Genomic DNA, 55,006 nt, shown 5'->3' with positions numbered 1-55,006 from the left:
TTGGCCTCCAGTAGTTTCACCATGCTGGGAACGGGTTGCTGACCTAAGCCCCAATATTCGCGGACAGCCTGTGCTGCCGCCTCCGGCGTAGCGTCGGCGCGAAGATCCGGCACATCGGGTGCGGGGAGATTAAAACGCTCCTCGATCCAATCGTTAAAGAGGAACGCTATGGTACCGGCAGACAGCGCCGCATCGCGCTCACGCGCGGTCATCGACGTCAGGCTCCGAAAGCTCGCCGACTGGACCGGCAGGTCATCGAAATCGCCCGCGGAAAAGAACTCACGCGGGAAATCCAATACTCGTGAAAGCGCATTGAGGGTTTCTTCCTCAGGTTCATTCACGCCGTTTTCGAGCCGCGAAATCGTGATCGGCGAGACACCCACCGCATTGGCGAGCGAACGCGCGGTCATCTTTCGCCGCTTCCGGCCGAGTATGAGCCTACGATGATTAAACATGACAACGGTCAAATCTTACGCGAGACATTCACCTCAAATTCGACTGGCGGAGCTTCATCCGCGAGCGGGTCAGGGCTGTCCCATTCTCCCCTCTGCACAAGCAGAATACGCTCGTGAAACTGATCGAACTGCTCGTCATTGATTGCCACCGGGCACGAAAGTTCAGCCCGGACGTCCGGGCCAACGGCGTAGACGAACAAGTACCATGTGGCCGCCGTGATCTCTGCAACTTCCAGCTCGCGGACTTCTGGAAACAGGTCGTACTGACCGAGCTCGACGGCGCGCGCTGCGCCAGCGCCCTTTTTCGAAACCGCGATCGGGTCTGAAATGGGATCTCCCGCTCGCTCAGCATTCTGGTAGACAATCTTGATGCCGATCTCCTTATGAAAGATCGACTCGATGTTGTCGCGGCGACATATCTCCCAGCCCTGCGGCACGTATACTCGGCGCAGATGTTCCGTGCCTGCGAGATAGGCGAGCAGTCCGCCCGCGCTAAGAGGGTGGAAGGGCGTGGCATTCCGACGGGCACCGACCGCGGCGCGAACCACCTGGAGGAGCTCGTTCTTAGTCACGCCCAACTGCTCAAGGCGAGGAGCGACTTCAATTTCTTCCGCGAGGACCGCCATGAATAATCTGCCTTGTTAACTTTTCATCCCTCATTTGAGCAGAAAAAAGTTAGCACGTCAATTGCCCTTCAGTGATGGCTTGGAGCGATGGACCTATTTCGCAGCCCCGGCTACCAAGTCTACCAGCTTCCACCCTTGGGCCTGGGCGGGCTCTATCAGCATTATTGCTTCGGATTTGCGTAGCGCGATCCCGAGCAACTCGCGCGGCCTGGTGATGCCGACGAAGACGTTTGTCGCGGCGGTGAGAGCCACCCCAGTAAATGGTTGATCGGTAACGCCGAACGCACGGGGCAGCACCGTGCTTAGGTCGATACATCGTTCGTCTGCACCACTGCCTTTCCATACCTCACTCTCGACGACCAGAATTCCGTCTACGCTCTTGCCCTTGACCGAGTGGATCGATCCCAGCCGCAAGGTGAGATCGTCGAATTGCATCTGCTTCGTGGAGCGGCGCTCGGGGTCCGCGAGATCAGCCTTTTGATCCGCGACGAAGCTGCATAGATCCGCGATTTCGGCCTCAGCGGCCTGAGGATGCGGACTGAAAAGTGGCAGCAGCTGTGCCATGAACGCCAGCCATGCCGCCTGCTCCCATACCGCATCACCGGTAAGCACATGGTCCCGGAGCAGTCGACGTACAGCGCGCGGCAACGCAAGGTCGCGATGCGACAGAACCGGCCAGACATTATGCGCAGTAATCGGACGATCATTCGCCGCTTTCCAGCCATGCGCGCGCGCCAGCCCGGAAACTCCGACGGCGAGCATCTCGCTGACCTCTGCGGGAGGACGCGCCGCGGCGTGGTGTACCGCCGCCTTCTGAAGCTGCCGGCAAAGGAGGTTGGCCTTCGATCGAGACCCGCCCTCGCTGCGATATGCGGGATGATAGTCGACAAGGCTCTTCGGCTGCCACGCCCCTTTCTTACCAGGCAGATTGTGACGCGATGCGACCGCCCAGACGTCGCGGCTGCTGCAATCGCCGCCCCACAGCGTGCGTGCCTCTTCGGCGAAGGCTCCGAGAACGCCACCGATCGTGGCTTCATCGAACAAGAACATCACCCGCGACGCAGGCCGTGCGCCCAGGCCCACAATGGTCTGAGCCTGGCGCGCGGTCAGCCGGCTTGCAAAACCGGCGATCTCCCCGCCGAACCTGCGGCTCGTATCGAGAGGGATGCAACCAGGACCCGGCGTCCAATAGGCTGGTGCAGCTCCATCGTCGTCATACAGGGTTTGATTGCTGTCCCCGAGGCGCTGGAACGCCGCTCCGTCTTGCTTGAAGACGTGCTCCAGCAACCGAAGCTGGTCGCCGTGGGTATCCTGCGCCTCATCAAGGATGACGAGCGGAAAGCGGTCGCAAAGCCGCTCGGCGAGAGCCGGGTTTTCACGGAGCGCGCGCCACGCGAGCGCGGTCATGTCGGCGTAGCGATAGAGCCCGCTCTTGACCATCGAGGCCTTGAGGGATTCGAGCGCCTTCCCGCAATCGGTGTGGGCGCCCCATTGCCCTTTGCGGCAGCGCACCGCCAGCGCCCGGGGCTCTGCATCTGCGTCCGTGAAACCCGAGTCCAGATCGAGGAGCGAAATCCACTCTTCGAGCCTGCGCTTCAGCTTAAGCTTCTTGTTCTTGGCGAGGTTGTCGAGGACGCCCCAACCCGGATACCGCCGCAGAGCCTCAGCCGCGAAGGCGTCGTCGTCAATCTGGCGCACGTGCCAGCCCAGGCCTCGAAGATAGGGCAAGGCAAGGTACTGGTTGATGAACGCTGTGACCGTGCCGGTGAAATGAGGATAGGCCATCAGCCGCGCTGCGGTCGGGTGACGGGCGATCAAATCTTCGACCTCCGTCCGCGCGGCATTGGTGTGCGAGATGACGCAGACGCCCCGCCTGCGGGTCGACCAGTTGCGCGAAAGCAGCGCGAGCTTTGCGGCCAGCAGCGTCGTCTTGCCGTTGCCGGGTGCCGCCTGGACGTCACAGGGGGTGGCCTTCGCCAGGAAATCGGTCTGGCTCGGATCAGTGAAATCGCAGCCGCCCAGCTCGTCGCCAAGTTCGGCAAGCAGTTCGGGTGTGAGCGGCAGAATTTCGAACATGGTGCTACGCCTCCACCGCCGCCGCGCCTTCCGTCCCGGCGCCCCCGATCTCCTCGTCTTCGACTTCCGGCTCGGGTACGATCGCTGGCGCCCCGGGGACATAGCCACCCGTCACGTAGTCGATCGCGCGCACCAGATAGGGCGGAAGCCGATCGCGCATCTGCTCCGGCGTATCGGTGCGTTTACGCAGTATGGCAGCGAGTTGCTCAGCGACCTCGGCCTTGGAGGCCTCTTTGTCGTGGACGGGCTGGTAGATCTTGACGGCGATCTCGGTCGTGGAGAGCCCAGCCTCCTTCCAGCCTGCGTAGGTTTCGCTGGCCTTCGTCACGATCGTCGCAAGCCGCTCGGGCTTGCGACTGCTGGTCTTGGCGAGCTGGACCGCCTGGTGAACGCTCTCGGCAAGCTGGGGCCGCATCGCGAGATCGAACTCGAGCGTCCAACTGTCGGCGATGAAAGCGTCGACGGGGTCCCCGACGTCGCGCCGCAGCGTCTTCAGCCGTGCGACGACCTCGTCCTGCGTCAGCTCGTTCTCGGTCTTCCGATCACCGACGAGGTATTTCGCCTCGGCGGGCGGGATATCCCTGTCAGGGATCAGCGCCACGGGCACGGGGATCGCGTTCCCGGTCTTGCGTTGCAGTATCCGGCTGTACCGGAACAAGCCGCGGTGACCGACATTGACGAGCGAGACGCCATAGCGGCTCAGCGGACGCCCAAGCTTCTCGGCGATCGCGGGCAGCAACAGGTGCTCGCCGTCGCCCTCCACGACGATCAGTGCGCGGGCGAAGAACAGGTTGGCCTTGGTCGCGTCGAGGAACCGGCGCAGGAACTCATAGTCGTCGGCTTCGAGCCGGGTATGCGCCGCGCCCAACGGAAAGGCGCGGTGACCGACGATGATCGTCATGGTCTCAAGCTCAGCGCCGGCCGCGAGTTGCGGGCTATGGGTGGTGAGCAGGACCTGGACCTGCTGATGGGTTTCGCCCTTCTCGGGATCCGGTTTGGCGGCGCGGGCAGCGAGCACCTCCATGAACAGCGTCTGGTGCTGGGGATGCAGGTGCGCTTCCGGCTCCTCGATCAGCAGGAACGGGACCTGATCGGGATGCGACTGAAGCAACAGCAGCTCGGCCGCCATGAACAGCAGGTTGTTATAGCCCAACCCGCGCTGCACGCGCTCCGTACCTGCCTTTGCGTTCAGATAGAGCTCGAATCGTTCGAGGATCTGATCGAACGACCCGCCCGCGCCGAGGTCCAGCGTCGCGACGAGGCGATCATCCACAAACGACAGCTTATCGAGAAAATCTGTATTCACGCTGCTGGCGACGCCCCCTACGACAGCGTTGCCCCGGACCGCAGCGTCAGCGGCGGCAAGCGTGTCGTGAAGCGTAGCGTTGGCACCCGGCGCGGCGGGCTTGCTCTGGGGGCCCATCGTGGGCATCGCGCCGAGAATGCGCGACAGACGCGACCGGCGTCCTGTTCGCATCTCGCGCTCGGCGTCCCGCAAAGGCTTGAGATAGGTGGTCTTTAGATACTCGCGCAGTTCTCCGTCGAGCGGCAGGCCTTCGCCTTCGGCGCCAGCTCGGTGCTGGCTGGAGATGATGCTGCCGCCGCCAGGAGAAACCCGCCGCGCGCCCCGCATGCAGACGTGCAGACGAAGCTTCCCCTTTTCGTTGGTGCACCATTCCAGAAAACGGGCTTCCTCATCCGCGCTGAGATCGTCGAAAGTACATCGCACGACGAAGTCGCAACCCCGCGTGCCGTCGACGCCGACGTGGAAGTCGTGTTCGTCTGGGCGGATATAGTCGTCGCCACGTGTCCAGAGGACGTAGCGGGCAGCGTCGATGATCGCGCTCTTCCCGGCGTCGTTCGGCCCCACGAGAATATTGAGACCGGAAGAGAGCTTCAGTTGCAACGGCGCGGCCGGATCGAAGCACCGGAAGCCGCTCGCATAGATTTCGGAAATGTACACCGTCGTCTCCCAGCCCGTTTTTTTCTTATCCTGCCGCGCTATTGGCTCGTGCGGCGATCTCTGCGCAGCGCTCCATGAGCGCCTCGAAAGGCTCGGCGTCCTCCAGAAGGAGGCCGTCCTCAACCATGTGGGCGTAATCTTCTTCCAAGGCCTTCGCGCCATCGCCGGCCGGAACGAGTTGCAGATCGCCGTTGACCGCAGCCGCGTAGTCGATCGGCGATCGGTCCGCTGCCTTTTCCGCGAAGAACATCGCCTTGTGACGGGCGACGGCGGTCGCCAGGTCGCGATCAGCGAAAGCAGCAGCCGCGAAGCCGGCCTCATCCAGTCGAGCCACGTCATGCCAGTGCCGGGCGAACCGATGACCGCGCAAACGCTCCTGCAGGCAGAAGACGTGGATGGCAGTTGCCTTCTCCCAGAAGGTCCGCTCCGCATGCATCACGCGCGGTCGGGCAGTCGGGAAGAAGACGTCCTCCACCAAGCCGGAAGCATCGCAGACTACGTCGCGCAAACTCGCCGGCTCGCCCGTTGATCGCGCACCGAATTCGAGCATCACACTCGGTGCGACATATCCCGAACCGGTCGCCGTCGCCTCGTAATCGATGAACAGCTTGTCGTCTTCGACACGGATCGTCGCCGCCAATCCCTCGCTGACCAGCGCATTCGCGATGGTCGGCTGCGCCGTTCCCGCCACCCACTCGGGTAGTCGCTTGCGGACCTCGCTCGACCAGCGCTTCTCCTCGCTACGGGTGTTCGGCAATGCCTCGCCGTTGCCGCCCACTAGGTCGGGAGCAAGCGCGCGGATGTCATAGGTGAGGTCGACGTCCTCGGAAAATCGATGGATGACCCCATAGGCTTTCGATAGAGACGTGCCGCCCTTGAAGACCAGGTGTTCGCCGAGGGGCGAGCCATAGAGGGCGGCAAGCGCCCAGACCACCCAGGCATCCTTTTCGAGCAGGTGGGCGGGGCGACCAGATCGGTCGGCCGCGACGCCCAAGACTTCACGGCGATCCGCGGCGGCAAGGCTGAGGAATGCGGCAGCCATGCGCCGCCTTTCCCACGCTGCGGGCGAGCCAGGTCGGAAGCTGCGGCGCCGCCGCCACCAGCTCGTTGAATGTAGTCTGCGGAAGTTTGCGCTTCAAAGCCAACAGCGCCGCCTCGGCCTTCTCGGGACCAAGCCAAGCCAGCGCCCGGACTACCTCACCGGCCGGCCGATTGGCCAAGGCGAGCTGCCAGCGCGGTGCGTGCCGCAGTTCGACTACCTGCTTGCCGAGATTCATTTTCCGGGTGCGGCCCGAGGTCAAATAGACCGAGCGGACCGGAACCTGTGTCGTGAGGCCAAGGGTGTTGGCGGCCGCCGCGCCGCTGGACACGATGACTTCACCGCGCTGGCTGGCGAGCGCCTCGACCGCCTGCTCCACCGAAGGCGACCGCGTGCCAAACCGGCTCGTCACGGGACGCAGATAGACGCCGCGGCCAGCGCGGATCAGTTGGCCACGCTCCGCCAGGCGTGACAACGCCTGGTCCACCGCAGCCCGATTGCCGAGGTGAAGCAAGCTCTTCGCGGACACGGGCGTACCCTCGGGCAATCCGCCCGCATGCGCCAAAATCTGTTCGCTCAACCGTTGCATGTCGATCTCCTGTCAGAAATATACGCAGTTTTCTGACAGTTTGCAATCGGCGGCTTGCTTCGTCCGGCTAGATCAACGGAGCCCCCGCATCGAGCAGGCCATCCAGAAAGTCCTCGCGCGACGGAACTGGTCCCGCCCGCGTTGCCAAGATCAGCGCCTCGACGACCTGACGCGCCAGCGAACGGGCCATCACTTGCTCCTGCGTGGAGATGTCCGTCATGGCGCGACCATGCAGGAAGGCGCTCCTGATGTCGAAGAGCTGCTCATACTGGTCGGCATGGCTACGGCCACCGAGCAGACCGGCAACCCGCCCTCGCATCCGGTTCGTGGCGCGCATCCCCTTGTGCCGATCGAGCGCGATCCGAAAGCTCTTCTGATAGTCGGCGCGCAGGCCGAGCGCCGCCTCGATCGTCGTGATGTGGGCGAGGAATTCGTCCACGCCCTCGGCCAGGAATGCACGGACAAGGAAATGTGCGATCGGCGTCTCGAACAGCACCGATTGCTTTGCCTGCTCGACGATTGCCCAACGGCTCTGGTCCCAGACGGTCAATTCGGTCGGGGCATTGTCCTCCAGGCGTAACTCGACCGGGCGTTCTTCCTCATAGGTTCCGCCGTAGCCGTCGTCGTAGATGCGATCCTCCCAGTTTAGGGTGTCCGGTGACGGCGGCGAGTTCAGCCGCACAAAGAGATCACTATCGACGGTATGGACCCACGGCACGCGAAACCCTCGCCAATCGACGGCCGGCATGGTCGACCAGCTCTCCCAGGGGGCCAACAGCAAGAAGAACAGCGCTTCTTCGAACACGCCAGGAAATCGTCCCTTATGCGGTTCGATCCGCCCCAAATCCTGGCTGAAGTCTATCGAGAATATCGGGACCGCACGCGCTTCCGGCCCGTGCTTGAATGCCACCGTCTCCTCCACGACCAGCCAGTGAAACTGAGCGAACCGATCAGCGTCGAACTGCAGCCGCGGATAGAGCCGTTTCAGCCGATGCTCATCGACCATTGCGCACAACTCGTCGGCCGTCAGCCGACAGACCTTTGCGGAGCCGAACGCAAGCGGCGGAAGGTCCTCCGCCAGATCGAGCGGTGCAAGATGCACCCGGGTTGACTGGGTGGCGCGCAGCGCCGCGTCGAGGCCCGCCGCCGCTTCCTCCACAGGCAGCGCCAGATGCGCCGCAGCGCTTTGCAGGTGACACGGGAGACCCAGCCCTCTCAACGCCGTCGAGAGCGCGAAGTCCGGTCCCGTCTTACCGGCGCCGGGATAGCCATCCCGGCACGCTTCGCGCAGACGCACGAAGGCCGGGTGCTTGAGGATATTATCAGGCCCTGGTGGCCGGAGCCGCCACAAGTCGGCCATCGCATCGAGCATTGCGGCGCTCGGACCGATCATTGCCTCGCCCATCAGCTTATCCGAAGCCGTCGCAACAGCTTGCCCAGGACCGCCTCATAGTCCTCTGCCTTGGAGAAGTCGGCGTAGAGCTTGCCCTTCAGGAATTCGGGCAGCTCGCATTCCTCGTAGAGTAGCGGCAACACCACGACCTCGCCGCTGGCGATCTCCCTGTTCATCGCCACGTCCAGCTCCTTCTTCACCCAGGGCGCGCCGATCGACTTCTTCGACAACACGACGGCGATGTATCGGCTGAGCTTCATGCCCTCCTCGATCTTGGCGATGAGCGAATCGCCAATGTCGATCTCGGCTTCGTCCAGCCACACACGCGGTACACCATGGGCCATGAGATCCTTGCGAAGCTGGCGCACGAAGGGCTTGTCGACGCCTGTATGGCTCAAGAAGATGCCATGGTATTTCTCGTGGGCGGGATCGGCCTTTTCCACCGCCAGGCTGTCACGAACGAGCTGGTTGGCCGCCTCCGGCGAGGTTGGCGGCGTCAGCAACCAACCCGTTGTCGTCCCGAGCGTCACGCTGCCGCCCAGACTGTAGCCTTCCGGCGTCGCAGCGATCGAGCTGAACCCGTCGATCGGATCGGACAGGCAAAGGGTCCAGCCGCCGGCCTTTGACAACTCATCGAAGTAGCGGACGAACGGGCTGTCGGGGTCGATGCCGCCCATCCGTCGCCCCTTCTTCACAAGAAGGTCCGAGCGTTTGACGAAGCTGGCGATCTTTGGCGCGACATAGCCGAGATGCGTTTCGCGATAGCCGAAGAAATTCATCCGTTTCGGTTCGGACAGGCACCAAACCACGGTTGCGCCGTCCGCGATCGCGACCTCCATTTCCTTCTCCCGGTCATCGAGGTCGAAGGCGGAGTCGATGTCGTAGTTGTCGTTCTGACGCTTGAGCCGGCCCAGCTCGTTCGGTTCGTTTGAAAACTCCCCGGCCGTGCCGAACAGGAAATGACTGTAGCTCTCCGGATTGATAATGATCGTGTCATATTCGTAGAGCGGATACGCGGCGCGTGTGCGATCCACACCGGGCCGGCACAGGCCCAAATTCTCGATCTCCACGCCCTCGATGGCATCGCCGGTATAGGTGACGCCCACTGTCAGCACTCTTCTCATCAAACAATCCTTTTCCCATTTTCGCGACCCTCGTCCGTCGCGCCGATTGCTCTTGGAACGCCCTCCAAGTCCCGCGTGGGCTTCACATCCATGACCTCGCCTCGGCTGCCGACAAGCGCGATCTCGATGCCGGCCAGCGCACAACGCGGCGCCAGACGCTCGGCCAGACGCAAGGTGCCTTCGGTAAGCGGCACGACCGCGACCTGTCGGCCTTGCGACGGCGTTGCCATCAGCAGCCCGACCGTCTCGCACAGCCCCTTGTAGAGCCGGGACACCTGGCCCGGGTGCCGTGTATTGATGATGCCGCCCTTGCATTCGGCCGAGATGATGCGGTCGCCGACTTCCGCCACGACATCTCCCAGGCCTGACTTGGGGTTCACAGTGACTGTCTGGCCCGCCGGATTCCGATAGACGCCGCCATAAGCCGTCGTGCCGAGACTAGAGACCTTCGCGAACGCCCGGCGCAGCAGCCAGGCGGCGAAATCGAATTGCTTGCCATGCTCGCCGTCGGGATGAATGCGCACATGCTGCGCATTCGCCATGCGCAGGAGGTGCATGGCGTAGGCGACCATGACCGCGCCTTCGTAGAGGTGGTGCTCATGGGCGCCGTCGGACTTGCCGACACGGTTCGGCGGCGGCTCAAGCGCCGTCACAAGATCCTCGAAGTCCAATTCAGCCTCCCCGGTTCAGACCGCGCCCCTCTTTGTCGCGCCCGCCATTGACAGTCACTTATAACCGGCCATATTTGCCCGGTAAAGGAGTCCCGGTCATGTTTGCCTACAGTCCTGAAAAATTCGCCTCGCTCTACGCGTCCGCTCTAGGTCAGCGCATCTGGGCGTTTCTCACCCTGCCCGAAAACGTGGCCCGCCTCGAGACCGCCTCGGAGCTTAGCAAGCCGGCGGTCGAAGGCATCGAGGAGCAACTTCTCGACGAATTTCGTGAGGACGTGCTGGTCGACCGCGTCAAGCAGATGGTCGGTCACATGGTCCGGCAAATTCTGGAGCAGCGCGACTGGGTGCTCGACCAGAGCGACGTGAAAGTGCAGTCGGTGCCCTTCAGCAAGGCCGCGCGGTATCGCCGGCCGGACTGGATCACGTTCCACGCCTTCCGCAACACCAGCGATCCACGCGACGTCGTCATTACCGACCGCCGCCAGAAGGCGCCGTTGCCGACCGACGTGCGCTGGACCTATTACGCGACCTTCGCCAGCCCGCTGAAGGCGGCGGTGGCGTTCGGGGTGCGCGACATCCGCCAACTTCGCCAGCATGTGCTCTCACACGGCTATCAGCGCCTGCGTATCGAGCGAATGCTCCGCCGCGCCTAACGGGATCTGACGATGACCAAACTGTTCGATATCGACGGCGCCAATCTCGATCGCGGCTTCATGAACCTGAAGGCTGCGGATTCGCGGACCGAGCAACAGCTTCACGACCAGATCGAAGCCATGTGGGCGACCTACGAGCCCTATGCCGACCCCGATTTTCCGCAGGGCTTCGCCCGCGACGTCGATGGTCGCTTCTGGGAGATGTATCTCGGCTGCACCCTGATCGAGGCGGGTCGGACGCTGTTGCCCGTCGTCGATCGCCAGCGCCAGGGCGGCCAGCCCGACCTTTGCGTCCTCGACGAGGGTCGCCGCATCTGGATCGAAGCCATCGCACCCGACGAGGGCGCGCCAGGCGCGGACCAGATCGTGCGGCCCATTCCCATCAACCAGGGCGGCCGCCTTGTCGCCGCCCCGATCCGCCAAGCACAGTTGCGGACGTCCGGCGCATTCTGGACCAAGGCGCAGAAGATCGCGCGCTACATCGAACAGGGCGTGATCGCGCCCGAAGACACACGGATCGTCGCGATCAGCGCGAGCCGCTTTGGCGTTTATGTCGCCGAGCGGCCATTGCCGCTGATCATGACCACGCTCTTCCCGATCGGCGATGCTTATATCACCATCGATCGCGCGACCGGGGATGTCGTCGAGGACGGATTCCACGCAGCGCCGCTGATCGACCGCGCACGCAATCCCATCCCGCGCACGGCGTTTCTGGACGAGCGCTTCGCCGATATCTCGGGCGTGATCTGGTCGCGCGTCGGTCTCGGCAACCTGTCGCGCCGCGGTCGCCCCATCACCTATGTCCACAACCCCCTGGCACGCGTGCCCCTAACCGTGAATTGGGGCGTCTGGGATCGCGAATTCGTCGTCACACCAAACGGCGATGGATGGGAGGCCAGCGACATCCTAGCGCCGGCGGACGCAGCGGAGGCTCAATGATGGGGGCTCAGCGCGCATCGACGCGACCGCTCGCCGCCTGCGCCACCCTCGTAACGGCGGGGAGGTAAGGGTGGCCGACAGCGGTGAAGAGCGATTGATCAAACCCATCAGCCAGCGACAGTTCGAACTCTATGCGCTGTCGCTGGAGCGTGGGCCGAACTTCGAGCCAGCCCACATCTTCAGCACCTATCGGGTCGGCCGTGGCAGCGCATGCGGCTGCATCCTGCTCGACCCGGAGCGTGGGGCGTTCACCACATTGGCGCTGCGCCGGCGCGTCGATCACTGCTGGGTGCGCGTGGATGAAGATGGCCCGTTCTCCACCCCCGAAGCCGCCCTCGACCGGCTCAGCATCAGCATGCGCGGAGGCGACCCACCCGAACCGCTGCCATCCGGAGCACGGCGACGTCCACTCCTGATAAAGATCGGTCCGCGCGGGACATCGCCCGAATTTGATCTTCTGACCGGCACCCTCAGCCATCTGCCCGCCCTGATGGCGGTCGGTGAATGCTACCTCGCGCTTCCGAAACCTGACGCCAATTTCGTCACCGATCTTCAAACCGACAATTTCGCCTCTCGGCTCTTCGAGCTTTATCTCCTCGCATGCTTCCGCGAACAGGGTCTCGCGGTCCGGCAGGACCATGTCTCTCCCGACTTCCAGATCGCAAAAGATGGGGCCGAGTGCTGGATCGAGGCGGTCACCGCGAACTCCGACACACCTCGCGCGGGCGGGATCGGCGATTGGGTACATGCCCCGAAGGACCGTAACGAGCGACTGACGGGCGAGCCCGCCGAGCGTTTCGCCAAGACGCTGAGGGGCAAGCTCCAGCGCAATTATCATGAGATGGCCCACGTCAAGGGGCGACCCTTCGCCATCGCCATCGCCGACTTCCACGAATCCGGTTCGATGGTTTGGAGCCGCGAGGCGCTTCCGTCCTATCTCTATGGCCTACGGGCCGACGTAGAAGGCGAAGGCGGGCAGCGCCGCGCGATCGGCACGTCGATCGCCAATCTCATCGGCAAACACAGCATACCAGCCGGCCTGTTCCGCGATCCCGACTTCGCGCATCTGTCCGCCATCATTTTCAGCAATGCAGGCACGCTGGGCAAATTCAACCGCATGGGCTTCCTCGCCGGCTGGCGCCCGCCCGGCCTGGAGATGATCCGGCACGGCATCCTGTTTGATCGAACGCCCGGCGCATTGGAGCCAATCGACTTCGAGCTGGAGGTCGGGAGCGCTGAGTATCAGGCGCTCTGGCCGTGGGGCGAGGCCTGGTGCCAGGAGCTGGAAGTGTTCCACAACCCGCAAGCGGCCCATCCCATACCGTTCGATCTGATCCCTGGCGCGACCCACTGGTTCGAGCGCGACGGCGATGTCGAGTGCAGCACGATCTGGGCAAATTCGGTTCTGTCGTCGATCACCCATTTGCGCATGGCCGGCGGGGCCGAACCGACACCGTCAGGCCGGCGCGAACCTGACCGGCCATGATCAATCTGTTCCAGACGTGGCGCGATCGCCGGAAGAAGGAGAACCAGAACGCATGACGACCGAGCCTTCCGACCAGACCATCATCCTCCACCTGTTGCGCGGCGCCGTCCCGGAGCGCGCCGACGAAATCAGCCGGCTATGGACCCAGTACGGTCACGCCGTGGACGTCGCGCCCAGCGCCAAAGGCGTCACGATGAACGCGGACGCCAGCCGGATCCAGGTCGATACCAAGACGATCGATCTCTTCTGGCTTTACGGCTTCAGCGCCTGGCATGCGATCGAGGTCTATGCCCCGGCCCTGGTCCTTGCGACGATGACCGGGATCTCGGTCGACCAGGCCCTCAAGATCGACGAGGCGCGTGGCCCCTTCGAGTTTGAATACAAGCAGCGCATCGCCAGCGCGCAATCCCTCATCGCAGCCGAACAGGCAGCCGATACCGATTGGCCGGCCGACGTGCCCCAACCGACCGCAGACCGGGACGGGTTGGGCGACGCGCAACATATGACCGCCTTCGACCTGGTCGCGCTGGCGCTCGCCTTCGCGCTGCTGCACGAATTCCAGCACGTCAGATATTCCGTCGATAGCAGCGCGCCCGCGACGCTGCCGGAAGAGGAGATCGCGTGCGACACCTGGGCCCGCGACTTCATGACGAGCGGTCTTGCGGCCTACGCGAAGGACAATGGCCACAGCTATGCGCAGGTCCATCAGAAGCGAGCGATGGGGATCGCGCTCGCCGCGGTGACCATCCACGCGATGACCCCTACGCACGCACATTGGGGCAATCGGCAATATCCGCCGATGGCCGAGCGCCTGACCGCGATGATCAGCGGTCACAATCTCTCAGCCGGCTCGCCGTTCTGGCTGTTCACGGGGTGCCTGCTGATCGCGCTCATGCGGCAGGAGGGCCGTCCCCTCGACATCATCGCCAACTCCAATCAGGAAATGGTCGAGATGCTGATCGACCGGCTTCGCTGACGATTTCGCCATAGGGAGCGCAACGGGTGCCGGTCTATTTCCTGGGTGAAGATGAGAATGGATGCTCCCCGATCAAGATCGGGGTCGCGAAGAACATCGAGAAGCGCACGCGCAATCTTCAGACCGGCAATCCCTCGACGTTGCGGCTGCTTGGGTGGATCGAGGCGGCCGAGGACTTCAAGCTTGAAGGCGACCTCAAGAGGCGCTTCGACGCAACCCGTGTGCGCGGTGAGTGGTTCGCTATCGAGCCAGCCGACATTCTGCCGTTGCTCATGCAAGCGGGCCGCGACGGGTTTGTCGCCAAGAATGCCGACGCCTTCCAGATCGTCGGATACGACCGTGACGCCATTCCCGAATATCTCGGCGTGTGGGACTGGGCCGATCTTGAGATCGACGAATGCTGCCCGTTTTGCGGATGCCTCTGCGGCATGCATTTCCAGGACGCCTCGCAGATGTACCACTGCATAAGCTGCGATGCGCTCACCGACTTTCCGAGCTGAGCCGGCACGACGACGAACCGGAGGATTGAACTATGGAGGAACGTCAAACGAGCGCAAGCGAAGCATGGCTGGAGGCGAGAGCCCCCGGGTTTAAGGATTTGCCCGAAGACGATCGCCGCGCGATCTTCGACTTCGCCTTTCTCTGGAGCCTGTTCGAGGCCGAGATCATGGCGGCGAACGCTCGCGTCGACCGGATCACCGAGAAGGTCGATGTCTGGGCGACGGGCGACATGCTGAGCGCCGATCTCTATGGCGCGGAGCTGGCCTATTTCCGCGACCGCTACTTTGCGAACGGCGAGCTGACATATCACTATCCCTTTTTGGACCTGCGCAAATCGGACCACCCCGATCTTGTCGAAGCCGTGATCCGCGGCGCGAACAATGATCCCCGCGACCGGGTGCTGGCCTTGCTGATGATCGTCTGGCGCCTGCGCAACAATCTCTTTCACGGCGCAAAATGGGCGTACCAAATCCGAGGGCAGCGCGAGAACTTCACTCAGGCGAATGCCATTCTCATGCGGGTGCTCGAACGCCACGGCCAGTTGGCCTGATTTACGCTTCTCAGGATTTACGACCTTGGGGAAAGCCTTCCCCTACGGCCGAGCCTTGGTCTCGGCCGACCCCTTCTGCGGGGCCGCAGCCCCGCAACGCCCCGCTGAGAGCGAGAGAGCGGACTGATTTTCCGTGACGGGTTGAGGGTTGGAGAAGAGGTCTCCGACGCCCGTCATGGAGATTGGTCCCATGAACATGCAGGTCCTCGACGCCCGCCGCGAAACCAGCGGCGGTTACAAGGTCGATGTCAGCCGGGGGGAGCGGATCGGCCGCGTCTCGTCGGAATGGTTTACCCGCCCTGCCGACGAGCGCTACCTGTCCCTGTCCGAGTTGGGTCGCGCGGTCGGCGACCGTACCAAACGTAGCCAAACACGCGTGGTGGAAAGCGCACTCATCCATGTCGAGGCGAACCGCAGCGACCCGGAGCGACTGGCTCTGATCCTTCCGGGCTCGAACACGCCTATCGCGCCGACTCACTGGTCTTTCGGCCAGCTCGCCAGCCTGGTCGGCGCACCGGCCGCGTATTTACGGCAGCTCCCCGCCGCACTCGCTGCCATCAACCTGCAATACGGCCTGACCTCCAACCGGGCGGAGCAGATCAAGACGCTCGAGACCGATAATGGCCGTGTTGAACTGCGCGCCGTGACCGGCCCGGACTACGGCCGCATCTACGATCACGAACTGGTCGAGGCCGTGCAGCGCATTGCCGGCAACGGTACGGGTGAGACACGCTGGAAAGTGCCCGGCGTGCTCGACTGGTCGACGGGCATCTACAATCCGCGCGTCGATATCACCAAGGACACCACGACGCTCTACGCCTCGGACCGCGACGTCTTCCTCTTCCTCGTGGATGACCTGAACCCGATCGAAGCCGGCCGTCTGCCGGACGGCTCGCCGGATCTCTACTTCCGCGGCTTCTATTGCTGGAACTCCGAGGTCGGCGCCAAGACACTTGGCATGGCGAGCTTCTATCTGCGGGCGGTTTGCCAGAATCGAAATCTCTGGGGCGTGGAGGATTTCGAGGAGATCACCATCCGCCATTCCAAATATGCCGCCAACCGCTTCGCTCATGAGGCCGCGCCAGCGCTGGCGAAGTTCGCCAATTCGTCGCCGCTACCTTTCGTCAACGGCATCAAGGCGGCCCGCGAACGGATCGTGGCGCGCAGTGACGAGGATCGCACCGACTTCTTGCGCCGTCGGGGCTTCTCCAAGGCCGAGACCGGGAAGATCATCGACACGGTGCTAGCCGAGGAAGGGCGTCCGCCCGAGAGCATCTTCGATTTCGTGCAGGGCATCACCGCCGTAGCGCGCGATAAGCCGCATCAGGACGCCCGCCTCGACATGGAGGCCAAGGCGAAGAAGCTGCTCGATCGCGCCGCCTGACAACCGCAAAGCCGGAGATGCGGTTTTCCGTGTCTCCAGCTTTGCGGTTCCGTGCCTTTCTGGTTTGCCGGTCCGTGGCGCTGCCCCTTTCAGAGGAAGAGGGCGGCGCTTCGCTCCGTGACGGGTTTAGGGCTGAGAGAGAGTCTCTCGGCGCCCGTCGTGGAGTACATTCCCATGGCCACAGCTGCGAAGAAAATCACCCTGTGGTCGTCGCGCGACATCCCCTTCAACCAGCTCGTCATCTCCCAGGCGAACGTCCGGCGGATCAAGGCCGGCGTGTCGATCGAGGAGCTGGCTGAGGACATCGCCCGGCGAACGCTGCTGCAGAGCATCACTGTCCGGCCGGTGCGCGACGCCGACGGTGCCGAGACCGGCATGTTCGAGATTCCGGCAGGCGGACGCCGCTATCGCGCGCTCGAACTGCTGGTGAAGCAGAAGCGCCTCGCCAAAAACGCGCCAGTCCCATGTGTCATCCGCGAGGGCGGCATGGCCGAGGAGGATTCGCTGGCCGAAAACATCCAGCGGGCGCCGCTTCATCCGCTGGACCAGTTCCGTGCCTTCCTGACCTTCCGCGAAAAGGGCATGTCCGAAGAGGAGATCGCCGCCAACCAGTTCGTCTCGGTCTCGGTCGTGAAGCAGCGTCTGCGTCTGGCGTCGGTCTCGCCCAAGCTCCTGGACACCTATGCCGCCGACGGCATGACCCTCGATCAGCTCATGGCGTTCACGGTCAACGGCGATCATGAGCGGCAGGAGCAGGTCTTCGAGCGCCTTACGCAGGGCTATAGCAAGGAACCGCATCTCATCCGCCGGATGCTCACCGAAGGTGCGGTCCGCGCCGCTGACAAGCGTGCGCAATTCGTAGGGCTCGAAGCCTACGCCGAAGCTGGCGGCGTCATCATGCACGACCTGTTCCAGGGTGACGATGGCGGCTGGCTGCAGGATGTCGGCCTTCTCGACATGTTGGTGGCCGAGAAGCTGCGTGAGCAGTCCGAGGCGATCTCCGCCGAAGGCTGGAAGTGGATCGATGTCGCGCCGGACTTCCCCTACGGCCACACCTACGGCCTGCGCCACCTCCGTGGCGAGCAGCCCGCCCTCACCGAGGAAGAACAGGCCACCCGCGACGTCCTTCAGGCCGAGTTGGACGGACTGGAGGAAACCTATGCCGATGCCGAGGATCTGCCCGACGAGGTGGACGAACGGCTCGGTGAGCTCGAAACCGCAATCAGCGCGCTCGACGATCGGCCGATGGTCTTCGAGCCCGAGGAGATCGCGCGGGCCGGCGCCTTCGTCAGCGTCGATGGATCGGGCAACCTCCGGGTCGAGCGCGGCTATGTCCGCCCAGAAGACGAACGCCCGATTGAGCCGGACGTCGATTCCGAGGTCGAGGACGGCGTGAGCGCCGTCGCGGCGCGCGCGGAGCATGAGGACGATCACCTGACCGCGGACATCGAGACGACAGCGGAGCCCGAGGAAGACGATGGCCTGAAGCCGATCCCGGACCGCTTGATGACCGAGCTGACCGCCCATCGAACGCTGGCTCTGCGCCACGCGCTCGGCGAGCATCCCGATGTCGCCTTCCTCGCCGCGCTTCATGCGCTCACGCTCCGGGCCTTCTATCACTATGGCTCGGACACCTGCCTGGAGTTCGATCTGAAGAGCGTCAGTTTCGGCGCGCAGGCGCCGGGTCTGAATGACAGCAGCCTGGCCTCGGCAGTCGACGGCCGCCATCAAGCGTGGGTGGCGGCGCTTCCCAAGGAGCCCGGCGAGCTGTGGGAGGCGCTGCAGGCGTTCGACGGCGACAGCCGCTACGCTCTGTTTGCGCATTGCGTGTCGCTGTCGGTCAATGCGATCTACGAGGCGTACAACCGTCGGCCTCGTGCGCTCGCCCACGCCGACCAGCTCGCCCAGGCGGTCGATCTCGACATGGTGGCGGCCGGATGGGAGCCCACGATCGACACCTATCTCGGCCGTGTCACCAAGGCCCGCATCCTCGCGTCGGTGCGCGAGGCGAAGGGTACGCGCGCCGGTGATCGCATCGAGCACCTCAAGAAGGGCGACATGGCCGAAAAGGCGCAGGAACTGCTCGCCGGTTCCGGCTGGTTGCCGGAGCCGCTTCGCACGCCCGGCCACCTGGTCACCGCGGTCGATGACACATTGACCGTCGAGGCTTACCAGTCCGGCGATCGTGAGGTCGAAGATACGGCGGAAGACGGCGGCGAAACGGCCATGGCGGAAACCGAGCCGCAGATCGAAGATGAGCCGGCCGAGATCGACATGCATGTGATCGCGGCTGAATAGCCGAAGGAAGCAACACGTCCCCCGAGGGCCCGCCGGCAACGGCGGGCCCATTTTTCGTCTCGGAGTCCGCGATGCAACCTGCCACAGATCTTGCGCGACGGCTGGCTGCTCAGGCCGAGGCTGTTTGTCGCCACTACCTCTCCAATGGCCACCGTGAGGGCCGCTACTGGCTGGTCGGCGATGTTCGCAACACGCCCGGCCGCTCGATGTTCGTGCGGCTGAAGGGTGGCGAGACCGGCAAGGGTGCCGCCGGCAAATGGACCGACGCCGCCACAGGCGAGCATGGCGATCTCCTCGACCTCATCCGCGAGAGCTGCGGCCTGGTCGACTTCAAGGACGTCGCCGACGAGGCCCGGACCTTTCTCAGCCTGCCGCAACCCGAACCGGAGCCAAGCTCTACCCGGCGCACATCGGCGCCGGCGCCATCAGGATCACCGGAAGCGGCACGGCGGCTCTTCGCAATGGCGCAGCCAATTTCCGGCACACTCGTAAAGACGTATCTCCGCACACGCGGCATTACGGATTTGCACGGAACCGGAAGCCTGCGCTTCCATCCCCATTGCTATTACCGTCCCGACGAACATTCCCCGACGGAGACCTGGCCGGCGATGATCGCATCCGTCACCGATCTCGCCGGGCGTCAGACCGGCGCGCATCGCACCTGGCTCGCTCCGGACGGATCGGACAAGGCCCCGATCGACACGCCAAGACGGGCGATGGGTAACCTCCTGGGACATGCCGTTCGCTTCGGTGTAACGGGCGAAGTGATGGCGGCGGGCGAAGGCATCGAGACGATGCTATCGCTCAGGATGGCGCTGCCCGCCATGCCGATGGCGGCGGCGCTCTCGGCGTCACATCTCTCTGCCATCCTGTTCCCCGACACGCTGCGCCGGCTCTACATTGCCCGCGACAATGATCCGGCCGGCGACGGGGCGATGGCGACGTTGATCGAACGGGCGAACGCGGCCGGGATCGAGGCGGTCGTGGTGTCTCCGAGCCTGGGCGACTTCAACGAGGATCTCCGCCTGGCCGGTCTGGACAGCCTCCGGGCAGCGGCGCGGGTGCAGATCGCGCCACAGGATGTCGCGCGCTTCATGGCGCTGGCGGAATAGGCCGACGGAAGAATGCAGGCGGCGGGAGCGCCGTCGTCGGCATCGCTCGGTTGATTCCCATGTCGGAGAGAACCGCGCCCCGGCCTTCGAGAGGGCGATCGGCCAGCAAACGGCCCGGACCCGCAATGTCTGCGGCGGACTATTTTCCGGCGGCCCTTAGGGCCTTTCCATCGCGAAACAAAATAGACCGCCTTCGTCATCCTCCGCCGCGCTCCGGCCCTCCGCTTCGCTGCGGGTGCAGGTCCGAACCGCCCGCCGGCTTTCGTCGCCATGAAGGCCGCGAGGGTCGCGGTCGAACCGACGGAGCATCCCGATGAGCGAGCACGACGACTTTGAGCCGCACCACGCCTCTTCACCCACCGACCATGTCCTGAGCGAACTCCAGCTTTACGGCTACCGTCCCTTCACGGATGAACTCGATCCACGACCGCTTCCGGAGGGCGACCATGTCGCCGGCGCCATCGCCGACATCTTCGACGCCCTGATCGCCACCCTGGAGGACACCCGCCTCGAGCCCGATCTCGACGATCTCCTCTGGTCGACGGTCAACGTCTTTCATCGCGCCACTGACCGGATCGCGCGCGAACTCGACGACAACGAGCAGGCGCAGCGCCGCGGGCAGCGCGAACAAGACGGCAGCGAGGTAAAGGCGGTCGAACTGGAGCGCCACATCGCCGAGGGCCAGACCCTCATCGAACGCCAGAACGCCTTCGAACTGATGCGCGATCAAGCAGCCGAACACTACGAACGCCACGTCGGCAAAACTTGGCTTCCGCGCAGCGGGTCAAAGGTCAACCACCGCAATCTTACCTCCGCGATGATCGACAGCCGCGATTTCCTGGCAGCGAAGCGGCGCGCCGAGCAGACGATCCTTCTTCCCGCTGGTCCCAAGATCCTCGTCACCGGCGGGCTCGACTTCAACGATCACCGGCTGATCTGGGCCAAGCTCGATCAGGTCCACGAAAAGCACCCAGACATGGTGCTGATGCACGGCAAGTCGCCGAAAGGCACCGAGAAGATAGCATCCCTTTGGGCAACGAGCCGCAACGTGCCGCAGATCGGTTTTGCTCCCGACTGGACGAAGCACGGCCGCGCAGCGCCCTTCAAGCGCAACGACGAGATGCTGGAAATCCTGCCCAAGGGCGTGATGCACTTCCCCGGCACCGGCATCAACGACAACCTAGCCGACAAGGCCAAGAAGCTCGGCATCCCGGTCTGGAAGTTCGGCGGCGCGTGAGCGCCGCCGTTCCGTCAGAGGCGGCCCTTCGTCATCTTCGTCAGTTCCTGCTCAACGAGAGCCGTTGGCAGGGCGAAGAAATTGAACCGCTCGTACAACGGCGTCAGCAGCTGATGCATGACCTCGACCAGATTGTCCTTGATTTGATCCGGAGTCGCCTGTGTCTCCAGAACGATCTCGTCCGTGCCGCTCGCATCGTCGCCGAACACCGCCCGGTCCCCGGTCACGCTTGTCAGCGCACGACCACGCAAGCCCGTGTAGCGGCATCGGACTGCGATCGCGTCGACGTCCTCATAGGTTTCGGCCAGGCGACTGGCGAAGAGCAAGCCTTCCGCGACGCGCCACACCGGTAGCGTGACATCGAAGAGTTGGCCTGGCGGGCGGCCTGCCAAGGCGTCCTCGGCATACCCACGCATCGTATAGAGGGCGCCGTCCGGGGCAGCGCGCCAGAAATCGCTGTGACCGGCATCCTGACTGCGATCGGGAACAGGACGCCCGACCCAGGCTTCAACGAAGTTCTCGTACGGATAGGGAGCCCAGGCCGCCGTGGTCATATCGAGGAACGGCGTCCATCCCGTCAGTTTGATCCGCCTGGCGCTCTGAAGCCGCTGCTGGAGATCGGCCAGTCCTTTGGCCGGCTTCGCGCCCACCAGCGAGAAGCCCATTTCGTAGTGGCCGTGCGGAAAACGCGGCGGGGCGTCCGCAGGAAGGTCCGCCACAAGCTCCGTCCAGCGATTCCGAGCGGTGTCGCAGAAAGCGCGCAGCTGCTCGTGGGCGTCGGGCGGCAGGTTTTGCACCTCCACGCGGCCGGTCACGATCGAGCGGATCGCCTCGAGCATGTCCTCGCGCCCCGCTCTGACGCAGCGGTTCAGGAGGGTCCGCCATTCCTCGCCCGTTTGCGGTTCTTCGCTGCGGGGCCCCGGTTTACGAATGTAGCAACGATTCTGGGCGATGATGCCTTGGCAGTCCCGCTTGCTCATGACCGGTTCGGTCATCGTACCGGGGACCGCGACGACTGGATGAACGACCCCCGTGTCCGGGTGTGGGACAGCGTACATCTCGCAATGAAACTCAGGGGCGGCGAACCGCCGGATTGCGGCATTGACCGCGTCTTGCGTAACCTCGGGGATCGCGGTCGGTCGCGCATGCGATTTCAGGCCAGCGGTCTCCTCGGCCAAGCCCAGCACGATGAAACCGCCCCCATGATTGACCAAGGCAATCGCCGCTTTCGCTAGAGTCGCCTTGTGCTCAGTCGAGCTGAGATCGAGCCAGTCCTTGTACTCGACACCGAGATCTTCCCGCGGCTCGGTAATGAGGTGCTGTAAATCCTGGATAGACGGCAAGGCTTCCTCCGCTTTTCTGTTCTAATCGCGCATGGCTGGACGACCCTGCCGAGGCCCCGGTGGTTTAGCGGCCCCTATGCGGCGCTTTCCCGGCAGAGCAAAGGGTTGCACAGCGTGGGCCGCTGCCCTCAGGCGCGAACGATGATCTCGATGGCCGATTCCGGAACGTTCAGACCGATCGCCAAGCCTGCCTTGGCCGCCGGAATCGTGAGCCCCTTCTTCGAGGACTCCGCGACGACTGGCTCGTAATCCAGAGCCTTGAAGTCGATCTCGGGATAGTCGCTGTCCTTCCAGTACGCGACCGGGTTACGGCCAGACCATTGGTCCTTCACATCGATCCGGGCCACCTCGCTGACCAGGATCAGCCAACGCCCCTTCGTCTCCGTCGAGGGAACTACGTCCTTCACCTTACCGACGAGGAAGGCCGAGCCATGCTCCTCCGGACCTTCGGAATCCCGGGTCTTGGCGTTGCGGCACATAACGACATAATCGCACCGCGCCGCCCGCGTCCGGTCAAGCGCCCAGGACTGCGTACCGCCGACCTCCAAAATCGTCTCGACCGATTTATATGTCAGCACAGCTATAACATCACTCATGGAAACATCCTCTCTGATTAACTGACATATGAGATACTTTCTTGAATGTATCAATAGCATTTTAGAGATTTAACTGAAATGAGCGCCCAAGCTTCGCCATATCTCGTGAGGCCGCTCGCTCATTTTCCCCGAACGGTGACATGCAAACGGCTTGCATCTATCCGGAGCGACGAGGTCCGGAGGAAACATGGGTTCGATCATCGACGACGACTACAAGGTGCACATGGCTGGCGTGGTGCAGGAGGGCTTCGTCCTCGATCCACCCGGGTACGAGCGCCTGTCGATGTGGACGTACATGCTCATGCATCTGGTCAACGCCCGCACCAATTTCGAATGGGTGCGAGACCATCCCGTCGAACTGGACGACATGGAGAACGCCCTGCGCCAGCAGGCCTTTCTGATCGCCGGCGTCATGGCCTACTGCCGATGCTATGCGTCGTCCGGGGCCATGATCCCCACGTTGGACGCCAAGCAGGTCTATGCCGGATCGGCGGACGGCCAGGACGTTCACTCGCGACTTATCAAGCTTCGAAATACGGTGGCGGCGCACACCGACGCCTCCGATGTCGTCCGGCTGACCCTGGCCGTGAAGGAGGAGCCCGACCGCGTTGTCGTCCGTCACCTCTGGACGATGGCGGTCCCGATCGACGAGATCGCTGACTTTCTCGAAGCCGTCGAATGTACCGACCACTTCGTTACCGTTAGCCTGAACAAATACATCGGTCATCTCGAAAAGAGCACCGGCAAGAACATTGAACTGGACTGACGTTTTCCCGGTATCACCGCGGCTCCTGACGCGAAAACCACCCCCGCTTATCTGCGCTGATCCTTGGTCAGACTGATCGCCTGACGCCATCAACCCGTAAAGGGTCGGCTATGCGAGCATGCCGCCGCCTCGGCTGCGCCTGCGCGGTGATTGCAGCGCTCAGTCCGACACTTCGGGCGCCTGTCAGCGGGGGATGGTCCTCCGCTCAACAGGAGCCGGATCGATGTCCCTTAACGACGCGCACGCCTTCGCCTTCAGCCTCGCCACCACCCTGATGGCCGCCATCATCATCTTCCAGGCCGGTGACGGCACCCTCTCGGTAACACCCGCCAGCGAGTACGACGGCGACATGGCCGCGATCGTCCACGAGATCGATCCTTTCGCCCCATAACCGGGGCGAACCGGCGTCGCCGCGCGGAAGTCGCCGCGATTTCCGCTCCCGGCGCAGCCGATTTTCAGCTATAGTTCGAGCGCGCCGTGGTGGTGGTGGAGGCGCGACCGTCAGACTATTTCTCACGGAGGCCACCACCATGATCATCCTCGCAATACTTGCATCCCTCGCAGCCATCGGCCTGCTCTGCTGGCTGCTGTTCACGCTGGCCGTCTTCGCGCTTCCGGTATTCGTCGGCGCGACCGCTGGGGACTGGGCTCACGGCACCGGCGCCGGAATCCCTGGCGCCATCGTGGTCGGCGCTGTCGCGGCCGCCGTCACGCTCGCGGCCGGTCACCTCCTGATCACCTTCGTTAGGCCGATGTGGCTGAAGCTGATCGTGGCCATCGTCTTCGTCGCGCCGGCGGCGATTGCGGGATTCCACGCCACGCATGGCATCGTGAAGCACCTCATGCCTTCCGAAGGATGGCAGATCGCCATCTCCGTCATTGGCGCGATTGCAGTGGGCATAACCGCCTTCACACGGGTCGCAGGAATGGCGGCGGCCCCGGCTCCGTCCGGCCGGGACCTCGCGCGAGCCTGATCGTCGTCATCGCCATTGCGAGGTGGCCAGCGATGGGCGGCGACCGCCCATGCCGTTTCAAGCCGTTGCGATTGATGCATGGAGCGCGGATCTACGCGCGCCCGGAAAGCGGCCCTCGTTGGAGCGGTTGCCGTGGCAGGGCACCTCTTGGCTGCACCACCGAACATCCGGCGTGGCGATCTCCTAGTCGGCGGTCGCGGGTCAGGATGCAACGCCCTGCCCTGTGGGGAGGAAACGAAGCTGGTGAGTATTGCCCCGACGCCGGTTTGCTGGTGCGGGACGGCCGCCATTTTCTCCGTTCTCTGACCGTGCATCAACCGCTCCAAACGGCCTCTTCAATGGCCTGATCTGGCCGAAGGCCGGCTTCGCCTCGATCGCCTATGACGCAACAGCCGCGTCAAACTTTCTTCCCCTGCCGGCTGCGCCGCCATTCCTCGCGAGACAAGAAAGCCCTCCTTGGCTGTCAAGCCCCTGCGGGGTGCGCCGTCTATCGCCTCCGGCCTGCCGATCGCCATCGAGGCCGCAATGGTGCGGGCTCGCGAACGGAAAACGGAGACTTACAATGGCGACCATCGGCACCTTCAAGAAGACCGGCGCGAACGAGTTCACCGGCGAAATCGTTACCCTCAGCGTCCAGGCCAAGGGCGTGCGCATCGTCCCCGACCAGCGTGCCACCGGCGAGAACGCCCCCAGCCACCGGGTTCTGGTCGGCCGCGCGGAGATCGGCGCCGCCTGGTCCAAGCGCTCGAACGAAGGCCGCGACTATCTGGGCCTCAAGCTGGACGATCCGAGCTTCAACGCCCCCATCTACGCCAACCTCTTCGACGACGAGGACGAGAGCTTCTCGCTGATCTGGTCCCGCCCCAACGGGCGGCGCGGCGACTGAGGCTCGGGCGAGGCCCCGGCCGAACAGGCCGGGGCTTTCGGCACCGAGGCGACCGAATCAGTTCTCGCCGAAGATGCCTCGGCGAGGCCCCAGCAGCAGCTTTTCAATGGTCAGACGACCAAAGCACGACTATAATAGTCGTAGTTCTGGCGTGCGCGTAGGTCTGAGTGGGAGGTGATCATGCATGATCACCGCCCGACAATCGCGGGCCGCACGCGCGTTGCTGGGTTGGACGCAGGAGACGCTCGCTGACAAGGCCCGAGTATCACTGACCGCGCTCAAGCGCCTCGAATCCGCAAGCGGCCTCGAGGTGTACGAGAGCACGCGAGATGAGGTCAGACGTGCCTTCGAACGTGGCGGGATTGTTTTCCTCAACTCCGACCAAGGCGTGGGGTTGATGCTGGTCGATGCAAAGAGAGAAGCCTAACCTAGGAGCGCATGCCCACACCGCCCGGCCTTCACGCCACGGCGCTTCCGGGATGCGATGCATTCAAAACATCGTTAACAATCCCCTTCAAAATGGATACATCTGTTGTCGGGGGATGCTGTGACCATAGAAGATTTTCTGGACCAGCCGCCTGGCGGCGCAGCGCTCACGGCCTACGACCGTGCGCATCTGAAGCTGTATCTACGACTTCTCGATGCTGACGCTGAAGGCGCGGACTGGAAAGCGGTCGTCGAAGCGCTGTTCGGAATCTGTCCCGAAGCCGAACCAGAGCGCGCCGCGCGCGTCCACACCGCCCATCTCGGCCGCGCAAAATGGATGACGACAAGCGGCTACTGCGAGCTTCTTGGCCCTCGTCTACATTGAGGTGATGCAGAACCTGCATCACGTCGAGCCGACTTCGTTCTTCCCAGCACCGACTCAACTTGGAATCGTGACGACCACAAAACTCGCGTTGCGTAACAAGTTCGCGGAGGCGGTGGAGATGTCCGAGGAAGAGAGTTGGCGGTCCGAGGCCGCCTATGACTATATCGACCAACTCACGACGAGCGAGCTCGCCTGGGAATTCCTGCGACGCAACCCGGATTACCGGATTGCCTTTCAGACACTACTGTCCTCCGGGCGATTGAGCGATGAAACAGCGTCGTCGTTCGCCGAGCAATGGGGGTTGTATTTTCGCAGCCGACCCAGGCATCACAGCTCTCGCCCAGCCGATCTTCTGGACCCCGCAAACCGATCCAGCGGCGATCATCCTCCAAACCGGCACGGTGCCGTCCGACGGATCGCATCTCAGCGTTGACGATCTTCGGATTCACGCTGTCCTCCAACAGGAAGCCGCGCTGCTTCGGCTGGATATGCGGGGAGCGCGCTTCGACGTCACTCTTGCCGGTTCGATGGAGGACAGGGCGCTCGCCGCCGTCATCCCTCTCGACGAACTCACACCGGATCGCCTGACCGCGCTGGGACGGTTCTGGGCGGCCGCAACAGGTCGACCGGTGCCGGACGATCCGCGCATGACGCCGCAACGACACCAGCGGGCACGGCAGATGCTGCGCGCGATCGACGCGCGACACGCCGGCGCCATCTACCGCGTCGTCGCCGAGCATCTCTTCCCTCAGCACAAAATCGACGCAGCATCCTGGGTCGGCGACCCCATCCGGGAAATTACCATCCGTCTCGCTCGCGACGGCATGAAACTCGTTCGCGGCGGCTACCGCACATTGCTGCGCCGCCCGCGCCGGGATCGCTGATATCGCCCGAGTGTCGATTTTAGAGTCTTACTTCGACATCGTCCAAGCCGCCGTCTCCGCGCCACCGTGCTCGCAACCCGCCGCTCGTTCGCAGCGGCCTCCCGCGAGACCACGGAGGTTCGATCATGGCCGAAAAAGCCGCCAGTATACCGCCACGCTACCTGCGAACGCAGGAGGCGGCGCGCTTCCTCGGACTGTCCGAACGCACCCTCGAAAAGCACCGCACCTACGGCACGGGTCCGACCTACCGCAAGCTCGGCGGTCGCGTCGTCTATTCCGTCGATGACCTCCAGGCCTGGGCGGATCGCGGTCTCGTTACCTCGACCTCCGACCCGCGCGGCGGCACCGTGCTGCCGGCCAAACGCCAAACCGCCTCGCCCGCCACTGCCGGCGGCCGCTTTCCGCGCTGAGACGGCTGGCCATGTCGTCCCACCCCCACCATCGCGAGGAGCGCGCGCAGCTCGATCTGTTCCGGGCGCTGCCCGGCGATCTCGCACCCCGCGATGCGCAGGACCTCATGGCCTATCCGTTCTTCTCGCTCGCCAAGTCGAAACGCCTGGCGCCGATCGACTTCAAGGCGGGCTCGGTGAAGATCCGTGTCGAAGCCGTGCCCGAACACGGCATGGCCACGATCTGGGATGCGGACGTCCTCATCTGGGCCGCCTCCCAGATCGTTGAAGCGCGCGACGTCGGCTTGCGACCGTCGCGCCTGATGGCGACCACCCCCTATGAAATTCTGAACTTCATTGGTCGGGGCGTGTCGCTTCGCGACTACGACCGGCTGAAGGCTGCGCTCGACCGGCTGCAGTCGACCACGGTCGCGACCTCGATCCGCCAGCCGACCGAGCGGCGGATGCATCGCTTCTCCTGGATCAACGAATGGAAGGAGCGCGCCGATCACCGCGGCCGCCCGCTTGGCCTCGAGCTGATTCTCCCCGACTGGTTTTACGGTGCCGTCCTCGACGACGCGCTCGTGCTGACGATCGACCGCAAATACTTCGATCTCACCGGTGGTCTGGAGCGCTGGCTCTACCGGCTGGTGCGCAAGCACGGCGGCAAACAGGAGTTCGGCTGGAGCTTCGACTTCCCCCACCTCCATGCCAAGTCCGGCAGCCTCTCGCCGCTCAAACACTTCGCCTACGACCTGCGCGACATCGTCCGCCGCCAGCCGTTGCCGGGCTATCGCCTGACCATCGAGCAATGCGTCGGCGGTCCCGAAATCCTGTCCTTCGTACCCACCGATCCCGACGCGCTCGGCATCCCGCGCCGCCGTCGCCGCTCGACAACTCGCCCTGGGGATAAGCTGTGAATCATCTCGTGCTATCAGGGACCGGCACTATCGTGCCATCGAGGACCGGAGTCTCGTGCTATCGGGGACCGAAATCACCAATTTCTCGCTTTGAATCAGCACCTTGCGAGCCCCGTAACTTAACTAACCTAGATTCCTACGGAATCTTTCTAACGGAACCCGGATTTTCGCGCCGTGTGGACGAGTCCCCGATCGCCGGGAGACCGTCATGATCGTCGCGTTCCTCAACCAGAAGGGCGGCGTCGGAAAGACGACGCTCGCCCTGCACCTCGCCGGTGAATGGGCTCGGCATGGGCAGCGCGTCGCGCTGATCGACGCCGATCCGCAAGGATCCGCGCTCGACTGGTCGCAGCAGCGCAGCCGGGAGGGATTGGAGCGGCTGTTCGGTGTTGTCGGCCTGGCGCGCGACACGCTGCACCGCGAAGCGCCCGAGCTGGCGCGCGACGTCGATCATGTCGTCATCGACGGACCGCCGCGTGTCGCCGGTCTGATGCGCTCGGCGCTGCTCGCCGCCGATCTCGTGCTGATCCCGGTGCAGCCGTCCCCGCTCGACGGCTGGGCGTCGGCCGAGATGCTGTCGCTGCTTAACGAAGCGCGAATCTACCGCCCCGACCTCAAAGCGCGGTTTGTGCTGAACCGCTGTGCGGCTCGCACGATCCTCGCCCGCGAAACCGCCGAAACGCTTGCGGAGCACGATCCGCCGCCGCTGCGCACCACCATCGGTCAGCGCATCGCTTTCGCTGATGTCGTGCAGACCGGGCGGCTCGCGGCCGAGCAGGACGAGACATCGCCCGCCGCGCGGGAGATCGCCGCGCTCGCCGCCGAAGTGACGGAAATCGGGGCATGAGCGAGCGGTCCCCGAAACGCAGCTTCGCATCCCGCCCGGCCGATCCGGAAAGCTGGGTCAAAGCGCCAGACCGTCCATCCGCGTGTGCGGACGCCGCCGCCGACTTCACCGCTAGGCTGACGATCGACGTCACCGCCGACATGCGCGGGCGGATCAAGATCGCGGCCTTCCAGCGCGGCCAGACCGTCGCCGACATGCTGCGCGCCCTGTTCGCGCGCGAATTCCCCACCAACGAAGGAGAGCCTCGATGATCGGTGTCACCGACACGTCGCTGCGCAGCGGCTTGCCGCGCGCGCCTGCGGCCGATTCCCTGACGCATGTCGAGCTGACGTGGATCGAGAAGAAGATCGAGTTCTGGATCAGGTTCGGTCGCGAGACCGCCGAACAGATCCTCGACCGCCGCCGGCGCGTTGTATCCTTCGCGCCGGGCAGCGTCTTCGCCTTCGTTCGCTGGACGTCGAACGATTACGGCACCGCGCATTCGCGGCTCGACATCATTCGCGCCGTGAATGCCGGCGAGCGCTGTCAGACCCTACCGTTCGTGCGCCCCGGCGGCGACATCCTGTTGCGCGCGGACGGATGGCCGAAGGTCGAGCGCGTGCTCCAGCTCATCGATGCGATCGAGGCGCGTGGCATCGAAGTGATCGACGTTTCGCCCGATCACTGGCGCCACGTCCACAACCGTCTCGCCGTCGGAGAACCGCCTCGCACCTACTCCCAACAGCAGCATCGCGCCTTCCTCCTGCGCCGGAGGGTCGCGCCATGAGCCGCTTTGGATATGTCATGACGACCTACTTCGCGGTGATGCTGATGGGCATCCTGTCGATCGTGTCGTTCGCGCCGAAGCTGATCTGGAATGCCTCTACGAGCACGCCGATCGGCCTCTATGCGATCAGTTCCAGCGACGGACTGGAAGCGTCCGACCTCGTCGCCGTAGCAGCGCCGGAGCCGATCGCCACATTCCTGGCCGATGGAGGATATCTGCCGCGCGGCGTGCCGCTGCTGAAGCGGGTCGCCGGCCTTCCCGGACAAAGTGTGTGCCGTACCGGTCATACAATCACCGTCGATGGCCAAACCATCGGCAATGCGCTCGACCGCGATCGCCGGGGTCGCGAACTACCGGCCTGGCGGGGATGCCGCCTCGTCGCCGACGACGAACTTTTCCTGATGAACTGGCAGGTCCGCGACAGCCTCGACGGCCGTTACTTTGGCCCGGTTCCCGCCAGTTCCGTCATCGGCGTGGCCACCCCCCTCTACACCGACGAGGACGGCGATGGCCGCTTCGTCTGGCGCGCGCCGACGCGGTGACGGCACGCCCATGACCTTGTCCACCGCAATCTGAAGGAGACGACCCATGTCCTTGATCGGTCAATTCACGCGCGAAAATGATGGCTTCATCGGCCACTTGATGACGCTGTCATTGCACCAAGACATTATCATCGTTCCGGCCGAACCGTCAGATGCCGAGAACGCGCCCGACTTCCGCGTCCATGTTCTCGACAGCATGAACAACGAAACCGGCGCCGAGATCGGCGCGGGGTGGAAGCGCACCGGCGAGAAGGCCGGCGAGTATGTTTCGCTGCAGATCGACGATCCGACGTTCAGCCAGCCGATCCGTGCCAATCTCTTCCAGTCGGCCGACGACAAATCCGCCTGGGGCTTGCAGTGGAACCGACCGCCCAAGCGCGCCGAGCGGGACTGAGCGATGTCGGTCCCACGCCATAGAGCTGTCGTCGGGCGATCGAACACCGCCCGGCGCACAGCCTTCCTTTTCCTTTCCGGCCTTCTGCTTTCCGCGCCGCTTTGCGCCCACGCGAACGCGCAGGACGTACCGGCCGAACGCCCGTCTCGCGTCGATCCTGTAGCAGCCTTCGTAACCGAAGCGGCGCAGCGGTTCGGCGTTCCGGAGCGCTGGATTCGTGCGGTCATGCGGGTGGAAAGCGCCGGCGATGTCCGCGCGATCTCGTCGGCCGGCGCGATGGGATTGATGCAGGTCATGCCCGCGACCTGGGCTGATCTGCGCGTCCGTCATCGGCTCGGCTCGAACCCCTTTGATCCACGCGACAACATCCTGGCGGGCACTGCCTACCTGCGCGAGATGCATGATCGCTACGGCTCGCCCGGCTTTCTGGCGGCCTACAATGCCGGTCCCGGCCGCTACGAGGAATATCGCGCGACCGGCCGCCCATTGCCGGCGGAAACGCGCGCCTATGTCGCCGCTCTCGCACCGATCATCGGCCGCGGCGATCTCGCTGCCCCCGTAACGGTGGCGACCGCCGATCCGCTCGCCTGGACCCGTGCGCCGCTCTTCATCGTGCAGCTCGACGGCAACCCGGGTGCAGCTCGGCGACAGAACGACGGTACTCCGGCTGCACCATCCGCGCAGGAGTCGGCGCGCGATCCGGTACTGCCCGCACCGCGATCGGACGGCCTATTCGTGGCGCGAACCGATACTGCGGGGCCGCGATGAGGGGCTTCGCACTCCCTGCGGCATTGTCGGGCTCTGGCGTGGATTTGGCGTCAGAGGCGGGAGGAACGGGCAGCACAACCGAACGATGGCGAGATAAAAGCGCGCGATGTGCGGCTTGGTGCGGTCGCGTGTTTTCAGAGACTTATGGCGCTTTGGCGCGAGGTGCGCCTGATCGGCGCAGCCTGCGCATCCGCCATTTCGCCAGGGATTTCCGCGCGTTTGCACGATGTGCGGGGTCCCGGCGATGAGTGGCGAGGACGATTTCCGCATCCGGCCGGGCCGCATCCGATCCACTCGCGCACAACAGGCGCGGCCCTTTATCGCCCAGGCGCTGGCCGCCGCCCAGCGCGCTGGCGGCAGCGTCTCGCGCTCCGGCAAGATCAGCTCGGGCAACCGATCGCGGTTCGGCCGCGGCCAGCGCGCGACGGTGCAGGCCAATCGTCTGCTCACCAGTCGATCGCGCAATACCGTGATCAAGACGCGCGTCGTCCGTCATAGCGCTCGGGCCGCGCCGCTCTCCGCGCACCTCAGCTATCTCCGGCGCGAGGGTGTCACCCGGGATGGGGAGAAGGCCCGGCTGTTCGGGCCGGAGACCGAGGACGCCGATCCCCGGGCCTTTGCCGAGCGCACCCAGGACGACCGGCATCACTTCCGCTTCATCGTCTCGCCGGAGGACGCGGCGGAGATGTCCGATCTCAAGACCTATGCCCGCGACCTGATGGGCCAGATGGAGAAGGACCTGGCTACCCGCCTCGACTGGGTCGGCGTCGATCACTGGAACACCGACAATCCGCACGTCCATATCATCCTGCGCGGCCGCACCGATGACGGCCAGGACCTCGTCATCTCGCGCGACTACATCAAGGAAGGCATGCGCGCCCGCGCACAGGATCTCGTCACTCAGGAACTGGGGCCGCGCACCGATCACGAGATCCGCCGCAATCTCGAGCGCCAAATCGAGGCGGAGCGCTGGACCAATCTCGATCGCCAGCTTGCCCGCGACAGCTACCGTAACGGCGTCGTCGATCTCGCTCCGGACGCCGATCGCCAGCCCGACGAGTTTCACGCGATGAAGGTCGGCCGGCTGCGGAAGCTGGAGACGCTCGGCCTCGCGGATCAGGTCGGCCCCGGCCAATGGGTCGTGTCCGAGAATGCCGAGGCGACACTGCGCGAGCTGGGGGAGCGTGGTGACATCATCAAACGCATTCATCGCGGCCTGACCGAACGCGGCATCGAGCGCGGCGCGGCGAGCTATGTCCTCGCCGGCGAGAGCATGAACGATCCCGTCGTCGGCCGACTGGTCGATCGCGGTCTCGACGATGAGCTGAAGGGCACGGCCTATGCCGTGGTCGACGGCACGGACGGGCGAACCCATCACATCAAGCTGCCCGACCTCGACGCCGCCGGCGACAGCGCGCCGGGTTCGATCGTGGAGCTGCGCAAATTCGACGACGCGCAGGGACGCAGGCGGGTCGCGCTCGCCGTCCGCTCCGATCTCGACATCTCCGCCCAGGTCAACGCGACCGGCGCGACCTGGCTCGACCGGCAGGCGATCGCCCGCGATCCCGTCGCGCTCGGCGGTGGCGGCTTCGGCGCCGAGGTTCGCCAGGCGATCGACCGGCGGGCCGATCATCTCGTCAGGCAGGGCCTCGCCGAACGGCAAGCGCGCGGTGTCAGCTTCTCGCCGGGCCTGATCGACACGCTGCGGCAGCGCGAGGTGGAGGTCCTGGGCGAAAAGCTCGCGACCGAGACCGGGCGCCAGTTCTCCAAGGCCGCGACGGGCGAGTATGTGGCGGGCACCTATCGCCAGCGCTTCACGCTCGCTTCCGGCCGCTTCGCCATGATCGACGACGGCCTCGGCTTCCAGCTCGTGCCCTGGTCGCCCTCCCTCGAACGTCAGATCGGTCAGCACGTCTCCGGCGTGTCGCGCGGCGCCGGTGGCGTCGACTGGAGCTTCGGCCGCAATCGCGGCCTCGGCATGTAGCCCAATCAAGAAAGGAGTGCCTGCCATGTCGGCGACCAAGATCCTCTGGGGCCAGATTCTCACCGTCTTCCTGATCGTGCTCATGACGACCTGGGCGGCGACGCAGTGGACGGCCTATCGCCTCGGCTTCCAACCGCAGCTCGGACTCCCCTGGTTCGAACTGGCCGGCTGGCCGATCTACTATCCGCCCGCCTTCTTCTGGTGGTGGTACTTTTACGATGCCTATGCGCCGCCGATCTTCATCGAGGGCGCTTATATCGCGGCGTCTGGCGGCTTCATTTCCATCGCCGTCGCCATCGGCATGTCCGTTTGGCGGGCGCGTGAAGCCAAGAACGCCGAGACGTTCGGTTCCGCCCGATGGGCCGTCGCCCCCGAAGTGAGCGCAGCCGGCCTGCTGGGCCCGGATGGCGTCATCCTGGGGAAATTCGAGCGCGACTATCTCCGCCACGATGGTCCCGAGCATGTGCTGTGCTTTGCGCCCACGCGCTCAGGCAAGGGCGTCGGCCTGGTCGTGCCGTCGCTGCTGACCTGGCCGGGCTCCGCCATCGTCCACGATATCAAGGGAGAGAACTGGACGCTGACGGCGGGCTTCCGATCCCGGCACGGCCGCGTGCTGCTGTTCGATCCGACCAATGCGAAGTCAGCCGCCTACAATCCTCTGCTCGAGGTCCGCCGCGGCGAATGGGAGGTCCGCGACGTCCAGAATATCGCCGACATCCTGGTTGACCCGGAAGGCTCGCTCGAGAAGCGGAACCATTGGGAGAAGACCAGCCACGCATTGCTGGTCGGCGCGATCCTTCACGTCCTCTATGCCGAGGCCGACAAGACCCTGGCGGGCGTAGCCGCCTTCCTCTCCGACCCGAAGCGGCCGATCGATTCGACGCTCGCCGCCATGATGAAGACGGCGCACCTCGGCGAGGCCGGACCGCAACCGGTGATCGCTAGCGCCGCGCGCGAGCTGCTGAACAAATCCGACAACGAGCGTTCGGGCGTACTATCGACTGCGATGTCGTTCCTCGGGCTCTATCGCGATCCCGTCGTCGCCGAGGTCACACGCCGCTGCGACTGGCGCATCGTCGATATCGTCGGCGGCAAACATCCGACCACCCTCTACCTCGTCGTGCCGCCGTCGGACATCAACCGGACCAAGCCGCTGATCCGTCTGATCCTCAATCAGATCGGCCGCCGGCTCACGGAAGATCTGAAGGCGAAGGGCAATCGCCATCGGCTGCTGCTCATACTCGACGAATTCCCGGCGCTCGGCCGCCTCGACTTCTTCGAGAGCGCGCTCGCCTTCATGGCGGGCTACGGCCTCAAAGCCTTCCTCATCGCCCAGTCGCTGAACCAGATCGAGAAGGCCTATGGGCCGAACAACTCGATCCTCGATAATTGCCATGTGCGCGTCAGCTTCGCGACCAATGACGAGCGGACCGCCAAGCGTGTTTCGGACGCACTCGGCACCGCGACCGAGATGCGCGCGATGAAGAACTATGCCGGTCATCGCCTGTCGCCCTGGCTCGGCCACATGATGGTCTCGCGCTCGGAGACGGCCCGGCAGCTGATGACACCCGGCGAGATCATGCAGCTTCCGCCGTCCGACGAAATCGTCATGGTCGCCGGCACCCCGCCGATCCGCGCGAAGAAGGCGCGATATTATGAGGATGGCCGGTTTCAGGAGCGCATCCTGCCGCCGCCGAACTTGGTGAAGCCAGCGGCGACCCAAGTGGATGACTGGAGCATGCTGCCGCTACCATCAACGCCGGCCGTCTTGACGGCGATCGGCGGCGAGAGCGGATCGGAGGACGAGGACACGACCGACTCCGAGCGCCGGCACCAGCCGGAACTGAGCCGCTCAAAACCCGTCGAGCCTAAGCAACCCATCGAAAACGAGTTCGAGATCGATCCCCGTGACGACGCCGATGAGGACGCTGCACGTCTCTCGCGGATGAATCAGACCATGCGCCAGGTGGCACGCCAAGCGTCGCTCGATCCCGGCGACGGCATCGAGCTTTAGGAGGCACCATGGCAAAGCCTCCCAAAAAACAGCGGCTGTCCGTGTATCTCGAACCGGACGTCATGAAGGCGCTCGCCGCGCACGCCGCCAGGCGCGATCAATCCCTCTCGCTGATCGCGGAAGCCGGCATCGCCTCTTTCCTGTCGCCTGACGCCGCCGAACGGCAGGAGGCGGCGACGACGAAGCGGCTCGATCAGCTCGACCGGCGAATGGCGCGCATGGAGCGCGACCTCGGCATAGCCGTCGAAACGCTCGCCGTGTTCATCCGCTTCTGGCTGACCACGAACCCGCCGCTACCGGAGCCCGCCCAGGCAGCGGCGCGCGCCAAGGCCGGCGAGCGCTACGAGGCGTTCGTCACCGCGCTCGGCCGCCGACTCGCTCACGGGCCGAAGCTTCGGCAAGAGATTTCGGAGGACATCGCACCCGCGCACGACGCGGATTAATCACGGCTACGTCGACCGCAAGTATTCCGGCGTTCCGCCATTTCCCTGTCTTTGTACGCCACAGTACGACGACCACATTATGGTTGTTGTCAGGCCATGATTTCTGCCTCTTCTACTCATCCCCGATCCAGGGCCGCATGTCGCGGTCCCGCAAGCGAACGGGGACGACGTGGCGGCCACTCACCAGAAATCGGAGGCGATCCTTCGCGGCGCCCGCATGCTGCGCACGGCCCTCGGGCCGGCGATCGCCCGGTTTCTCGAAGACCCCACGATCGTCGAGGTGATGCTCAATCCCGATGGGCGGCTCTGGGTCGACAGGCTTTCCGAAGGGCTATCCGACACGGGTGAGCTGCTGTCGCCCTCGGACGGCGAGCGGATCATCCGGCTGGTCGCCCACCATGTTGGCGCCGAGGTTCATCCCGGCGCCCCGCGCGTCTCGGCCGAGCTGCCCGAAACGGGGGAGCGGTTCGAGGGGCTGTTGCCGCCGGTGGTATCCGCGCCGGCCTTCGCGATCCGCAAGCCCGCCGTCGCTGTGTTCACGCTCGACGATTATGTCGCCGCCGGGGTTATGGTTGCGGATCAGGCCGAGACGCTGCGCCAGGCCGTTGCCGATCGGTGCAACACCCTCGTCGCCGGCGGCACATCCACCGGCAAGACGACCCTCACCAACGCGCTGCTCGCCGAGGTCTCCAAGACCTCGGACCGCGTGGTCCTCATCGAGGACACGCGTGAACTGCAATGCGCCGCGCCCAATCTGGTCGCGATGCGGACGAAGGACGGCGTCGCCTCGCTCTCCGACCTCGTGCGCTCGTCGCTCCGCCTGCGCCCCGATCGCATCCCGATCGGCGAGGTGCGTGGGGCTGAAGCCCTCGACCTATTGAAGGCTTGGGGCACCGGACACCCCGGCGGGGTCGGCACCATCCACGCCGGCACCGCCATCGGCGCGCTGCGTCGCATGGAGCAGCTCATCCAGGAAGCCGTTGTCACCGTGCCGCGCGCGCTGATCGCCGAGACGATCGACTTGGTCGCCGTGCTGTCCGGTCGTGGCGCGTCGCGTCGCCTCGCCGAACTCGCCCGCATCGAGGGCCTCGGCCCCGACGGCGACTACCGCGTCACCCCCGCAAGCCAGCCCCTCACAGGAGACCCGTCATGATCCAGCATGCTTTGCGTATCCGCCGCCACATCGCCACGGCGGTGTCCGTCACCTTCGTCACGCTGGCGCTCGCGCCGGCTGCCCACGCATCCGGCTCGTCGATGCCGTGGGAGGCGCCGCTGCAGTCCATCCTCGAATCGATCGAGGGGCCGGTCGCCAAGATCATCGCGGTAATGATCATCATCATCACCGGCTTGACGCTGGCCTTCGGGGACACGTCGGGCGGCGCGCGTAAGCTGATCCAGATCGTCTTCGGCCTGTCGATCGCCTTCGCCGCGTCCAGCTTCTTCCTGTCGTTCTTCTCGTTCGGCGGCGGGGCGCTGGTCTGATGGCCGAGGGCGCGGACCATGGTGGCGAGCTGCCGGGCTTCTCGGTTCCGGTCCATCGGGCGCTGACCGAGCAGATCCTGCTCGGCGGCGCTCCCCGCTCGATCGCGATCCTCAACGGCACGCTCGCCGCCGCGCTCGGGCTTGGTCTCCGCCTCTGGCTAGTCGGCCTGGGCCTCTGGGTCATCGGTCACTTCGCAGCCGTCTGGGCCGCCAAGCGCGATCCGCAGTTCGTCGACGTCGTGCGAAAGCATCTGCGCATCCCCGGCCACCTGTCGGTTTGAGGAGCGACGCCGATGATGAACCTCGCTGAATATCGCAACCGCAACACCCGGCTTGCCGACTTCCTCCCCTGGGTCGCGCTGGTCGGCGAAGGCATCGTGCTCAACAAGGACGGCAGCCTGCAGCGCACCGCGCGCTTCCGCGGCCCCGACCTCGATAGCGCCGTGCCAGCCGAGCTGGTCGCCGTGGCCGGCCGACTTAACAACGCCTTTCGTCGCCTCGGCTCCGGCTGGGCGATCTTCGTCGAAGCGCAGCGCCACGGCGCCGCGACATATCCGGCGAGCATGTTCGCAGACAGCGCCTCGGCCCTGGTCGATGCCGAACGCAAGGCCGACTTCGAGGAAGCCGGAGCGCATTTCGAGTCCAGCTACTTCCTGACGTTCCTCTATTTGCCGCCGGCCGAAGACGTCGCGCGAGCCGAGACCTGGCTCTACGAGGGCCGTGATCACGCCGGCGTCGATGCGCACGAGATCCTGCACGGCTTCGCCGACCGCACCGATCGCATCCTCCAGCTCATCGACGCCTTCATGCCGGAATGCGAATGGCTGGATGACGGCGAGACGCTGACCTATCTGCATTCTACGGTCTCGACGAAGCGACACCGCGTCCGAGTGCCCGAGACGCCGATGTATCTCGACGCATTGCTAGCCGATCAGCCGCTGATCGGCGGGCTGGAGCCGCGCTTGGGCGAGGCGCATGTCCGCATCCTCACCATCGTCGGCTTTCCGACCGCGACCACGCCGGGCATCCTCGACGAGCTGAACCGCTTGGCCTTTCCCTATCGCTGGTCGACGCGCGCCGTGCTGCTCGACAAGACCGATGCCACCAAACTGCTGACCAAAATCCGGAGGCAATGGTTCGCCAAGCGCAAATCAATCGCCGCCATCTTGAAGGAGGTGATGACCAACGAGGCCTCCTCCCTCGTGGACACCGATGCGTCCAACAAAGCGGCCGATGCCGACATGGCGTTGCAGGAGCTGGGCGCGGACTACGCCGGCCAGGCTTACGTGACCGCGACGATCACCGTCTGGGACGATGATCCGCGCATCGCCGCCGAAAAGCTACGGATGGTCGAGAAAGTCATCCAGGGCCGCGACTTCACGTCGATGCCCGAGACCATCAACGCCGTGGACGCCTGGCTCGGCTCGCTGCCCGGCCATGTCTACGCCAACGTCCGCCAACCTCCGATCAACACACTGAATCTCGCCCACATGATCCCGCTTTCGGCGGTGTGGGCGGGACCGGAACGGGACGAGCATTTTGCAGCACCCCCACTGCTGTTCGGCAAGACCGAAGGCTCGACCCCGTTCCGGCTTTCCATCCATGTCGGGGACGTCGGCCATACTCTGATCGTTGGCCCGACCGGCGCCGGCAAGTCGGTGCTGCTGGCGTTGATGGCGCTGCAGTTTCGGCGCTATCCCCAAAGCCAAGTCTTCGCGTTCGACTTTGGCGGATCGATCCGCGCCGCCGCGCTCGCCATGCGAGGAGACTGGCACGATCTTGGCGGTGGCCTCACCGAGGGCTCAGACGACAGCGTGTCGCTTCAGCCGCTCGCACGGATCGACGACGTCGCCGAGCGCGCCTGGGCCTCGGACTGGCTGGTCGCGATCCTGGCGCGCGAGAGCGTGCCGGTCACGCCCGAGGTGAAGGAGCACCTTTGGTCGGCCCTGTCCTCGCTGGCCTCCGCACCAATCGCCGAGCGGACGTTGACGGGTCTGTCCGTCCTGCTTCAGTCGAACGACCTGAAGCAAGCGCTCAGGCCCTATTGCGTAGGCGGTCCCTATGGACGGCTGCTCGACGCCGAGGCCGAGCATCTGGGTGAGGCCAATGTTCAGGTCTTCGAGACCGAAGGGCTGATCGGCACCGGCGCGGCTGCCGCTGTGCTCGCTTATCTCTTCCACCGTATCGAGGACCGCCTCGACGGTCGCCCGACGCTGCTGATCGTGGATGAAGGCTGGCTCGCGCTGGACGACGAGGGCTTCGCCGGTCAGCTCCGCGAGTGGCTGAAGACGCTGCGAAAGAAGAACGCCAGCGTCATCTTCGCGACGCAGTCGCTGTCGGACATCGACGGCTCTGCGATCGCGCCCGCCATTATCGAGAGCTGCCAGACCCGCATCCTGCTCCCGAACGAGCGCGCCATCGAGCCGCAGATCACCGCCATCTATCGCCGTTTCGGTCTCAACGATCGCCAGATCGAGATCCTCGCGCGGGCGATGCCCAAGCGCGATTATTACTGCCAGTCCCGGCGCGGCAATCGGCTATTCGAGCTGGGCCTGTCGGACGTAGCACTGGCGCTCTGCGCCGCCTCATCGAAGCAGCATCAGGCGCTGATCGCCGAGGTTCACGCCCGCAGCGGCACGGATGGGTTCCTTGCCGAATGGCTCGCGGAGAACCGGCTCGCCTGGGCGGCAGACCTGATCGCTGACCTCACCAACGTCACCCCCCAAACCGATCCGGAGGCACGCCGATGACCCATTCCGTTCAATCCCGCTCGCTCGCGCTGCGTCTGACCGCCGCGCTGTTGGCCGCGCCGATCGCGCTCTCGCCGATCCTCAGCACACCCGCCGCCGCGCAATGGATCGTCTACGATCCGACCAATTATGCGCAGAATGTCCTGACAGCGGCGCGCACCCTGCAGCAGGTCAATCAGCAGATCACCCAGCTTCAGAACGAAGCGACGATGCTGATCAACCAGGCCCGCAACCTCACCAGCCTGCCATACTCCTCTCTACAGCAGCTTCAGCAGTCGGTTCAGCGCACCCAACAGCTTCTGCAACAGGCGCAGGGCATCGCCTACGACGTCCAGCGCATCGACCAGGCTTTTACGTCTACCTACGGCAACGCGTCGATGTCCGCCTCCGACCAGGCGCTTGTGGCGGGCGCGCGCGAGCGCTGGCAGAACACCGTCGGCGGTCTGCAGGATGCCATGCGCGTCCAGGCGGGCGTCGTCGGAAATATCGACACCAACCGCACCGAAATGTCCTCATTGATCGGCCGCAGCCAAGGGGCGACGGGCGCGCTGCAGGCGACTCAGGCCGGCAACCAGCTTCTCGCGCTGCAGGCGCAGCAGCTCGCCGACCTGACCGCCGTCGTCGCGGCGAATGGCCGGGCGCAAGCGCTCTCCGAAGCCGAGCGTGCCGCAGCCGCCGAACAGGGCCGAGAGCAGCGTCGCCGCTTCCTGACGCCGGGCACGGGCTATCAGCCCGGCAACGCCCGCATGTTCCCGAACGGCAACTGAGGGCACGACCATGGACGGGAATCTGCTCGCCCGGCTCGGCGCCGTCGTCTTCGTCGCGGTCGCGATCACCGCGACCGCGATCGAGATGAACCGGAAAGAGGAAACGCCAGAGCCGTGGGCGTCCGGCCGGACCATCCAGACGCAGGCCGATCCGCTCCGTAATGAGCTGATCCGCTGCCAGGGACTCGGCGAAGCCGGTCCCCGCGATGCCGCCTGCCTGCGGGCCTGGGCCGAGAACCGCAACCGCTTCCTCGCTCCCGGCGCCCGACCGGCCGAACGTCTACCGGAGCCACCCCCGGCGCCACGCGACAACCCCGCGTCCCCGATAGATCGCACCGATCGACCGGCTCTGGGGCCAACCGCGCCGATCGCTCAGCCACACCTCGACGAGGCTCGATAGCATCATGGGCGGCACAGGCGTCATCGACCATTTCCTTGAGGTCTTCACCCGCTACATCGACAGCGGGTTCGGCCTGCTCAGCGGCGAAGTCGCCTTCATCGCCACCACTTTGATCGTCATCGACGTGACGCTCGCGGCGCTGTTCTGGTCCTGGGGCGCCGACGACGACATTCTGGCGCGTCTGGTCAAGAAAACCCTGTTCGTAGGGGTGTTCGCTTACATCATCGGCAACTGGAACAACCTGGCGCGTATCGTCTTCGAGAGCTTCGCCGGCCTCGGCTTGAAAGCCAGCGGCACCAGCTTCACCACGGCCGATCTCCTGCGCCCCGGCAAAGTGGCGCAGACCGGACTCGACGCCGGGCGGCCGCTCTTGGAGTCGATCTCCGGGCTGATGGGCTATTGGTCGTTCTTCGAGAACTTCATCCAGATCGCCTGCATGTTCCTGGCCTGGGCGCTGGTGCTTCTCGCCTTCTTCATCCTCGCCATCCAGCTCTTCGTCACCCTGATCGAATTCAAGCTGACCACGCTCGCCGGCTTCGTGCTGATCCCATTCGGCCTGTTCGGCAAATCGGCCTTCATGGCTGAGCGTGTGCTCGGCAACGTCATCTCCTCCGGCATCAAGGTCCTGGTGCTCGCCGTTATCATCGGCATCGGCTCGACGCTCTTTTCAGAGTTCACCGCCGGCTTCGGCGGCGCAACGCCAACCATCGACGAGGCGATGGCGATCGTGCTCGCCGCGCTGTCGCTCCTCGGCCTCGGCATCTTCGGCCCCGGCATCGCCAGCGGCATCGTCTCCGGCGGCCCCCAACTCAGCGCCGGCGCTGCGGTCGGAACGGGTATGGCGGCAGGCGGCATGGTTGCCGCCGGCGTCGGCGCAGTCGGCGCTGTCGCCTCTGGCGGCGCTGCCCTTGCCGGTGGCACGGCGGCCGCAGCGCGCGGTGGAGCCGCCGTCGCTGGCGGCGCCTCCACCGCCTATAGCCTTGGCTCCGCCGGGCAATCTGGCGCTGCGGGCGTTGCATCCGGCCTCGGCGGCGTCGCCCGGGCCGGCGGCAGCGCAGCGGTCTCGCCGCTGCGGCGTGCCGCCTCACACGCCGCCGAGAGCATGCGCTCGAGCTTCAATGCCGGCGAGAAGGCCGCGTTCGAAGCCACCGGAGGCTCCTCGACAATGGGATCGGTCGGTGGCGACGCAGCCGGCGACGGCGGTGGCTCAGCCTCGTCGACAGCTGCAGGCGGGCCGCCCGCATGGGCGCAACGCATGCGCCGCTCCCAACGCATGACCCACGCCGTCCAGGCGACTGCCCACGCCGTGCGCTCCGGCGACGCCCATAGCGGCGGTTCCTCCGTCAATCTCTCCGAAAGCGACCGCTGATGTTCAAACGACCCTCTACTCACTATGGCAAAGCCCCCGAACCCGAGACGCCCTATCAGCGCGCCGCGCAGGTCTGGGACGAGCGCATCGGCGCCTCGCGCGTCCAAGCGAAGAACTGGCGGACGATGGCGTTCGGCTCGCTGACCCTCTCCGCCGGCTTCGCCGCCGCTCTGGTTTGGCAATCCGCGCGTGGCACGATTGTGCCCTGGGTCGTCCAAGTCGACCGTCTGGGTCAGGCGCAAGCCGTAGCGCCCGCCGTTGCTGATTATCGTGCGACCGATCCGCAGATCGCGTTTCACTTGGCGCGCTTCATCGAGCAGGTCCGCTCGATCCCCGCCGACGCCATCATCGTCCGGCAAAACTGGCTGCGCGCCTACGACTTCACGACGGATCGCGGCGCCATGGCGCTCAACGACTATGCACGCTCCAATGACCCGTTCACGAAGGTTGGACACCAGCAGGTCGCCGTCGACGTCTCCAGCGTCATTCGAGCATCGCCCGACAGCTTCCGCGTCGCCTGGGTCGAGCGCCGTTATGAGAACGGCCAGCTTGCCGAGACCACCCGCTGGACCGCGATCCTGACGATCGTCGTCCAGATTCCACGCAACGCCGACCGGCTCAGGGCGAACCCGCTCGGCATCTACGTCAACGCCATCAACTGGTCACGGGAGCTTGGTCAATGAAGCCGTCTTTCCGTAAAGCCGGAAACCCGGCTTCACATACATCCGTAGTCTCGGCTTTCCGCAGAGCCGCATTCCCCATGGTCCTGCTGGCGACAACCGCGCTGGCCGGCTGCGCCACCAGCACTCCGCCGCCGGAAATTTCCTACGACGCCGCTGCTCCGGCCGTGCAGACCGTCGATCCGCCGGCGCCGGTCACCGTGGTCGAAATCCCGCGACCGCTCCCGTTGCCCGGCCAGATGCAGCGCGTCGAGCCGTCCCGAGCGACGCCGGAGCCGACCGATCCGACGGCGCGCGTCAACCAGGCCAATGCCGCCGCGCGCATCCAGCCGGTGCGCAACGGCTTCATCAACGCCATGCAGGTCTATCCCTATACGGGCGGCGCGCTTTATCAGGTCTATACCGCAGTCGGGCAGATCACCGACATCGCGTTGCAGCCGGGCGAGCAGCTCGTCGGCTCCGGACCGGTCGCGGCCGGCGACACGGTGCGCTGGATCATCGGCGACACGCAGAGCGGCACCGGGCCAACCTTGCAGGTCCACATCCTGGTGAAGCCGACCCGGCCGGACCTGATGACCAATCTCGTCATCAACACCAACCTGCGCACCTACCATATGGAGCTGCGCTCGACCGAGCGGACCTACATGGCCTCCGTCTCGTGGCAGTATCCGCAGGATCAGCTCATCGCGCTTCGCCGCCAGAACAGCCAAGCCGAGGCCGCACAACCGGTCGCATCCGGCGTCGACCTAGCCAACGTCAACTTCCGCTACGCAATCGACGGTGACCGCGCACCATGGCGTCCGCTGCGCGCCTTCGACGATGGCCGCCAGGTCTTCATCGAATTCCCGCGCGGGATCGGTCAGGGCGAGATGCCGCCCCTCTTCGTGGTCGGTCCCGAGGGCAACACCTCGGAGCTCGTGAACTACCGCGTGCGCGGCCATCATATGATCGTCGATCGGCTCTTTGCCGCCGCCGAACTGCGCTTCGGCTCCGGCGATCACCAGAAGCGCGTCCGCATCGTGCGTACCGATGGGAGGCCGGCGTCGTGAGCGAGAGCGAGTCCCGGAAAGAGGAAGGGCCGGATGAGGAGGCCCAGCCGCTGACCGGCGAGGCCGCCGGGCCGGTGCCGATGCGGCTGCGCGCGGAGGCGCCGCGCGTTACGCGGCTGTCGCGAAAGGTGCTGGCGGGTCTCGGCCTGGTCGCCAGCGTCGGGATCGGCGGTGCGCTCATCTATGCGCTTCAGACCCGCGATGCCGGTCGGCCCAATGAGGAACTCTACTCGACCGAGAACCGCACGACGGCAGACGGGATCGCCGGTCTGCCGCGTGATTATAGTGGCGTGCCCCAGCTCGGCCCGCCGCTTCCCGGCGACCTCGGTCGCCCGATCCTCGGAGCGCAGAATCGTGGCCAGCCCGTGCCGACACCCGGCATGGCCACCCCGAACCCCGGTCTCAGCCCGGAAGAGCAGCGCCGCATTCAGGAACTGGAGGCATCACGCACGGCCCGGCTGTTCGCGAGCACTGAAACCCGGACGTCCGCTGCGACGCCGTCCCAGGCGACGCCCGGCGCTCAAGCGATACCGGATCTCACCAGCCTTGGCCTGGCTCCGCCACCCGCGACGCCGACGGCGCAAGATCGGCAGAACGCCTTCCTAAATGCCGCTGCCGATCGGCGCACCGTCGCGCCCGATCGCATCGTCGGGCCGGCGTCGCCGAATATCCTTCAGGCAGGGGCGGTGATTTCCGCCGCGCTGATCACCGGGATCCGATCGGATTTGCCAGGACAGATCACGGCGCAGGTTACCGAAAATATCTATGACAGTCCGACCGGTCGTATCTTGCTCGTACCGCAGGGCACGCGCGTCATCGGGCAGTACGACAACAATGTGCAGTTCGGGCAGAGTCGCGTGCTTCTGGTTTGGAACCGGCTGATCCTGCCGAATGGCCGGTCCATTGTACTCGAGCGTCAGCCTGGCGCCGACGCTGAAGGATTTGCCGGCCTTCAGGATGGCGTCGACTATCACTGGTGGGATCTGGCCAAGGCCGCCGGTCTCTCAACGCTGCTCAGCGTCGGCGCCGAGCTTGCGACCAACGACGATGACCGCCTGATCAGCGCGATCCGCAACGGCGGACAGGATACGATCAATGATGCCGGGCAGCAGATCGTCCGTCGCCAGCTCAACATCGCGCCGACGCTGACGATCAGGCCGGGCTTCCCGGTGCGTGTGATCGTGACGCGGGATTTGGTTCTCGAACCCTATGGAGGATGAGGTGACGAAGCTGAAGCTCGGCGCAATTGCCGATGACAAGCCAATCAAGGTGACGGTCGAATTGCCCGCGCCACTACATCGAGATCTGGTTGCCTATGCGGAGGTGCTGGCGCGGGAAACGGGGCAACCGGTAGCCGATCCCGCGAAGCTCATTGCGCCGATGGTCCAGCGGTTCATCGCCACCGACCGCGCCTTTGCGAAGGCGCGCCGCCAATCCTTGTGACTTGGCTTAAAACGTCAGAACCCGAACATTGATCCGTTGCTTATCTCAGCCCTTCGCCTTCACGCGTCGCCCAAGACTCATGTCTATCAAGAATTTGAGCGCTGGATTCTGATTCGCCTCGGACCAGACGGCGCTGAATGAGAACCTGTCCTCGCGGTCGGCGATTGGTACGAAACGAACACCAGGATAAGTCATGTCACCAACCGAGTTCGTGGCAACGGCAATTCCAAAACCTTGCGCGACCATACTCAGCAGATTTTCGCAACCGACGTGCTGAACGGAGATTTTCGGGCGGATTTCGGAGCCTGATAGTTGCCGCACCAGATAGTCTTCTATCTCGGGACCTCTTGCATCTGCCATCACGAGGAAGGTCTCTTGGCGCACATCATTCCAAGTGAACCGAGGCAAGGAAGCAACCGCGTGGGAAGCAGGAACCGCTAAATAGATTGCCTCCTCCCATAGCCCTTCAGATCGGCAGCCCAGTAGCTGTGGACCTGCAAGCATAAAGGCAACGTCGAGTCGCCCGTTGAGCAGCGCGCCTGCGATTAATTGGGAGGTTCCCTCCTCGAAAGTCACTTCGATAGCAGGAAAGCGACTACGATAAGCTGCAAATATTGCGGCTAAAAAGCTGTTTGCAAGGCAGGCCGTCAATCCGACCCGAAGCACTCCTACCGAGCCGCGTTTTGCCCGAGTGACTGTATCTACAGCTTGGTGAAGGTGCTTTGCGCCGATCGCCGCTTCGTCAAGGAAGCGTTCGCCAGCCAAGGTTACGCGGGCGCCCGACCTATGCCGATCAAACAAGGCGATACCAATACGCCGTTCCAGTATTTGGATACGCCGGCTAACTGTCGACTGAGACACCGAGAGTATTTCCGCAGCGCGCCGAAAACTACCGTGCTCAGCTGCAAGAATTGCGTAGCGCAAATAGCGCAAGTCAAACGCGATGTCCGGCACCATCAAACCTTTCTGGAGAATCCTGCATTGGCGGCCGCCCTTGTCGTTGAAGGCAAGTTCGATCGGGACATCGTTATGCCGGATGCGGCACCGGCATCAGTTGCCTCGCGTCGCTATGATGCTTCGGCTGCCTTCGCCGCCATCGTCGCGTGGGCCCACCGGACGAGCTCATCCAAAGAAGACTTCGTGGCACCGAGCAGGCTTGCTTCGATATCTTCAATGGGCTTGTCCGCACCCATGGGGGAGGTCGACATAAAGTCGGCGCCGCCAATGTGGACGGAGGCCGCTGTCGAGACCATTCGCAGCGCGATCGCGATGAGGCGTAGATGCTCGACCGCGCGCGCTGCTCCGGTGCCGCCGTAACCGATGGCAGTGAACGGCTTCCCTCCCCACTCCTGATACGCTTGATCGAGCGCGTTCTTCAGCACACCGGTGATCGAGTGATTATATTCGGCCACCACGAAGATGAAACCGTCATACCGGGCAAGCGCCTCCTGCCAGCGCAATGCCGCGGGGTTCTCGCTGGGCGCCGAGATAAGCGGGCCCTTCTCATCAAAAAACGGTAGCGGATGATCGAGCAGGTCGAGAAGCTCGGCCTCGATGTCGTCACGGGCCTGTGCCTGCTTCAGCATCCAGCCAGCGGCCTTGTCGGCATACCGACCGGGCCGGGTAGAGCCAATCACAATGGCGATGCGGGGTTTCTTGGTCATGATTACCTCATGCTTTCATTTCGGATGCAGCCTGTCGCTGCCTGGAGGAGCGGTCTCGCGTGGTGTGGGGTTCGGCGGCCTAGGAGTTTTGTCCGGCATCTTTTTCCGAGGCCCGCGCCAGCGCTTGTGTGTCGACATACTCCCGGATGTTGGTCAGTTTGCCGTTTCGAACGGTGATGGCGAAGATCCAGTCGTCCTTCCAAGCTTTGTTGGTGGCTTTGATCTTCCCTTCGGCGAAGCCGACCACCAGAACCCGATCCCCCTGTGCTACATATTCGTGGAACTCCATGGTCGAGGTCTCCACCTCTTCCGAAGCCGTCTGAAGCAGATCGGCCAGTCCATTATGCCCGCGGTGCGTGCCCGCCAGCGGCCAGTTCTCGCCGGGAATGATCCACTCGATATCGTCGGCAACCAGTGCGAGCAGGGCCTGTCTGTCGCTGCCGCCCATTGCCGCAAAAAAGTCCTTCACGGTCTGGACGTTCTCTTCAATGCTCATCGGAATATCTCCATGTACTTTTACAGCTGATCGGATGGCGCTGGTAAATCATTCAGTGCCGACACCGAGCTGTTGAAGCATGACGGAATCTATCTTGTAGCAATGGAAGGCTGTGACCTTGCCATTCTCAAGGTAGAAAACATCGCAGCAGGGGACGTCTATTGTCTTGCCCGTGGGAGCCAGAGCGCCAGAGGGCAGCGCCAGTTCGCCCGTATGGGTTCCTTGAATCGTGAGCTCGACAACGACGACGTTCTCCGCGACGCAAGTGGTCAACACCTCTCGGTGGACGTCAGGAAACGCGCTTACGAACCCGGCAATCGATTTACCGATGGCTTCGCCGCGAAACTCTGTGCCTGATGGCATGTCGCGCATGTATCCATTCTCGGAGAACATGGAGACAAATTTCGCGGGATCTGTTCCGTGCCCCTCTGCAGCGGCATAGAGTTCCTGAACGATTTGCTCGTTATTCGGCATATTCAATACCTTCCGCGGTTCGTTTTTCGGGCGAAATGCTTGGGGCGGATCGTGGCCCTGCGACAACGCCGCAGGGCCAGTGAGATCAGCCGATGTCGACCTTCATGGCGATGTCCCAAGAGCCGGCGCCGTTCTTGGCCAGGCCGATCATCATCAGGCCGAGCGCCTCGAGCGTCTGAGCCATCTGCAGGCCGCCCACATCGAGCGGACGCAGTCCGAGACTTTCGAGGAAGGTGGAGACGCGTGCTTTCGCCTCCGCATCGTCCGCTGCGATGAACGCGTCGACGTTTCCGCCCTTGGCAAGGATGTGCCCAAAGATCGTGTTGAAGGCCTTCACGATTTGCGCGTCGGCGGGAAGGCCCTTGGCGGTCTCCTGCGCACCGGAACTTCCGGCTGGCGTGACGAGGCCCGAGAGATCGGCGTTCACCGGGTTGGCGACGTCGATGATCACCTTTCCCCCGAGTGCCTTCCCGAAGTCGGCGACCGCCGACGCGGCCCCGCTGTACGGGACCGCGAGGATAACGATGTCGCCCGTCGGCGCGGCGCCGTAGGTCCCGGTGGTCGCCCCGCCCGGGAGTTGGTCGGCGAGCGCCTGTGACTTGGTGGGATCGCGGCTAATAACTTCGACGATGTGTCCGGCCTTGGCGGTCCGGGTCGCGATGGCCGTGGCCATGCTCCCCGCGCCGATGATGCTGATAGTGCTCATGTTCAGTCTCCTGTTGAATGACAGTTGTTCAGTTGGTCTCTGGACGGGGCTCCCCGTCCGTCGGTCGGACAGGTCACGCGATCACGTTATTGGGCGCCGGGAAGTAGTGACCGTTGTCGAGGTCCTGCAGCAGACCTGGATGGGTGGGTTCCCAGCCCAGCGTCTCGCGGGTGATGGCGTTGGACGCTGGCAAATCCAGCGTGACCAGGTTGGCGAGAAAGCCGAAGAAGCCCGGCAGCATCAGAACGTCCACGGGAATGGGCACGGCGGGCACGCCCATATGCCGGCCAATGGCCTCGGCGATCTCACGGAACGGGATGCTGTCGCCCTCGACCCCGTGCCAGGTTTTGCCGGCCGGACTCTTCTCCAGCGCCAGGCGGAACAGGGTTGCGAGGTCACGCGCATGAACGGCGGGCCAGACGTTTGCGCCGTCTCCAGGGTAACCGATGACGCCCTTCTCCTTGGCGAGCCCAATCAGCACTTGGAGGAAGCCGGCGTCGGTCGTGCTGTGCGCGATCGGAGGGATCCGAATGATCGAAGACCGTACGCCCCGCTCCGCCAAGCCGATCACGGCGAGTTCGACGTCGTTGCGAACCCGCAGGGTGCCCTTGTGTGCGTCGCCGCCGGGCAGGGCGGGGTCTTCCTCTGTGGCCGGCCGGCCCAGCTTTTCCCACCCGGGCGAGCCGATGCTGGCGGACACTACCAGCGGCTTTCCAGTTCCGGCCAGCGCCTCGCCGTAGGCCAGCATGATCTGCAGTTCGGCCGCGGCCACCGCGTCGAGCCCGCCGGTGGGGAGCAGATCCTGCCGATGCGCGACGTGAATCACGCCATCGGCTTCCGAAGCCGCCGCCTTGAGCGCTTCGAGGTCGGTGATATCGCCGCGACGCACCTTGGCGCCCAGGGCGAAGACCGCGTCAGCTGACGCGTCTGAACGGGCCAAGCCGGTGACTTCGTGGCCTGCGGCGATGAGTTCGGGGATAATGTAGGAACCGATGTGGCCGGTCCCGCCTGTGACGAATACGTGCATGTTACTGCTCCTTGTGATGATGTGATGCGAGAAGTGCTGCTGCAGCTCGGCTCAGCGGAGAAGGCTGACGCCGATTGCGAAATTGGTGTGCTTGACGGAGTGGGTCATGAGGCCGAGCGACAGCAGGCACATGTGCTCCAGCGTCCGCGCCATGAGCAGCGGGCCGGTGTCCAGGGGACGCAGCCCAAGACTCTCAACGAACGCAGCGACGCGTGCCTTTGCCCGCGCGTCGTCCCCGGCGAGGAACACGTCCAACGGGCGGCCCTCGACCGGACCGGCGGCCAGAACGTGAGAGAAGTGCGTGTTGAACGCCTTGACGACGTGCGCATCCGCAGAGGTCGCCTTCGCGATCTCCTGCGCGCCGAAACTGTTCTCGGGAGTGACAAAGCTCGTCAGGTCGGGGGCGACGGGATTGGTAATATCGATGAGAAGCTTAGCTGCCAGCGCTTCACCGTACTGCCTCACTACGTCGAGAACGGCGGAGTATGGAACCGCCAGTAGGACGATGTCCCCGGCTGGAGCGGCAAGGAACGTCCCCGTGGTCGCCCCCGCTCCGAATTGCTCGGCCAACGCCTGAGCCTTGGCGGGATCGCGAGCTATCACCTCGACGGTGTGTCCCGCCTTGGCGGCAAGGCCGCCGATCGCAGCGGCCATGCCGCCCGATCCGATGATGCTGATTGTGCTCATGTTCGTCTTCCTTGGGATCCCATGATCTCTCGTTTCGCGTTGCGGGCAGCGTCACTGTTGCCATTTGCCCGTGAGCGCTTATTTACTGGATCAGTGATCCGATTTATAAACGGTTCAGTGATCCACATATATGGATCGCTGATCCACTTACAAGGCAGTCAATGCGAGCCGACGCAAAAAAGAATTACAGCCACCTCCTTGCGGTCGCTCGTGAGGTCGTGACGGAGCATGGTCCCGAGGCGTCGATGCGAGATATTGCTCGCCGTGCCGAGGTCGGGCTGGCCACGCTTCTGCGTCATTTCCCGACGCGAGAGGCATTGTTCGAAGCACTACTGCGTACAAGCCTGGACGCACTGACGCGGAGGTCCGGCGAACTCGAAACATCGACTTCACCGGACGAAGCGCTCTTGTCGTGGTTTCGTGAATGGGTGGCGTTCGCGCTAGGCCATAAGGGCGCTGTCGCGATGATGGCGGCCGCTCACACGAACCCAGACTCCGCCCTTTATGCTGCTTGCGCAGCGGTCCACTCAGCGAGCGCGCGACTATTGGTTCGTGCTCAGGCCGAAGGTACAGCGCGCACCGACATGAATGGGGACGACCTGTTCGGTCTGATGGCGGCGCTCGGGTGGCTTATCGACTTGCCGCCATTCGCGCCGCGGGCCGATCACCTCTTTCAGATTCTCGCGAGCGCCATCCTGACAAAGTCGGCCTAGCAAGGATGCCGGTATCTTACCTTAGCTGAGCCGCTGCCCGGGTGTGACAGAGTTATCTCGACGTCTTCGATGGGCTTGTTTGCAGCCATAGGGGAGGTCGACATAACGTCGGCGCAGGACCTGTCAGGGCTTCACGAACCGATAGGCGAAGCGATCGGTCTCGCCCTGGATCGAGGGATCGAAGACCTTGATTGAGTGCGAATCGTCATTGTTGGCGAGGATGGCGCTCTCCGCTTCCAGTACAAACCCGGCCGCCTCCACCTCCTCGCGAACGGAGTCAGGGTCGATCCGATGCAGCGACTGGGTATCGCTTATGCCCGCCCCGGCGGCAGCGGCGTGATCAACGATGACGTAGGAGCCACCGGGTTTCAGCTGCTCGTAGACGGCTCGATTGAAGTTGGCTGCCGTCGCACCTTTCTTCTGGATTAGGGCGGTGTGGAGATCGTGGTAGAACAGGTGCAGCCACAGGACGTCCGCTGGCTGCGTAACCTCCGGCATTGCCACGAGATCTGCCGTGACGGCTTCGACGTTCTCTCGGCCCGGCTCTTTTGCAAACGTCTGCATACGGCCCACCGGATCGTTCTTAAAATCGGCGACTTCTGCGGGAACGAAGCTGTAAACCCGTCCTTGGGGTCCCACGACGTCGGAGAACAGGCGCGTCCAATCGCCGTCGCCTGGGTAAACGTCGATCACGGTCGAGCCCGCATCGATTCGTGAGAACCGAATTAACTCGGATAGCTTGGATTGGTCGTACATCGGGATCTCCTTTACGGTTGGGTTTTCGACGAGCGCGCGGCGAGCGAGGGGGCGATCCACGGTTGATCCACCGTCTACCCCCGGCCCGATGGCCGCAGATGGTCAGCGCTATGCCGATCCGGATGCGTCCATCTGCGCGGCCCGGGCCAGTGCCTGCGTGTCGACATACTCCCGGATGCTCGTGAGCTGGCCATCCCGGACCGTGATCGCGAAGACCCAGTCGTCCTGGAACGTCTTGTTCGTAGCTTTGATCCTTCCCCTGGCGAAGCCGACGACAAGGACCCGGTCCCCCTGCGCTACGAACTCACGGGGTTCCGTAGACGTCTCTATCGACTTGGATGCCGTCTCAAGCAGGTCCGCCAGCCCGGCGTGTCCGTGGCGGGTTCCGGCCAGCGGCCAATCCTCGCCCGGAATGATCCACTCGATGTCCTCGGCAGCCAGTGCCAGCAGAGCTTCCTTGTCGCCGCGGCCGATTGCCGCGAAGAAGTCTTTTACAGTCTGGACGTTTTTCTCAGTGCTCATGACATTTTCTCCATTACTGACGGATCGCGCTCATCAGTCGAACTTGACCAGATCCTTGAAGATCAGTTTGCCCCAAGTATTTTCGTGCGCCTGCACAAGCAGTCCACCTTCCGAAAGCCCGCCAAGTTTGATCGGCGCGAAGCCGAGATTTTCCGCAAGCGCACCAATCTCGTCTGCGGCCCCTTCGTCATCGCTCGCCAGGAACACGACTCGTCTTCCACCATGTACGGCCGGATCCTGGTCCAGGACGGCAGCGACCAGATGATTGAAGCCTTTGACCAGCCTGCCGCCAGCGAAGGCCGCCGCGACGACCTTGGCCGAAGGCCGTCCGCCGAGATCCTCAGCGGACACGCCGTAGGCGTTGGTCACGTCGACGATGATTTTGCCCTGCCAGCTCGTCAGCGCCGTCGCGACATCCGGGTGCGCGTCGAAACGAACTGCCAAAAAGATGACGTCCGCCTTGACTGCGTCCGACAGCTTCTTGGGAATGACCGTAGGCCCGATCGCGGCCGCATCGGCCGCAAAGCTTTCCGGGCCGCGGGTGGTTGCCACGGACACTTCGATGCCCTTGCGGGCAAACGCCTTGGCCAGTGCCTTGCCGACATTGCCGAAGCCGATAATTGAATAGCTCATAAGTAGCTCCTCTTGCTAAGCGGTCTTCCGCTCATTTTGCCGAACCAGCCGGGCGCTCCAAATGGTCGAATGGAGCGCGCGGCCGGACATAGCGGATCAGATTTGGGCCAAGCCGCCGTCGACGGCGAGCTCGCTGCCGGTCATGAAGCTGCTGTCATCCGAAGCAAGGAAGGCAGCCGCCGCTCCGAGCTCCGCCGGTTCGCCCATGCGCTGGAACCCAGTCATCGAGCCGTAGGCCTTCAGGCCCTCCTCGCCGAGTGCTTCGGCCGCAAGTTCGGTCGCGATCGCGCCGGGCGACAGGATGTTTACCCGGATACCGGTACTTTTCAGGTCCTCCACCCAGGTGCGCGCAAGATTGCGAACCGCCGCCTTGCTCGCGCTGTAGGCCGTAAATCCCGGAGCGCCCGTGGTGCCGGCGCTCGATCCGGTCAGGATGATCGAACCGCCTTCGCCCATCAGCGGCAGCGCCTTCTGGACCGTGAAGATCGTACCCTTCACGTTGACGTCGAAAGTTTCATCGATGTGCTGGGCTGTGATCTCGCCGAGCTTAAGCTGGCTTCCCACCCCGGCGTTGGCGAAGACGATGTCAAGGGTTCCGCGCTCGGCCTTCACCGCCGCGTAGAGCTTGTCGAGGTCGGCCTCATCGGAGATCGAGCCCTGTACCGCACGGGCATTCGGCCCGAGTTCGGCCACGGCGGCGTCAAGCGCATCCTGCCGGCGGCCGAAGATGAAGACGAAAGCGCCCTCCTCTATGAAGCGCTTTGCAGCGGCGAGGCCGATGCCGGTGGCGCCGCCGGTGATCACGGCGGTCTTTCCATTCAGTCTGGTCATATAGTTTATCCTTCGTTCGCCATCTCGGGTCTTTGGCTGTACGGGGAAGTCCTCCGAGAACCCCAAGATGGCTTCCCCGAAGCCGGAACATCAGTGCGGAAGTACGCACATCCATGGTGCGAAAACGATCCAGATAGCCGATTGTTCGCCTCGAACAT

63 protein-coding genes (1 of these 63 cut by a window edge) are annotated in these 55,006 nt (G+C 64.3%); 41 read left to right on the top strand and 22 right to left on the bottom strand.

All coding sequences use genetic code 11. From position 1 onward, the window contains the following. The 9 genes from IEX88_RS21605 to IEX88_RS21565 all read right to left on the bottom strand — a co-directional run. Positions 1–455, bottom strand: the start of a protein-coding gene (locus tag IEX88_RS21605) for a helix-turn-helix domain-containing protein (protein WP_188854553.1). Its footprint begins 625 nt before the window's first position; the window shows 455 of its 1,080 coding nt (coding positions 1–455); its start codon is at positions 453–455; its stop codon lies off the left edge, out of view. 8 nt (positions 456–463) lie between these two features. Further along, on the bottom strand, positions 464–1,081 hold the full coding sequence (locus tag IEX88_RS21600) for a hypothetical protein (RefSeq protein ID WP_188854552.1): 618 nt from the start codon (positions 1,079–1,081) through the stop codon (positions 464–466). Between the two features lie 93 nt (positions 1,082–1,174). Continuing rightward, positions 1,175–3,157: a UvrD-helicase domain-containing protein gene (locus IEX88_RS21595; RefSeq protein WP_188854551.1), complete on the bottom strand. Its 1,983-nt coding sequence runs from the start codon at positions 3,155–3,157 to the stop codon at positions 1,175–1,177. Between the two features lie 4 nt (positions 3,158–3,161). After that, positions 3,162–5,120, bottom strand: a complete 1,959-nt coding sequence (locus IEX88_RS21590) for an ATP-dependent nuclease (RefSeq protein ID WP_188854550.1) — start codon at positions 5,118–5,120, stop codon at positions 3,162–3,164. A gap of 25 nt (positions 5,121–5,145) precedes the next feature. Then, positions 5,146–6,162 (bottom strand): nucleotidyl transferase AbiEii/AbiGii toxin family protein, encoded by a 1,017-nt coding sequence (locus tag IEX88_RS21585; protein ID WP_188854549.1) that lies wholly within the window; start codon positions 6,160–6,162, stop codon positions 5,146–5,148. Further along, positions 6,119–6,748, bottom strand: coding sequence for a DUF6088 family protein (locus IEX88_RS21580; RefSeq protein ID WP_188854548.1), 630 nt, complete (start codon positions 6,746–6,748; stop codon positions 6,119–6,121). Before IEX88_RS21580 ends, IEX88_RS21585 begins: the two co-directional genes overlap by 44 nt. Before the next feature lie 67 nt (positions 6,749–6,815). Beyond that, the gene (locus IEX88_RS21575) at positions 6,816–8,153 is read right to left on the bottom strand and encodes a hypothetical protein (protein ID WP_210319316.1); all 1,338 of its coding nucleotides are present in this window, start codon (positions 8,151–8,153) and stop codon (positions 6,816–6,818) included. Next, positions 8,153–9,247 (bottom strand): toll/interleukin-1 receptor domain-containing protein, encoded by a 1,095-nt coding sequence (locus tag IEX88_RS21570; protein ID WP_244640420.1) that lies wholly within the window; start codon positions 9,245–9,247, stop codon positions 8,153–8,155. The genes IEX88_RS21575 and IEX88_RS21570 overlap by 1 nt, the downstream gene beginning before the upstream one ends. 17 nt (positions 9,248–9,264) lie before the next feature. Then, positions 9,265–9,936 carry a hypothetical protein gene (locus IEX88_RS21565; protein ID WP_244640419.1) on the bottom strand — a complete coding sequence of 224 codons (672 nt, stop codon included), beginning with the start codon at positions 9,934–9,936 and terminating at the stop codon, positions 9,265–9,267. A 98-nt stretch (positions 9,937–10,034) separates the two neighbouring features. On the opposite strand from IEX88_RS21565, the gene IEX88_RS21560 reads away from it, so the two are divergent. From IEX88_RS21560 to IEX88_RS21515, 10 genes are all read left to right on the top strand, one after another. Then, complete coding sequence (locus IEX88_RS21560; protein ID WP_188854546.1) at positions 10,035–10,589, top strand: hypothetical protein; 555 nt, start codon at positions 10,035–10,037, stop codon at positions 10,587–10,589. Positions 10,590–10,601: 12 nt separating this feature from the next. Next, positions 10,602–11,528 carry a hypothetical protein gene (locus IEX88_RS21555; RefSeq protein WP_188854545.1) on the top strand — a complete coding sequence of 309 codons (927 nt, stop codon included), beginning with the start codon at positions 10,602–10,604 and terminating at the stop codon, positions 11,526–11,528. Between the two features lie 70 nt (positions 11,529–11,598). Then, complete coding sequence (locus tag IEX88_RS21550) at positions 11,599–13,014, top strand: hypothetical protein (RefSeq protein ID WP_188854544.1); 1,416 nt, start codon at positions 11,599–11,601, stop codon at positions 13,012–13,014. 52 nt (positions 13,015–13,066) lie between these two features. Continuing rightward, the gene (locus IEX88_RS21545) at positions 13,067–13,990 is read left to right on the top strand and encodes a phage exclusion protein Lit family protein (protein WP_188854543.1); all 924 of its coding nucleotides are present in this window, start codon (positions 13,067–13,069) and stop codon (positions 13,988–13,990) included. Positions 13,991–14,016: 26 nt separating this feature from the next. Beyond that, positions 14,017–14,490: a GIY-YIG nuclease family protein gene (locus IEX88_RS21540; protein WP_188854542.1), complete on the top strand. Its 474-nt coding sequence runs from the start codon at positions 14,017–14,019 to the stop codon at positions 14,488–14,490. A 32-nt stretch (positions 14,491–14,522) separates the two neighbouring features. Continuing rightward, a complete protein-coding gene (locus tag IEX88_RS21535) occupies positions 14,523–15,041 on the top strand; it encodes a hypothetical protein (RefSeq protein ID WP_188854541.1) in 519 nt (172 codons plus the stop codon). 190 nt (positions 15,042–15,231) lie between these two features. Next, a complete protein-coding gene (locus IEX88_RS21530) occupies positions 15,232–16,425 on the top strand; it encodes a DUF932 domain-containing protein (RefSeq protein WP_188854540.1) in 1,194 nt (397 codons plus the stop codon). 174 nt (positions 16,426–16,599) lie between these two features. After that, positions 16,600–18,723, top strand: a complete 2,124-nt coding sequence (locus IEX88_RS21525) for a ParB/RepB/Spo0J family partition protein (protein WP_188854539.1) — start codon at positions 16,600–16,602, stop codon at positions 18,721–18,723. Between the two features lie 71 nt (positions 18,724–18,794). Beyond that, positions 18,795–19,835, top strand: coding sequence for a DUF7146 domain-containing protein (locus IEX88_RS21520; RefSeq protein ID WP_188854538.1), 1,041 nt, complete (start codon positions 18,795–18,797; stop codon positions 19,833–19,835). Between the two features lie 313 nt (positions 19,836–20,148). Next, on the top strand, positions 20,149–21,072 hold the full coding sequence (locus IEX88_RS21515) for a DUF2493 domain-containing protein (RefSeq protein WP_188854537.1): 924 nt from the start codon (positions 20,149–20,151) through the stop codon (positions 21,070–21,072). Positions 21,073–21,086: 14 nt separating this feature from the next. Here IEX88_RS21515 and IEX88_RS21510 read toward each other — a convergent pair whose 3' ends face one another. Together IEX88_RS21510 and IEX88_RS21505 are read right to left on the bottom strand one after the other, a co-directional pair. Then, positions 21,087–22,415 carry an AlbA family DNA-binding domain-containing protein gene (locus IEX88_RS21510; RefSeq protein WP_188854536.1) on the bottom strand — a complete coding sequence of 443 codons (1,329 nt, stop codon included), beginning with the start codon at positions 22,413–22,415 and terminating at the stop codon, positions 21,087–21,089. Positions 22,416–22,543: 128 nt separating this feature from the next. Further along, a complete protein-coding gene (locus IEX88_RS21505) occupies positions 22,544–23,011 on the bottom strand; it encodes a hypothetical protein (RefSeq protein ID WP_188854535.1) in 468 nt (155 codons plus the stop codon). A 187-nt stretch (positions 23,012–23,198) separates the two neighbouring features. Here IEX88_RS21505 and IEX88_RS21500 point away from each other — a divergent pair, with 187 nt between their 5' ends. The 30 genes from IEX88_RS21500 to IEX88_RS21360 all read left to right on the top strand — a co-directional run bounded on the left by IEX88_RS21500 (position 23,199) and on the right by IEX88_RS21360 (position 46,339). After that, a complete protein-coding gene (locus IEX88_RS21500) occupies positions 23,199–23,777 on the top strand; it encodes a hypothetical protein (RefSeq protein ID WP_188854534.1) in 579 nt (192 codons plus the stop codon). 223 nt (positions 23,778–24,000) lie between these two features. Next, the gene (locus IEX88_RS21495; RefSeq protein WP_164714525.1) at positions 24,001–24,168 is read left to right on the top strand and encodes a hypothetical protein; all 168 of its coding nucleotides are present in this window, start codon (positions 24,001–24,003) and stop codon (positions 24,166–24,168) included. Between the two features lie 139 nt (positions 24,169–24,307). Further along, the gene (locus IEX88_RS21490; RefSeq protein ID WP_188854533.1) at positions 24,308–24,751 is read left to right on the top strand and encodes a hypothetical protein; all 444 of its coding nucleotides are present in this window, start codon (positions 24,308–24,310) and stop codon (positions 24,749–24,751) included. Between the two features lie 562 nt (positions 24,752–25,313). Next, positions 25,314–25,637 carry a DUF736 domain-containing protein gene (locus tag IEX88_RS21485; protein ID WP_188854532.1) on the top strand — a complete coding sequence of 108 codons (324 nt, stop codon included), beginning with the start codon at positions 25,314–25,316 and terminating at the stop codon, positions 25,635–25,637. A 184-nt stretch (positions 25,638–25,821) separates the two neighbouring features. Continuing rightward, positions 25,822–26,064: a helix-turn-helix domain-containing protein gene (locus tag IEX88_RS21480; RefSeq protein WP_151040953.1), complete on the top strand. Its 243-nt coding sequence runs from the start codon at positions 25,822–25,824 to the stop codon at positions 26,062–26,064. A gap of 105 nt (positions 26,065–26,169) precedes the next feature. Further along, the gene (locus IEX88_RS21475; RefSeq protein WP_244640418.1) at positions 26,170–26,448 is read left to right on the top strand and encodes a DNA -binding domain-containing protein; all 279 of its coding nucleotides are present in this window, start codon (positions 26,170–26,172) and stop codon (positions 26,446–26,448) included. Positions 26,449–26,452: 4 nt separating this feature from the next. After that, positions 26,453–26,881, top strand: coding sequence for a transcriptional regulator domain-containing protein (locus IEX88_RS27335; RefSeq protein ID WP_373289643.1), 429 nt, complete (start codon positions 26,453–26,455; stop codon positions 26,879–26,881). After that, complete coding sequence (locus IEX88_RS21470; RefSeq protein WP_373289640.1) at positions 26,850–27,332, top strand: DUF2285 domain-containing protein; 483 nt, start codon at positions 26,850–26,852, stop codon at positions 27,330–27,332. The genes IEX88_RS27335 and IEX88_RS21470 overlap by 32 nt, the downstream gene beginning before the upstream one ends. A 125-nt stretch (positions 27,333–27,457) precedes the next feature. Then, the gene (locus tag IEX88_RS21465; protein ID WP_188854530.1) at positions 27,458–27,742 is read left to right on the top strand and encodes a helix-turn-helix transcriptional regulator; all 285 of its coding nucleotides are present in this window, start codon (positions 27,458–27,460) and stop codon (positions 27,740–27,742) included. An 11-nt stretch (positions 27,743–27,753) separates the two neighbouring features. After that, positions 27,754–28,641 carry a replication initiator protein A gene (locus tag IEX88_RS21460; protein WP_188854529.1) on the top strand — a complete coding sequence of 296 codons (888 nt, stop codon included), beginning with the start codon at positions 27,754–27,756 and terminating at the stop codon, positions 28,639–28,641. Positions 28,642–28,849: 208 nt separating this feature from the next. Continuing rightward, a complete protein-coding gene (gene parA / locus IEX88_RS21455; RefSeq protein WP_188854528.1) occupies positions 28,850–29,488 on the top strand; it encodes a ParA family partition ATPase in 639 nt (212 codons plus the stop codon). Then, a complete protein-coding gene (locus tag IEX88_RS21450; RefSeq protein WP_188854527.1) occupies positions 29,485–29,739 on the top strand; it encodes a hypothetical protein in 255 nt (84 codons plus the stop codon). Before parA ends, IEX88_RS21450 begins: the two co-directional genes overlap by 4 nt. After that, complete coding sequence (locus IEX88_RS21445; protein WP_188854526.1) at positions 29,736–30,254, top strand: DUF2840 domain-containing protein; 519 nt, start codon at positions 29,736–29,738, stop codon at positions 30,252–30,254. Before IEX88_RS21450 ends, IEX88_RS21445 begins: the two co-directional genes overlap by 4 nt. Next, the gene (locus IEX88_RS21440; protein WP_188854525.1) at positions 30,251–30,796 is read left to right on the top strand and encodes a S26 family signal peptidase; all 546 of its coding nucleotides are present in this window, start codon (positions 30,251–30,253) and stop codon (positions 30,794–30,796) included. Before IEX88_RS21445 ends, IEX88_RS21440 begins: the two co-directional genes overlap by 4 nt. Before the next feature lie 46 nt (positions 30,797–30,842). After that, entirely contained in the window at positions 30,843–31,190 is a 348-nt protein-coding gene (locus tag IEX88_RS21435; RefSeq protein ID WP_188854524.1) for a DUF736 domain-containing protein, read from the top strand. Positions 31,191–31,193: 3 nt separating this feature from the next. Beyond that, positions 31,194–31,958, top strand: a complete 765-nt coding sequence (locus tag IEX88_RS21430) for a lytic transglycosylase domain-containing protein (RefSeq protein WP_188854523.1) — start codon at positions 31,194–31,196, stop codon at positions 31,956–31,958. A 244-nt stretch (positions 31,959–32,202) separates the two neighbouring features. Next, entirely contained in the window at positions 32,203–33,942 is a 1,740-nt protein-coding gene (locus IEX88_RS21425) for a relaxase/mobilization nuclease domain-containing protein (RefSeq protein ID WP_188854522.1), read from the top strand. 25 nt (positions 33,943–33,967) lie between these two features. Further along, entirely contained in the window at positions 33,968–35,956 is a 1,989-nt protein-coding gene (locus IEX88_RS21420) for a conjugal transfer protein TraG (RefSeq protein ID WP_188854521.1), read from the top strand. Positions 35,957–35,964: 8 nt separating this feature from the next. Continuing rightward, positions 35,965–36,399: a CopG family transcriptional regulator gene (locus IEX88_RS21415; RefSeq protein WP_099555746.1), complete on the top strand. Its 435-nt coding sequence runs from the start codon at positions 35,965–35,967 to the stop codon at positions 36,397–36,399. Between the two features lie 217 nt (positions 36,400–36,616). Next, the gene (gene trbB / locus IEX88_RS21410; RefSeq protein ID WP_444542187.1) at positions 36,617–37,552 is read left to right on the top strand and encodes a P-type conjugative transfer ATPase TrbB; all 936 of its coding nucleotides are present in this window, start codon (positions 36,617–36,619) and stop codon (positions 37,550–37,552) included. After that, on the top strand, positions 37,549–37,881 hold the full coding sequence (locus tag IEX88_RS21405) for a TrbC/VirB2 family type IV secretion system protein (RefSeq protein WP_188854519.1): 333 nt from the start codon (positions 37,549–37,551) through the stop codon (positions 37,879–37,881). Before trbB ends, IEX88_RS21405 begins: the two co-directional genes overlap by 4 nt. After that, positions 37,881–38,162: a VirB3 family type IV secretion system protein gene (locus tag IEX88_RS21400; RefSeq protein ID WP_188854518.1), complete on the top strand. Its 282-nt coding sequence runs from the start codon at positions 37,881–37,883 to the stop codon at positions 38,160–38,162. The genes IEX88_RS21405 and IEX88_RS21400 overlap by 1 nt, the downstream gene beginning before the upstream one ends. Positions 38,163–38,174: 12 nt before the next feature. Beyond that, a complete protein-coding gene (trbE, locus tag IEX88_RS21395) occupies positions 38,175–40,631 on the top strand; it encodes a conjugal transfer protein TrbE (RefSeq protein WP_188854517.1) in 2,457 nt (818 codons plus the stop codon). After that, the gene (gene trbJ, locus IEX88_RS21390) at positions 40,628–41,398 is read left to right on the top strand and encodes a P-type conjugative transfer protein TrbJ (protein WP_188854516.1); all 771 of its coding nucleotides are present in this window, start codon (positions 40,628–40,630) and stop codon (positions 41,396–41,398) included. The genes trbE and trbJ overlap by 4 nt, the downstream gene beginning before the upstream one ends. 10 nt (positions 41,399–41,408) lie before the next feature. After that, positions 41,409–41,798: a putative entry exclusion protein TrbK-alt gene (gene trbK-alt, locus IEX88_RS21385; protein ID WP_188854515.1), complete on the top strand. Its 390-nt coding sequence runs from the start codon at positions 41,409–41,411 to the stop codon at positions 41,796–41,798. Positions 41,799–41,802: 4 nt separating this feature from the next. Continuing rightward, entirely contained in the window at positions 41,803–43,167 is a 1,365-nt protein-coding gene (trbL, locus tag IEX88_RS21380) for a P-type conjugative transfer protein TrbL (protein WP_188854514.1), read from the top strand. Then, positions 43,167–43,850, top strand: coding sequence for a conjugal transfer protein TrbF (gene trbF / locus IEX88_RS21375; protein WP_188854513.1), 684 nt, complete (start codon positions 43,167–43,169; stop codon positions 43,848–43,850). The genes trbL and trbF overlap by 1 nt, the downstream gene beginning before the upstream one ends. After that, the gene (trbG, locus tag IEX88_RS21370; protein ID WP_188854512.1) at positions 43,847–44,896 is read left to right on the top strand and encodes a P-type conjugative transfer protein TrbG; all 1,050 of its coding nucleotides are present in this window, start codon (positions 43,847–43,849) and stop codon (positions 44,894–44,896) included. Before trbF ends, trbG begins: the two co-directional genes overlap by 4 nt. Continuing rightward, the gene (locus tag IEX88_RS21365) at positions 44,893–46,116 is read left to right on the top strand and encodes a TraB/TrbI/VirB10 family type IV secretion system protein (protein ID WP_188854511.1); all 1,224 of its coding nucleotides are present in this window, start codon (positions 44,893–44,895) and stop codon (positions 46,114–46,116) included. Before trbG ends, IEX88_RS21365 begins: the two co-directional genes overlap by 4 nt. 1 nt (position 46,117) lies before the next feature. Beyond that, positions 46,118–46,339, top strand: coding sequence for a DUF2274 domain-containing protein (locus IEX88_RS21360; protein ID WP_188854510.1), 222 nt, complete (start codon positions 46,118–46,120; stop codon positions 46,337–46,339). Positions 46,340–46,384: 45 nt separating this feature from the next. Here the strand turns inward: IEX88_RS21360 and IEX88_RS21355 are convergent, their stop codons facing one another. From IEX88_RS21355 to IEX88_RS21325, 7 genes are all read right to left on the bottom strand, one after another. Then, a complete protein-coding gene (locus tag IEX88_RS21355; RefSeq protein WP_244640417.1) occupies positions 46,385–47,296 on the bottom strand; it encodes a LysR family transcriptional regulator in 912 nt (303 codons plus the stop codon). Positions 47,297–47,406: 110 nt separating this feature from the next. Then, positions 47,407–48,003, bottom strand: coding sequence for an NADPH-dependent FMN reductase (locus IEX88_RS21350; protein ID WP_188854509.1), 597 nt, complete (start codon positions 48,001–48,003; stop codon positions 47,407–47,409). A 79-nt stretch (positions 48,004–48,082) separates the two neighbouring features. Beyond that, the gene (locus IEX88_RS21345) at positions 48,083–48,499 is read right to left on the bottom strand and encodes a nuclear transport factor 2 family protein (protein WP_188854508.1); all 417 of its coding nucleotides are present in this window, start codon (positions 48,497–48,499) and stop codon (positions 48,083–48,085) included. Positions 48,500–48,547: 48 nt separating this feature from the next. Then, positions 48,548–48,973 carry an ester cyclase gene (locus IEX88_RS21340; protein ID WP_188854507.1) on the bottom strand — a complete coding sequence of 142 codons (426 nt, stop codon included), beginning with the start codon at positions 48,971–48,973 and terminating at the stop codon, positions 48,548–48,550. An 85-nt stretch (positions 48,974–49,058) separates the two neighbouring features. Continuing rightward, complete coding sequence (locus IEX88_RS21335) at positions 49,059–49,679, bottom strand: NADPH-dependent F420 reductase (RefSeq protein WP_188854506.1); 621 nt, start codon at positions 49,677–49,679, stop codon at positions 49,059–49,061. Between the two features lie 73 nt (positions 49,680–49,752). Beyond that, entirely contained in the window at positions 49,753–50,706 is a 954-nt protein-coding gene (locus IEX88_RS21330) for an SDR family oxidoreductase (protein WP_188854505.1), read from the bottom strand. A gap of 51 nt (positions 50,707–50,757) precedes the next feature. Further along, a complete protein-coding gene (locus IEX88_RS21325) occupies positions 50,758–51,393 on the bottom strand; it encodes an NADPH-dependent F420 reductase (protein WP_188854504.1) in 636 nt (211 codons plus the stop codon). A gap of 161 nt (positions 51,394–51,554) precedes the next feature. Here IEX88_RS21325 and IEX88_RS21320 point away from each other — a divergent pair, with 161 nt between their 5' ends. Beyond that, positions 51,555–52,106, top strand: coding sequence for a TetR/AcrR family transcriptional regulator (locus tag IEX88_RS21320; RefSeq protein ID WP_188854503.1), 552 nt, complete (start codon positions 51,555–51,557; stop codon positions 52,104–52,106). Positions 52,107–52,229: 123 nt separating this feature from the next. Here IEX88_RS21320 and IEX88_RS21315 read toward each other — a convergent pair whose 3' ends face one another. From IEX88_RS21315 to IEX88_RS21300, 4 genes are all read right to left on the bottom strand, one after another. Then, on the bottom strand, positions 52,230–52,862 hold the full coding sequence (locus IEX88_RS21315; protein ID WP_188854502.1) for a class I SAM-dependent methyltransferase: 633 nt from the start codon (positions 52,860–52,862) through the stop codon (positions 52,230–52,232). Positions 52,863–52,970: 108 nt separating this feature from the next. Beyond that, positions 52,971–53,384 (bottom strand): nuclear transport factor 2 family protein, encoded by a 414-nt coding sequence (locus IEX88_RS21310; protein WP_188854501.1) that lies wholly within the window; start codon positions 53,382–53,384, stop codon positions 52,971–52,973. 33 nt (positions 53,385–53,417) lie between these two features. Next, positions 53,418–54,017, bottom strand: coding sequence for an NADPH-dependent F420 reductase (locus IEX88_RS21305; RefSeq protein WP_188854500.1), 600 nt, complete (start codon positions 54,015–54,017; stop codon positions 53,418–53,420). A 96-nt stretch (positions 54,018–54,113) separates the two neighbouring features. Then, on the bottom strand, positions 54,114–54,848 hold the full coding sequence (locus IEX88_RS21300; protein WP_188854574.1) for an SDR family NAD(P)-dependent oxidoreductase: 735 nt from the start codon (positions 54,846–54,848) through the stop codon (positions 54,114–54,116). Positions 54,849–55,006: the final 158 nt, after the last annotated feature.

The organism is Aureimonas glaciei (assembly GCF_014643375.1).
Classification (GTDB): domain Bacteria; phylum Pseudomonadota; class Alphaproteobacteria; order Rhizobiales; family Rhizobiaceae; genus Plantimonas; species Plantimonas glaciei.
Note: the sequence above shows the minus strand (reverse complement) of the source record. Positions and strands in the feature narration are given on the sequence as shown.

Bases quoted from the DNA above. Each gene is read 5' to 3' on its own strand.
- IEX88_RS21600 (WP_188854552.1), bottom strand. From the start codon at position 1,081: ATGGCGGTCCTCGCGGAAGAAATTGAAGTCGCTCCTCGCCTTGAGCAG.
- IEX88_RS21595 (WP_188854551.1), bottom strand. From the start codon at position 3,157: ATGTTCGAAATTCTGCCGCTCACACCCGAACTGCTTGCCGAACTTGGC.
- IEX88_RS21585 (WP_188854549.1), bottom strand. From the start codon at position 6,162: ATGGCTGCCGCATTCCTCAGCCTTGCCGCCGCGGATCGCCGTGAAGTC.
- IEX88_RS21580 (WP_188854548.1), bottom strand. From the start codon at position 6,748: ATGCAACGGTTGAGCGAACAGATTTTGGCGCATGCGGGCGGATTGCCC.
- IEX88_RS21575 (WP_210319316.1), bottom strand. From the start codon at position 8,153: ATGGGCGAGGCAATGATCGGTCCGAGCGCCGCAATGCTCGATGCGATG.
- IEX88_RS21560 (WP_188854546.1), top strand. From the start codon at position 10,035: ATGTTTGCCTACAGTCCTGAAAAATTCGCCTCGCTCTACGCGTCCGCT.
- IEX88_RS21555 (WP_188854545.1), top strand. From the start codon at position 10,602: ATGACCAAACTGTTCGATATCGACGGCGCCAATCTCGATCGCGGCTTC.
- IEX88_RS21545 (WP_188854543.1), top strand. From the start codon at position 13,067: ATGACGACCGAGCCTTCCGACCAGACCATCATCCTCCACCTGTTGCGC.
- IEX88_RS21535 (WP_188854541.1), top strand. From the start codon at position 14,523: ATGGAGGAACGTCAAACGAGCGCAAGCGAAGCATGGCTGGAGGCGAGA.
- IEX88_RS21530 (WP_188854540.1), top strand. From the start codon at position 15,232: ATGAACATGCAGGTCCTCGACGCCCGCCGCGAAACCAGCGGCGGTTAC.
- IEX88_RS21525 (WP_188854539.1), top strand. From the start codon at position 16,600: ATGGCCACAGCTGCGAAGAAAATCACCCTGTGGTCGTCGCGCGACATC.
- IEX88_RS21520 (WP_188854538.1), top strand. From the start codon at position 18,795: ATGCAACCTGCCACAGATCTTGCGCGACGGCTGGCTGCTCAGGCCGAG.
- IEX88_RS21515 (WP_188854537.1), top strand. From the start codon at position 20,149: ATGAGCGAGCACGACGACTTTGAGCCGCACCACGCCTCTTCACCCACC.
- IEX88_RS21505 (WP_188854535.1), bottom strand. From the start codon at position 23,011: ATGAGTGATGTTATAGCTGTGCTGACATATAAATCGGTCGAGACGATT.
- IEX88_RS21500 (WP_188854534.1), top strand. From the start codon at position 23,199: ATGGGTTCGATCATCGACGACGACTACAAGGTGCACATGGCTGGCGTG.
- IEX88_RS21495 (WP_164714525.1), top strand. From the start codon at position 24,001: ATGTCCCTTAACGACGCGCACGCCTTCGCCTTCAGCCTCGCCACCACC.
- IEX88_RS21490 (WP_188854533.1), top strand. From the start codon at position 24,308: ATGATCATCCTCGCAATACTTGCATCCCTCGCAGCCATCGGCCTGCTC.
- IEX88_RS21485 (WP_188854532.1), top strand. From the start codon at position 25,314: ATGGCGACCATCGGCACCTTCAAGAAGACCGGCGCGAACGAGTTCACC.
- IEX88_RS21480 (WP_151040953.1), top strand. From the start codon at position 25,822: ATGATCACCGCCCGACAATCGCGGGCCGCACGCGCGTTGCTGGGTTGG.
- IEX88_RS27335 (WP_373289643.1), top strand. From the start codon at position 26,453: ATGCAGAACCTGCATCACGTCGAGCCGACTTCGTTCTTCCCAGCACCG.
- IEX88_RS21465 (WP_188854530.1), top strand. From the start codon at position 27,458: ATGGCCGAAAAAGCCGCCAGTATACCGCCACGCTACCTGCGAACGCAG.
- IEX88_RS21460 (WP_188854529.1), top strand. From the start codon at position 27,754: ATGTCGTCCCACCCCCACCATCGCGAGGAGCGCGCGCAGCTCGATCTG.
- parA (WP_188854528.1), top strand. From the start codon at position 28,850: ATGATCGTCGCGTTCCTCAACCAGAAGGGCGGCGTCGGAAAGACGACG.
- IEX88_RS21450 (WP_188854527.1), top strand. From the start codon at position 29,485: ATGAGCGAGCGGTCCCCGAAACGCAGCTTCGCATCCCGCCCGGCCGAT.
- IEX88_RS21445 (WP_188854526.1), top strand. From the start codon at position 29,736: ATGATCGGTGTCACCGACACGTCGCTGCGCAGCGGCTTGCCGCGCGCG.
- IEX88_RS21440 (WP_188854525.1), top strand. From the start codon at position 30,251: ATGAGCCGCTTTGGATATGTCATGACGACCTACTTCGCGGTGATGCTG.
- IEX88_RS21435 (WP_188854524.1), top strand. From the start codon at position 30,843: ATGTCCTTGATCGGTCAATTCACGCGCGAAAATGATGGCTTCATCGGC.
- IEX88_RS21430 (WP_188854523.1), top strand. From the start codon at position 31,194: ATGTCGGTCCCACGCCATAGAGCTGTCGTCGGGCGATCGAACACCGCC.
- IEX88_RS21425 (WP_188854522.1), top strand. From the start codon at position 32,203: ATGAGTGGCGAGGACGATTTCCGCATCCGGCCGGGCCGCATCCGATCC.
- IEX88_RS21420 (WP_188854521.1), top strand. From the start codon at position 33,968: ATGTCGGCGACCAAGATCCTCTGGGGCCAGATTCTCACCGTCTTCCTG.
- IEX88_RS21415 (WP_099555746.1), top strand. From the start codon at position 35,965: ATGGCAAAGCCTCCCAAAAAACAGCGGCTGTCCGTGTATCTCGAACCG.
- trbB (WP_444542187.1), top strand. From the start codon at position 36,617: ATGCTGCGCACGGCCCTCGGGCCGGCGATCGCCCGGTTTCTCGAAGAC.
- IEX88_RS21405 (WP_188854519.1), top strand. From the start codon at position 37,549: ATGATCCAGCATGCTTTGCGTATCCGCCGCCACATCGCCACGGCGGTG.
- IEX88_RS21400 (WP_188854518.1), top strand. From the start codon at position 37,881: ATGGCCGAGGGCGCGGACCATGGTGGCGAGCTGCCGGGCTTCTCGGTT.
- trbE (WP_188854517.1), top strand. From the start codon at position 38,175: ATGATGAACCTCGCTGAATATCGCAACCGCAACACCCGGCTTGCCGAC.
- trbJ (WP_188854516.1), top strand. From the start codon at position 40,628: ATGACCCATTCCGTTCAATCCCGCTCGCTCGCGCTGCGTCTGACCGCC.
- trbK-alt (WP_188854515.1), top strand. From the start codon at position 41,409: ATGGACGGGAATCTGCTCGCCCGGCTCGGCGCCGTCGTCTTCGTCGCG.
- trbL (WP_188854514.1), top strand. From the start codon at position 41,803: ATGGGCGGCACAGGCGTCATCGACCATTTCCTTGAGGTCTTCACCCGC.
- trbF (WP_188854513.1), top strand. From the start codon at position 43,167: ATGTTCAAACGACCCTCTACTCACTATGGCAAAGCCCCCGAACCCGAG.
- trbG (WP_188854512.1), top strand. From the start codon at position 43,847: ATGAAGCCGTCTTTCCGTAAAGCCGGAAACCCGGCTTCACATACATCC.
- IEX88_RS21355 (WP_244640417.1), bottom strand. From the start codon at position 47,296: ATGGTGCCGGACATCGCGTTTGACTTGCGCTATTTGCGCTACGCAATT.
- IEX88_RS21350 (WP_188854509.1), bottom strand. From the start codon at position 48,003: ATGACCAAGAAACCCCGCATCGCCATTGTGATTGGCTCTACCCGGCCC.
- IEX88_RS21345 (WP_188854508.1), bottom strand. From the start codon at position 48,499: ATGAGCATTGAAGAGAACGTCCAGACCGTGAAGGACTTTTTTGCGGCA.
- IEX88_RS21340 (WP_188854507.1), bottom strand. From the start codon at position 48,973: ATGCCGAATAACGAGCAAATCGTTCAGGAACTCTATGCCGCTGCAGAG.
- IEX88_RS21335 (WP_188854506.1), bottom strand. From the start codon at position 49,679: ATGAGCACTATCAGCATCATCGGCGCGGGGAGCATGGCCACGGCCATC.
- IEX88_RS21330 (WP_188854505.1), bottom strand. From the start codon at position 50,706: ATGCACGTATTCGTCACAGGCGGGACCGGCCACATCGGTTCCTACATT.
- IEX88_RS21325 (WP_188854504.1), bottom strand. From the start codon at position 51,393: ATGAGCACAATCAGCATCATCGGATCGGGCGGCATGGCCGCTGCGATC.
- IEX88_RS21320 (WP_188854503.1), top strand. From the start codon at position 51,555: ATGCGAGCCGACGCAAAAAAGAATTACAGCCACCTCCTTGCGGTCGCT.
- IEX88_RS21315 (WP_188854502.1), bottom strand. From the start codon at position 52,862: ATGTACGACCAATCCAAGCTATCCGAGTTAATTCGGTTCTCACGAATC.
- IEX88_RS21310 (WP_188854501.1), bottom strand. From the start codon at position 53,384: ATGAGCACTGAGAAAAACGTCCAGACTGTAAAAGACTTCTTCGCGGCA.
- IEX88_RS21305 (WP_188854500.1), bottom strand. From the start codon at position 54,017: ATGAGCTATTCAATTATCGGCTTCGGCAATGTCGGCAAGGCACTGGCC.
- IEX88_RS21300 (WP_188854574.1), bottom strand. From the start codon at position 54,848: ATGACCAGACTGAATGGAAAGACCGCCGTGATCACCGGCGGCGCCACC.